At 68.8% G+C, this 55,012-nt stretch carries 51 protein-coding genes and 1 pseudogene (2 of these 52 running past the window's edge); 25 read left to right on the top strand and 27 right to left on the bottom strand.

Features of this window, described 5'->3' with window-relative positions; genetic code table 11:
• Window positions 1–425: the start of a PLP-dependent cysteine synthase family protein gene (locus QY917_RS08750; protein ID WP_123675980.1), read on the bottom strand. Its footprint begins 667 nt before the window's first position; 425 of the gene's 1,092 nt are visible here — the first part of the coding sequence; the start codon lies at window positions 423–425; its stop codon lies off the left edge, out of view.
• A gap of 9 nt (window positions 426–434) precedes the next feature.
• Window positions 435–3,068: an ABC transporter permease gene (locus QY917_RS08745; protein WP_123675981.1), complete on the bottom strand. Its 2,634-nt coding sequence runs from the start codon at window positions 3,066–3,068 to the stop codon at window positions 435–437.
• A 137-nt stretch (window positions 3,069–3,205) separates the two neighbouring features.
• Here QY917_RS08745 and QY917_RS08740 point away from each other — a divergent pair, with 137 nt between their 5' ends.
• The gene (locus tag QY917_RS08740) at window positions 3,206–3,634 is read left to right on the top strand and encodes an Hsp20/alpha crystallin family protein (protein WP_015913840.1); all 429 of its coding nucleotides are present in this window, start codon (window positions 3,206–3,208) and stop codon (window positions 3,632–3,634) included.
• On the opposite strand, the gene QY917_RS08735 is transcribed toward QY917_RS08740, so the two are convergent.
• The 3 genes from QY917_RS08735 to QY917_RS08725 are packed head-to-tail and all read right to left on the bottom strand — an operon-like array spanning window position 3,631 to window position 6,522.
• A complete protein-coding gene (locus tag QY917_RS08735; RefSeq protein ID WP_123675982.1) occupies window positions 3,631–4,308 on the bottom strand; it encodes an ABC transporter ATP-binding protein in 678 nt (225 codons plus the stop codon). The genes QY917_RS08740 and QY917_RS08735 overlap by 4 nt on opposite strands.
• Entirely contained in the window at window positions 4,305–5,276 is a 972-nt protein-coding gene (miaA, locus tag QY917_RS08730; protein ID WP_123675983.1) for a tRNA (adenosine(37)-N6)-dimethylallyltransferase MiaA, read from the bottom strand. The genes QY917_RS08735 and miaA overlap by 4 nt, the downstream gene beginning before the upstream one ends.
• A complete protein-coding gene (locus QY917_RS08725) occupies window positions 5,266–6,522 on the bottom strand; it encodes a multidrug effflux MFS transporter (RefSeq protein ID WP_123675984.1) in 1,257 nt (418 codons plus the stop codon). Before QY917_RS08725 ends, miaA begins: the two co-directional genes overlap by 11 nt.
• A gap of 144 nt (window positions 6,523–6,666) precedes the next feature.
• Here QY917_RS08725 and QY917_RS08720 point away from each other — a divergent pair, with 144 nt between their 5' ends.
• Entirely contained in the window at window positions 6,667–7,656 is a 990-nt protein-coding gene (locus tag QY917_RS08720; protein WP_123675985.1) for a 2-hydroxyacid dehydrogenase, read from the top strand.
• 7 nt (window positions 7,657–7,663) lie between these two features.
• Here QY917_RS08720 and QY917_RS08715 read toward each other — a convergent pair whose 3' ends face one another.
• The 3 genes from QY917_RS08715 to QY917_RS08705 all read right to left on the bottom strand — a co-directional run bounded on the left by QY917_RS08715 (window position 7,664) and on the right by QY917_RS08705 (window position 11,331).
• Window positions 7,664–8,101: an HIT family protein gene (locus tag QY917_RS08715; RefSeq protein ID WP_123675986.1), complete on the bottom strand. Its 438-nt coding sequence runs from the start codon at window positions 8,099–8,101 to the stop codon at window positions 7,664–7,666.
• A gap of 83 nt (window positions 8,102–8,184) precedes the next feature.
• A complete protein-coding gene (locus QY917_RS08710) occupies window positions 8,185–10,086 on the bottom strand; it encodes a phosphodiesterase (RefSeq protein WP_123675987.1) in 1,902 nt (633 codons plus the stop codon).
• 222 nt (window positions 10,087–10,308) lie between these two features.
• On the bottom strand, window positions 10,309–11,331 hold the full coding sequence (locus QY917_RS08705; protein WP_088886342.1) for a porin: 1,023 nt from the start codon (window positions 11,329–11,331) through the stop codon (window positions 10,309–10,311).
• 255 nt (window positions 11,332–11,586) lie between these two features.
• On the opposite strand from QY917_RS08705, the gene QY917_RS08700 reads away from it, so the two are divergent.
• Both QY917_RS08700 and QY917_RS08695 read left to right on the top strand, forming a co-directional pair.
• Window positions 11,587–12,210 (top strand): Crp/Fnr family transcriptional regulator, encoded by a 624-nt coding sequence (locus tag QY917_RS08700; RefSeq protein WP_047351073.1) that lies wholly within the window; start codon window positions 11,587–11,589, stop codon window positions 12,208–12,210.
• Between the two features lie 250 nt (window positions 12,211–12,460).
• The gene (locus tag QY917_RS08695) at window positions 12,461–14,563 is read left to right on the top strand and encodes a diguanylate cyclase (protein WP_123675988.1); all 2,103 of its coding nucleotides are present in this window, start codon (window positions 12,461–12,463) and stop codon (window positions 14,561–14,563) included.
• Between the two features lie 35 nt (window positions 14,564–14,598).
• Here the strand turns inward: QY917_RS08695 and xdhB are convergent, their stop codons facing one another.
• Window positions 14,599–16,914, bottom strand: a complete 2,316-nt coding sequence (xdhB, locus tag QY917_RS08690; protein WP_302079271.1) for a xanthine dehydrogenase molybdopterin binding subunit — start codon at window positions 16,912–16,914, stop codon at window positions 14,599–14,601.
• A 71-nt stretch (window positions 16,915–16,985) separates the two neighbouring features.
• A complete protein-coding gene (gene xdhA / locus QY917_RS08685; protein WP_123675990.1) occupies window positions 16,986–18,509 on the bottom strand; it encodes a xanthine dehydrogenase small subunit in 1,524 nt (507 codons plus the stop codon).
• Window positions 18,510–18,689: 180 nt separating this feature from the next.
• Here xdhA and QY917_RS08680 point away from each other — a divergent pair, with 180 nt between their 5' ends.
• The 7 genes from QY917_RS08680 (at window position 18,690) to QY917_RS08650 (ending at window position 28,514) form a co-directional block, all read left to right on the top strand.
• Window positions 18,690–20,291, top strand: a complete 1,602-nt coding sequence (locus QY917_RS08680; protein WP_123675991.1) for an ABC transporter ATP-binding protein — start codon at window positions 18,690–18,692, stop codon at window positions 20,289–20,291.
• The gene (locus QY917_RS08675; protein WP_123675992.1) at window positions 20,278–21,351 is read left to right on the top strand and encodes an ABC transporter permease; all 1,074 of its coding nucleotides are present in this window, start codon (window positions 20,278–20,280) and stop codon (window positions 21,349–21,351) included. Before QY917_RS08680 ends, QY917_RS08675 begins: the two co-directional genes overlap by 14 nt.
• Window positions 21,351–22,271, top strand: coding sequence for an ABC transporter permease (locus QY917_RS08670; RefSeq protein ID WP_015913827.1), 921 nt, complete (start codon window positions 21,351–21,353; stop codon window positions 22,269–22,271). The genes QY917_RS08675 and QY917_RS08670 overlap by 1 nt, the downstream gene beginning before the upstream one ends.
• Window positions 22,272–22,301: 30 nt before the next feature.
• Window positions 22,302–23,450 (top strand): BMP family ABC transporter substrate-binding protein, encoded by a 1,149-nt coding sequence (locus QY917_RS08665; protein ID WP_123675993.1) that lies wholly within the window; start codon window positions 22,302–22,304, stop codon window positions 23,448–23,450.
• A gap of 84 nt (window positions 23,451–23,534) precedes the next feature.
• The gene (locus QY917_RS08660; protein WP_123675994.1) at window positions 23,535–24,689 is read left to right on the top strand and encodes a BMP family ABC transporter substrate-binding protein; all 1,155 of its coding nucleotides are present in this window, start codon (window positions 23,535–23,537) and stop codon (window positions 24,687–24,689) included.
• Between the two features lie 204 nt (window positions 24,690–24,893).
• Window positions 24,894–25,946, top strand: a complete 1,053-nt coding sequence (locus tag QY917_RS08655) for an adenosine deaminase (RefSeq protein ID WP_015913824.1) — start codon at window positions 24,894–24,896, stop codon at window positions 25,944–25,946.
• 123 nt (window positions 25,947–26,069) lie between these two features.
• Window positions 26,070–28,514 (top strand): penicillin acylase family protein, encoded by a 2,445-nt coding sequence (locus QY917_RS08650; RefSeq protein WP_123675995.1) that lies wholly within the window; start codon window positions 26,070–26,072, stop codon window positions 28,512–28,514.
• Window positions 28,515–28,622: 108 nt separating this feature from the next.
• On the opposite strand, the gene kynA is transcribed toward QY917_RS08650, so the two are convergent.
• The 3 genes from kynA to kynB all read right to left on the bottom strand — a co-directional run bounded on the left by kynA (window position 28,623) and on the right by kynB (window position 31,544).
• Window positions 28,623–29,492 carry a tryptophan 2,3-dioxygenase gene (gene kynA / locus QY917_RS08645; protein WP_088886351.1) on the bottom strand — a complete coding sequence of 290 codons (870 nt, stop codon included), beginning with the start codon at window positions 29,490–29,492 and terminating at the stop codon, window positions 28,623–28,625.
• A 2-nt stretch (window positions 29,493–29,494) separates the two neighbouring features.
• A complete protein-coding gene (kynU, locus tag QY917_RS08640) occupies window positions 29,495–30,808 on the bottom strand; it encodes a kynureninase (protein WP_123675996.1) in 1,314 nt (437 codons plus the stop codon).
• Between the two features lie 73 nt (window positions 30,809–30,881).
• Window positions 30,882–31,544: an arylformamidase gene (gene kynB, locus QY917_RS08635; protein WP_123676079.1), complete on the bottom strand. Its 663-nt coding sequence runs from the start codon at window positions 31,542–31,544 to the stop codon at window positions 30,882–30,884.
• Window positions 31,545–31,647: 103 nt separating this feature from the next.
• Between kynB and QY917_RS08630 the strand changes: the two genes are divergently transcribed.
• Complete coding sequence (locus tag QY917_RS08630; protein WP_088886353.1) at window positions 31,648–32,115, top strand: Lrp/AsnC family transcriptional regulator; 468 nt, start codon at window positions 31,648–31,650, stop codon at window positions 32,113–32,115.
• An 18-nt stretch (window positions 32,116–32,133) separates the two neighbouring features.
• Here the strand turns inward: QY917_RS08630 and QY917_RS08625 are convergent, their stop codons facing one another.
• Window positions 32,134–32,460 (bottom strand): YkgJ family cysteine cluster protein, encoded by a 327-nt coding sequence (locus QY917_RS08625; RefSeq protein ID WP_123675997.1) that lies wholly within the window; start codon window positions 32,458–32,460, stop codon window positions 32,134–32,136.
• A 117-nt stretch (window positions 32,461–32,577) separates the two neighbouring features.
• Between QY917_RS08625 and QY917_RS08620 the strand changes: the two genes are divergently transcribed.
• The 3 genes from QY917_RS08620 to QY917_RS08610 are packed head-to-tail and all read left to right on the top strand — an operon-like array spanning window position 32,578 to window position 34,990.
• Window positions 32,578–32,871: a FeoA family protein gene (locus QY917_RS08620; protein WP_015913817.1), complete on the top strand. Its 294-nt coding sequence runs from the start codon at window positions 32,578–32,580 to the stop codon at window positions 32,869–32,871.
• A complete protein-coding gene (locus QY917_RS08615) occupies window positions 32,868–34,769 on the top strand; it encodes a ferrous iron transporter B (protein WP_123675998.1) in 1,902 nt (633 codons plus the stop codon). Before QY917_RS08620 ends, QY917_RS08615 begins: the two co-directional genes overlap by 4 nt.
• Before the next feature lie 23 nt (window positions 34,770–34,792).
• Window positions 34,793–34,990 carry a hypothetical protein gene (locus QY917_RS08610; protein ID WP_011806146.1) on the top strand — a complete coding sequence of 66 codons (198 nt, stop codon included), beginning with the start codon at window positions 34,793–34,795 and terminating at the stop codon, window positions 34,988–34,990.
• A gap of 130 nt (window positions 34,991–35,120) precedes the next feature.
• Here QY917_RS08610 and QY917_RS08605 read toward each other — a convergent pair whose 3' ends face one another.
• The 4 genes from QY917_RS08605 to QY917_RS08590 form a co-directional block, all read right to left on the bottom strand.
• A complete protein-coding gene (locus tag QY917_RS08605; RefSeq protein ID WP_015913815.1) occupies window positions 35,121–35,471 on the bottom strand; it encodes a YkgJ family cysteine cluster protein in 351 nt (116 codons plus the stop codon).
• A 143-nt stretch (window positions 35,472–35,614) separates the two neighbouring features.
• Window positions 35,615–35,788 (bottom strand): hypothetical protein, encoded by a 174-nt coding sequence (locus tag QY917_RS08600; protein ID WP_162844546.1) that lies wholly within the window; start codon window positions 35,786–35,788, stop codon window positions 35,615–35,617.
• A gap of 20 nt (window positions 35,789–35,808) precedes the next feature.
• Window positions 35,809–36,726, bottom strand: coding sequence for an ornithine carbamoyltransferase (argF, locus tag QY917_RS08595; RefSeq protein WP_011806144.1), 918 nt, complete (start codon window positions 36,724–36,726; stop codon window positions 35,809–35,811).
• A gap of 16 nt (window positions 36,727–36,742) precedes the next feature.
• Window positions 36,743–37,939, bottom strand: a complete 1,197-nt coding sequence (locus tag QY917_RS08590; RefSeq protein WP_123675999.1) for an aspartate aminotransferase family protein — start codon at window positions 37,937–37,939, stop codon at window positions 36,743–36,745.
• Between the two features lie 234 nt (window positions 37,940–38,173).
• Between QY917_RS08590 and QY917_RS08585 the strand changes: the two genes are divergently transcribed.
• Window positions 38,174–38,488: a DUF3579 domain-containing protein gene (locus QY917_RS08585; protein ID WP_011806142.1), complete on the top strand. Its 315-nt coding sequence runs from the start codon at window positions 38,174–38,176 to the stop codon at window positions 38,486–38,488.
• A gap of 178 nt (window positions 38,489–38,666) precedes the next feature.
• Here the strand turns inward: QY917_RS08585 and rpsT are convergent, their stop codons facing one another.
• Entirely contained in the window at window positions 38,667–38,969 is a 303-nt protein-coding gene (gene rpsT / locus QY917_RS08580; protein ID WP_011806141.1) for a 30S ribosomal protein S20, read from the bottom strand.
• A gap of 104 nt (window positions 38,970–39,073) precedes the next feature.
• Here rpsT and murJ point away from each other — a divergent pair, with 104 nt between their 5' ends.
• The 3 genes from murJ to ppk2 all read left to right on the top strand — a co-directional run bounded on the left by murJ (window position 39,074) and on the right by ppk2 (window position 42,523).
• Window positions 39,074–40,639, top strand: coding sequence for a murein biosynthesis integral membrane protein MurJ (gene murJ / locus QY917_RS08575; RefSeq protein ID WP_015913812.1), 1,566 nt, complete (start codon window positions 39,074–39,076; stop codon window positions 40,637–40,639).
• Window positions 40,640–40,652: 13 nt separating this feature from the next.
• Entirely contained in the window at window positions 40,653–41,501 is an 849-nt protein-coding gene (locus tag QY917_RS08570; RefSeq protein ID WP_047350733.1) for a SirB1 family protein, read from the top strand.
• Window positions 41,502–41,608: 107 nt separating this feature from the next.
• Entirely contained in the window at window positions 41,609–42,523 is a 915-nt protein-coding gene (gene ppk2, locus QY917_RS08565) for a polyphosphate kinase 2 (RefSeq protein ID WP_123676000.1), read from the top strand.
• 91 nt (window positions 42,524–42,614) lie between these two features.
• Here the strand turns inward: ppk2 and QY917_RS08560 are convergent, their stop codons facing one another.
• The 3 genes from QY917_RS08560 to purM all read right to left on the bottom strand — a co-directional run bounded on the left by QY917_RS08560 (window position 42,615) and on the right by purM (window position 45,378).
• The gene (locus QY917_RS08560; RefSeq protein ID WP_123676001.1) at window positions 42,615–43,007 is read right to left on the bottom strand and encodes a universal stress protein; all 393 of its coding nucleotides are present in this window, start codon (window positions 43,005–43,007) and stop codon (window positions 42,615–42,617) included.
• 223 nt (window positions 43,008–43,230) lie between these two features.
• Window positions 43,231–44,310, bottom strand: a complete 1,080-nt coding sequence (locus QY917_RS08555; protein WP_011806136.1) for an AI-2E family transporter — start codon at window positions 44,308–44,310, stop codon at window positions 43,231–43,233.
• Window positions 44,311–44,328: 18 nt separating this feature from the next.
• Window positions 44,329–45,378 carry a phosphoribosylformylglycinamidine cyclo-ligase gene (gene purM, locus QY917_RS08550; protein ID WP_103738814.1) on the bottom strand — a complete coding sequence of 350 codons (1,050 nt, stop codon included), beginning with the start codon at window positions 45,376–45,378 and terminating at the stop codon, window positions 44,329–44,331.
• A gap of 336 nt (window positions 45,379–45,714) precedes the next feature.
• On the opposite strand from purM, the gene hda reads away from it, so the two are divergent.
• Genes hda through folK form a run of 4 tightly spaced genes read left to right on the top strand, consistent with a single transcriptional unit; the run spans window position 45,715 to window position 49,266 of the window.
• Window positions 45,715–46,407 carry a DnaA regulatory inactivator Hda gene (gene hda / locus QY917_RS08545; protein WP_011806134.1) on the top strand — a complete coding sequence of 231 codons (693 nt, stop codon included), beginning with the start codon at window positions 45,715–45,717 and terminating at the stop codon, window positions 46,405–46,407.
• A gap of 50 nt (window positions 46,408–46,457) precedes the next feature.
• Entirely contained in the window at window positions 46,458–47,159 is a 702-nt protein-coding gene (locus QY917_RS08540) for an HAD family phosphatase (protein ID WP_011806133.1), read from the top strand.
• A complete protein-coding gene (pcnB, locus tag QY917_RS08535) occupies window positions 47,156–48,751 on the top strand; it encodes a polynucleotide adenylyltransferase PcnB (protein ID WP_088886360.1) in 1,596 nt (531 codons plus the stop codon). Before QY917_RS08540 ends, pcnB begins: the two co-directional genes overlap by 4 nt.
• A complete protein-coding gene (gene folK, locus QY917_RS08530) occupies window positions 48,748–49,266 on the top strand; it encodes a 2-amino-4-hydroxy-6-hydroxymethyldihydropteridine diphosphokinase (RefSeq protein ID WP_123676002.1) in 519 nt (172 codons plus the stop codon). The genes pcnB and folK overlap by 4 nt, the downstream gene beginning before the upstream one ends.
• A gap of 263 nt (window positions 49,267–49,529) precedes the next feature.
• Here the strand turns inward: folK and QY917_RS08525 are convergent, their stop codons facing one another.
• A complete protein-coding gene (locus QY917_RS08525; protein ID WP_103738817.1) occupies window positions 49,530–50,501 on the bottom strand; it encodes a tripartite tricarboxylate transporter substrate binding protein in 972 nt (323 codons plus the stop codon).
• A gap of 132 nt (window positions 50,502–50,633) precedes the next feature.
• On the opposite strand from QY917_RS08525, the gene QY917_RS08520 reads away from it, so the two are divergent.
• Window positions 50,634–50,984 (top strand): four-helix bundle copper-binding protein, encoded by a 351-nt coding sequence (locus QY917_RS08520; RefSeq protein WP_103738818.1) that lies wholly within the window; start codon window positions 50,634–50,636, stop codon window positions 50,982–50,984.
• Between the two features lie 186 nt (window positions 50,985–51,170).
• On the opposite strand, the gene QY917_RS08515 is transcribed toward QY917_RS08520, so the two are convergent.
• Window positions 51,171–52,223 (bottom strand): CDP-6-deoxy-delta-3,4-glucoseen reductase, encoded by a 1,053-nt coding sequence (locus tag QY917_RS08515; RefSeq protein WP_123676003.1) that lies wholly within the window; start codon window positions 52,221–52,223, stop codon window positions 51,171–51,173.
• A 45-nt stretch (window positions 52,224–52,268) separates the two neighbouring features.
• On the opposite strand from QY917_RS08515, the gene QY917_RS08510 reads away from it, so the two are divergent.
• Window positions 52,269–53,225, top strand: a complete 957-nt coding sequence (locus QY917_RS08510; RefSeq protein ID WP_088886362.1) for an SDR family oxidoreductase — start codon at window positions 52,269–52,271, stop codon at window positions 53,223–53,225.
• Here QY917_RS08510 and QY917_RS08505 read toward each other — a convergent pair.
• From QY917_RS08505 to QY917_RS08495, 3 genes and pseudogenes are all read right to left on the bottom strand, one after another.
• Window positions 53,222–53,869, bottom strand: a complete 648-nt coding sequence (locus tag QY917_RS08505) for a DUF4124 domain-containing protein (RefSeq protein WP_011806126.1) — start codon at window positions 53,867–53,869, stop codon at window positions 53,222–53,224. The two genes, QY917_RS08510 and QY917_RS08505, sit on opposite strands and share 4 nt — an antisense overlap.
• A 27-nt stretch (window positions 53,870–53,896) precedes the next feature.
• Entirely contained in the window at window positions 53,897–54,496 is a 600-nt protein-coding gene (locus QY917_RS08500; RefSeq protein WP_011806125.1) for a hypothetical protein, read from the bottom strand.
• A gap of 247 nt (window positions 54,497–54,743) precedes the next feature.
• Window positions 54,744–55,012 (bottom strand): annotated as a pseudogene (locus tag QY917_RS08495) (methyl-accepting chemotaxis protein) (its annotated part continues 513 nt past the right edge of the window); the annotation flags it as partial.

The following is a 55,012-nucleotide window of genomic DNA, read 5'->3' as shown; positions in this document are numbered from 1 at the left end:
CGCTCCACGAAGTGGCAGCGTCCGCCGTAGAACTCGATCAGCGCGATCTTCTCGGCGGAGGTGCTGCGCGGCATCACCGCCACGAAGGGCAGGCCCAGCAGCCGCGCGAAATACGCCTCGCTCACGGCGGTGGAGCCGCTCGATGCCTCCACGATGGTGGAACCCTCGCGCACCCAGCCATTGCACAGCGCATACAGGAACAATGAGCGCGCCAACCGGTGCTTGAGGCTGCCCGTGGGATGGGTGGATTCGTCCTTCAAATACAGGTCGATGCCGGCGCCGGCGAACGCCGGCAGCGGCAGCGGGATCAGGTGGGTGTCGGCGCTGCGCTGGTAGTCGGCCTCGATGCGGGCGATGGCCTCGTGCAGCCAGCCGCTGCCGGCCGCCGGGGCGGAAAGAGAGGAGGGGGACAGCATGGCCCGCATTGTCGGCGACTACCAGTCTTCCTTGACGGCCATCACCGCGTCGCGCCCCGCGGCCAGGCGGCCTGCCAGCCAGGCGGTCAGCGTGCCTACCGCCACCACGGCCAGGGCCAACGCGCCCAGTCGCGGCCACGGCACGGCCAGGTCCATGGTCCAGTGAAAGCTCTGCGGGTTCACCACATGCACCAGCACCGTCGCCACGGCCAGGCCCAGCAGCGTGCCGGCCACCGCGCCCACGGCCGTCCAGGCCGCGCCCTCGCCGGCGACCACGGCCAGGATCTGCCGCCGCGTGAGCCCCAGGTGGGCCAGCAGCCCGAACTCCTTGCGCCGCGCCAGTACCTGCGCGCTGAAGCTGGCCGCCACGCCGAACAGCCCGATGCCGATGGCCACCGCCTGCAGCCAGTAGGTGACGGCGAAGCTGCGGTCGAAGATCGCAAGCGACCGTGCGCGGATCGCATCGGCCGAGGTGAATTCCAGTGCATCCGCCGCCGAGGCGCCCAGACTCTCGCGAGCCTGCTCCAGCACCTCGCTGCGCAGCGCGCCGGCCTCGCGGCCCGGCGCGGGCCACAGCGCCAGGTCGCTGGCGCGCGCGTCACCCGTCAGGCGCGCGAAGTCCTGCAGGTCCAGCGCGATGGCGCCGTGCTGGCGCACATAGTCGCGCCACACACCAGCTACGAAAAATATAGCTGCTGGCGCTTTTCCAGACTGCGCTGCAGGCCTGAAAACCTCTGAAAGCCGCGGCCAGTCCGCGCCTGGGCGGGCGCCGTACAGGTCCACCACCGCCTCGCTCACGTACACGCCGACGCGCCCTGGCGGCACGGGGCGCGCAGGGTCCACCAGTGGCAGAGCGCGGGCCGGGTCGCCCTCCAGCGGCCGGGCCAGCAGCGCGACGGGGGCGCGGTCGGGTGCCAGTTGCAGGCTGCTGGTGCGCAGCGCCTGCACGCGCGCCACGGCGGGCAGGCGCGCCACGGCATTGACGAAATCCGGGGGGAATACCGCGGCCTCGTCGCCGCTGGCGCCGCCGGCCGCGCGCAGGTACAGCGGCGCGGGCAGCACGCTGTCCAGCCACTGGCTGACCGAGCCGCGAAAGCTGCCTACCATCACCGTCAGCGCCACGGCCAGGCTCAGCGCCGCCACCACGCCGCCCACGGCCACGGCGGCGCTGGCGCGCATGCGGCGGGCGCGTTCCAGCGCCAGCAGGGCCAGGGCATGGCCCGCCGCCAGCGGCTGCAGCCGCGCCAGCAGCGCCTGCACCAGCCAGGGCAGCAGGGCAATGCCGCCGATCAGCAGCAGGCCCACCGCCACGTAGGCCGCCAGCGGTATGCCAAAAATGGGCGGAAGCGTTGCCAATAAAGCGCTAGCAGCTATCAAAACAAGACCGATCCAGGCGCGCGCGCCGCGCCCGGCCTGCGCACCCAGGCCCTTGAGGGTCTGCGCCGGCGGCAAGTGCTGCGCATGGCGCGCGGGCCACCAGCCGCCGATCAGCGCGGCCGCTACGCCCAGCAGGCCGTAGAGGAGCGCTGCCGGCGTACTCCACTGCAGCGCAGGCTGTGCGCCGGTGAAGTAGCCGCCGCCCAGGTCGCCACCCAGCAGGGTGAGCGCCAGCGCCGCCAGCGCCGTGCCCAGGGCGATGCCGGCCACGCTGCCGATGAGGCCCAGCGCGCAGGATTCCAGCAGCACCAGCGCCTGGCGCTCGCGCGGCGTGGTGCCCAGCACGGCCAGCAGCGCGAACTGCGGCGCGCGCTGCGCCACGCTGAGCGCCAGCACCGAATACACCAGGAAGCCCCCGGTGAACAGCGCCACCAGCGCCAGCACCGTGAGGTTGACGCGGTACGCGCGCGAGAGGCTGTCCACCCGCTGTACATCGTCCTGCGGCGCGGCGAACTGCACGCCCGCCGGCCAGCCGGGCAGGGCGGCCAGCGCCTGCTGCACGCTGGCGGGCGTGCTGCCGGGCTGCAGTCGCAGGTCGATGCGGGTGAGCTGCCCCGCGCGGCCGAACAGATCCTGCGCCGCACCAATGTCCATCACCGCCAGGGGCGCGCCGCCCGCAGCCACCGTGCCCGCCACGCGCACGGGGTGCGCCGCCAGGCCTGCCTGCAGTGTGATGGCGGGGGTGTGCGCGTCGATGGCGCCCAGGCCCAGCGCCTGTTGCGCCGCCGGGTTGAGGAACACGCTGGCGGGCGCCAGCATGGCCAGGCGGTCGGCCCCTTCGTAGGCACGCGGCGCCAGGGCGGGCGCCATGGCGGGCAGCAGCAGCGCATCGGCGCCCAGCACACGCAGCGCCACGGGTGTCTGGCCGCGGGTCGCGGACGCCCGTACCGGCACTTCCAGCCACGGGCTGGCCAGGCGCACCTGCGGCTGGCGGGCAACCTCGCCATAGAGCGATTCGGGCAGCGCGCCGCGTGTGGCGCGCAGTTCCAGGTCGGGCTGGCCGTTCACCGCGCGCACGGCCTGGGCGAATTCGTCCAGCGCCGACGCATTGATCACATGCACTGCGAACCCCAGCGCCACGCCCAGCATGACGGCGGCCACGGCGGCTGCGCTGCGCCAGGGGTGGTGGCGCAGCGCACGCCAGGAGAAGGTGCGCAGCAGGGCGGTCAGCATGCCGCGATTGTGCGGCCCGCGGCGCGTGGAGTTGCGCTGCATCAAATTCAAACGTGCGGGGGTTCTTGAACCGCGGCGCGACAGCGCCTATATAGCCTGAAGACGGCGGGGGCTGACCTCGCCGGACAGATGGCCCGTGCGGGCCGCTTCACCTTGTTCTCGAAAGAAGGAGTTTCATCATGAATTCACTGGTCACCCGTGGCAGCTTGTTTGACGATTTCTTCAAGGACTTTGCGCCGGGCTTCTATGTCCGCCCGTTGCACGGCGATGGGCTGCCCACGCCGTCGCAGATCAAGATCGACGTGAAGGAGGACGACGCCGCCTACACCGTGCATGCCGAGGTGCCCGGCGTGCCCAAGGAGGACATCCATATCTCCATCGATGGCAACGTGGTCAGCCTGCGCGCCGAGGTGCGCCAGCACGACGAGAAGAAAGAAGGCGAGAAGGTGCTGCGCAGCGAGCGCTACTTTGGCTCGGTGGCGCGCAGCTTCCAACTGCCCGTGGATGTGGACGCCGCCCAGTGCAAGGCCAAGTACGACAACGGCGTGCTCACGCTCACGCTGGCCAAGAAGCAGGGCAACAAGACTCAGCGCCTGACGATCGACTAAATCGCTTGCGCCGGGCGGATACCCTGCGCCGTGAGGCGCAGCACCCGGTCCGCCCGCGCCGCGGCGGCCTGCGAATGGGTCACCAGCACCAGCGCGGCGCCGTGCTCGCGGGTCTGGGCGATGAGCAGATCCATGACCAGCGCCGCCGTGGTGGGGTCCAGATTGCCCGTGGGCTCGTCGGCCAGGAGCAGGGCGGGGCGGTGCACCAGCGCGCGGGCAATGGCCACGCGCTGCAACTGCCCCCCGCTGAGCTGCTGCGGTAGCCGCTCGCCCAGGCCTTCCAGGCCCACGGCGGCCAGCATATGCTGCACGCGCCGCGCATCGGAGCGGTTGAGCAGCATCAGCGGCAGGCCCACGTTCTGTGCCACGTCCAGATGCGGCAGCACATGGAAGGCCTGGAACACGAAGCCCACATGGGCGCGACGCCACAGGGCGCGCTGCGTGTCGTCCAACTGCCCCAGATCCACGCCCTCGTGCAGCACCTGACCGGCATCCCAATGGTCCAGCCCCGCCAGGCAGTTGAGCAGCGTGGACTTGCCCACGCCCGAGTCGCCAACGATGGCGACGAACTCCCCGCGCCGCACCTGCAGATCCACGCCCTCGAACACCGCCTGCCCGCCGTAGCGCTTGGCAAGGCCGCACACCTGCAGCAGGGTCGTGGGTTGGGCGCTCATGCGCCGCTACCCCACACGCGCGCGCGCACGGCCTGCACCAGTTGCGCAGTGGCGTCGGGCGCGTCGCAGGCGATCGAATGGCGCTCGGGCATGCTGCGCAGCCAGGTGATCTGGCGCTTGGCCAACTGGCGCGTGGCGGCAATGCCGCGCTCCGGCAGGCTGCTCATCGGGTAGAGGCCGTCCAGTGACTCCCACGCCTGGCGGTAGCCCACGCAGCGCATGCTGGGCAGGTCGGCGTGCAGGTCGCCGCGCGCACGCAGGCGCAGGACTTCGTCCAGAAAGCCGGCGGCCAGCATGGCGTGAAAGCGCTCGGCAATGCGCCCGTGCAGCCAGGCGCGGTCGTGTGGTTCCAAGGAAAAAAGGCTTGCAGCGCTCATCGGGCGGCCGCTGGCAGCTACGGTTTTGGTCGTGTGAAAGCTCGACAGCGGCCGGCCCGAGACATGCCACACCTCCAGCGCGCGCTGGATGCGCTGGCTGTCGCCGGGCGCCAGCCGCGCGGCAGTCTGCGGGTCCACCTGGGCCAGACGGGCGTGCATGGCGGGCCAGCCCTCGGCGGCAGCCTGGGCCTCCAGGCGCGCGCGCACGGCGGCGTCGGCGGGCGGCATGTCGTCGATGCCGTCAAACAGCGCCTTGAAGTACAGCATGGTGCCGCCCACCAGCAGCGGTAGCGCGCCGCGCGCGCGGATCTCGCCGATCAGGCGCGTGGCGTCCTGCACGAACTCGGCCGCGCTGTAGGCCTGCAGCGGGTCGCGGATGTCGATCAGGTGGTGCGGCACGCGGGCCTGCTCGGCGGGCGTGGGCTTGGCGGTGCCGATGTCCATGCCGCGGTACACCAGGGCCGAGTCCACGCTGATGATCTCCACCGGCAGGCGGGGCGCGAGCGCGTCGGCAATAGCAAACGCCGCTGCCGTCTTGCCCGAGGCCGTGGGCCCAGCCAGCGCGAGCGCGGGAATGTGGTCAGCGGGCATGGGCAACCTCCTGCGGGGCATGGCGCTGCACCAGCGTCCAGGCAATGGCGGCCAGCAGCAGCGACCACAGGGCCACGCCTTGCACCAGCGGCCACACGCTGCCGTCCAGCGCCCCGCCCAGCCACTGGCCGATGGCGAAGCCCGCCAGCATCATCATGAAACCATTGAGCGCCGAGGCCATGCCCGCCGCCTGCGGGAACGGTCCCACCGCGCCCGACTGCCCGCAGGGCTGGTGGATGCCGTGGCCCACCATGTAGAGGTAGAACGGCGGCAGCAGCGCGGCCACGCTGTGCCAGCCCAGCGCGGCGGCCAGCAGCATCAGCAGGCCACCGCTGGCCGACAGCGCGCCGGCGATGGCGACCGTGCGCTTGAGGCCCTGGCGCGCCAACAGCCGCCGGCACAGCAGCGTGCCCAGCAGGTAAGCCACGGCCGTGGACAGCAGCGCCAGCCCGTACTGCGTGCGCGAAATGCCCAGCACGTCGAGGTAGACGAAGGACGAAGCAGCCAGGAAGGTGAACAGCCCGCCATAGCTGGCCGTGGTGAGCAGCGAGAACGCCCAGAACGTGGGCGTGCGCAATATCTGCGCCGCGGTGCCTGCCAGCATGGCGGGGCGCAGGGCGTGCGGGTTGCGCTGGTGCAGCGTCTCGGGCATGCGCAGCGCCACCAGCGCCAACGTGCCCATGGCGTAGCCGGTGAGCGCCAGCAGTGCCGCGCGCCAGTTGAACCATTCGGTCAGCAGCCCGCCCAGCGGCGCGCACAGGCAGGCCACGAGCCCCAAGCCGGTCAGCGCCTTGGACATGGCGCGTGCGCCCGCCAGCGGCGTGTACAGGTCGCGCACGATGGCGCGCGCGCACATCACCACGGCGCCCATGGCGACGCCCTGGGCCGTGCGCCAGGCGATGAGCACCGCCATGGACGGCGCCAGCGCCGCGCCCACCGCCGCCAGCGTGTACAGCGCCAGCCCGGTGAGCAGCACCGGCCGGCGGCCGAATCGGTCGGACAGCGGCCCCCATGCCAGTTGCGAGCAGCCAAAGGCCAGCAGCAGCGCGGACAGCGTGAGTTGGCCTGCGGCCACGGGTGCGTTCAGGCTGCGCGTGAGCGCGGGCAGGGCGGGCAGGTACAGATCGGTGGTGACGGGCTGGATGCTCAGCAGCAGGGCCAGCACCAGGATGGCCAGGCCGGGAGGCACAGGCACGGGTACCGGAGGCGCCTGCTGCGGGCCGATGGCGGCGGACGGGACGGACATGATGCGCGCGAGGGTAGCAGAGTCGATGGCGCGGCAGACCCAAGGCCCCGCACCCCCGCCGGGGCTTGGAGCGGTGCACAGGGCAGGTCCAACGCATTTGGACGAAAATGGCCTGTACCGCCCTATAGACAAGCGCGAGCAGCTATGAAAAACATAGTCCACTGCGCGCATTCAGCTTCGAGCAACGCCGTGACCTCCACCACCCGCATTCCTTTGCTTATCCTCAACGGCATGACGCCGCAGCACCTGGACCAGATCGGCCAGCGTTTTGACGTCTGCTATGCCCCCACGCCCGACGCGCGCGCCCAGGCCATCACACAGCAGGGCGCGCGCTTCAGGGCGGTGCTGACCATCGGCGCCGTCGGTCTCACGGCGCAGGAGATCGCCGCCATGCCCGCGCTGGAGCTGGTGTGTGCCCTCGGCGCGGGCTACGAGAACGTGGCGCTGGACGCCGCCCGCGCGCGCGGCATTGCGCTGGCCAACGGCGCGGGCACCAACGACGACTGCGTGGCCGACCATGCGTTCGGGCTGCTGATTGCCATCGTGCGCGGCATGCGCACCCTGGACCAGCAGTGCCGCGCCGGCGTGTGGCGCGATGCGATCGGCCTGCCGCCCAATGTCTCGCGCAAGCGGCTGGGCATCTTCGGGCTGGGCACCATCGGCCACAAGATCGCGCGCCGCGCCGCAGGCTTTGACATGGAGATCGGCTACCACAACCGCAGCCCGCGCGCGGAGTTGCCGCACCGCTACTTCCCCAGCCTGCAGGAGCTGGCCGCCTGGTGCGACGTGCTGGTGTGCGCCACGCCGGGCGGGGCGTCCACGCGCCACCGCGTCAATGCCGAGGTGCTGCAGGCGTTGGGGCCCCAGGGCTACTTGGTGAACATCGCGCGCGGCAGCGTGGTGGACACGCAGGCCCTGGCGGCCGCGCTGCGCGAGCGCCGCATTGCCGGCGCGGGGCTGGATGTGTACGAGAGCGAGCCCGCGCCGCCGCAGGAGCTGGTGGGCCTGGACAACGTGCTGCTCACCCCGCACGTGGCCGGGTGGTCGCCCGAGGCCGTGCAGGCCAGCGTGGACCGCTTCCTGGCCAACGCCGAGGGCCACTTCGCGGGCCGCGGCGTGCTCTCGCCGATCTGACCCCGGACTACAGCGCCGCGCGCAGGCGCTCGGCATAACCGGCCAGCACGGCGGCTGGCGGCTCCTGGCGTGGCCAGGTGAAGGTGATGCCGTCGTCCTCATGGCGCGGCACCACGTGCAGGTGCACATGCGCCACCGTCTGCCCGCCCAGCGCGCCATTGGCCTGCAGCAGCGTGAGCCCCGGCGGGTCGAACGCGGTGCGCACCGCCAGCGCGACGCGGCGCGCGGTCTGCATCAGCGTCGCGGCCTCTTCGGGGGTCGTGTCGAGCAAGGTGGCCGCATGCCGTTTGGTCGCGACGAGGACATGGCCCGGCGTGACCTGGCCGATGTCCATGAAGGCGATCGTGAGCGCGTCCTCATAGACCTTGGCACTGGGGATCTCGCCGGCCACCAGCCGGCAGAAGATGCATTGGCCGGGCGGCGAGGTGTCAACGAACATGGGCACGGGTGGTCTCTCCTGTAGGTTGGAATGTCCGGGTTGGCCGCGGATGGGGATGCGGCGACCCTGTCGCGCTGGAGTGTAAGGACCTAGTGCGCGCCGGCCCGGGCCCGCGGCGCGGCGCGCGCCGCATCGATGGTCGTCAAGGGCGATTGCAGGCAGACCAGCCCGCCTGGGCCGGCGTCGCGCCAGGCGATGCCCGCGTGCGACTGCTTGGCATCGCGCTTGGCCAGCGCCGCGAGGTTGGCCACCTCTTCGGCATGCTCCATGCTGCCCGGCGGCACGCGTACCGCGCCGATCGACAGCGTGGTGCAGCGAAAGAACCGGTTCACGCCATGCCGGTCCTCGGCCCAGATGCCGCCTTCTTGGCGCGCAGATTCATCGAACAGGGCGATGGCCTCGCGCGCGAACGAGTCCACGATGCGCTGGCAGCGCGCCAGCCAGTCGCTGCTCTGGAACAGCAGCATGAAGTCGTCACCGCCCACATGGCCCACGAAGTCGGCCCGCGGGTCGCAGTGCGTCAGCGCCAGCCGCGCCACCAGGCGGATCATCTGGTCGCCGCGCCAATAGCCGTAGTGGTCGTTGAAGGGCTTGAAGTGGTTCAGGTCGGCGTAGCAGGCGACGAAGGCCGCGCGGTTGTCCAGCAGGCGCTGCATGTGCAGGCTGATGGGGATGTTGCCGGGCAGGAAGGTGAGGGGGTTGGCGTGGCGCGCGGCCTCGATGCGCGCTTCGGTCACGCCGCGCACCAGTTGCTCGCCGGTGCCCAGGCCCGCGTAGCGCCCGTTGTCGGTGACGATGAAACCGTCGTTGAGGTAGCGCTGGTCCTGCGAGGTGAGGATGCCCACCAGATGCTCCACGTCGCAGTCCATCTCCACCACGCGCGGCGACGTACTGGCGAACGCCATGCAGGGTTTGCGGCCGTGCACCTCGCGAAAGTACAGCGTGGCGTAGTGGTTCATGAACTCCTGGCGGTTGATGAGCGCCACGGGGCGTTCGCCCTCCAGCACCGCAATGGCGTGCAGATCGCCATGCGTGCGAAACAGCTCGGCCACCGCGTCGTTGCTGGTGCAGGGCGTGACGGTGGGCGCCTGCGCCATGAGCAGGTTGCGCAGGATGCCAGGGCGTATGGGCTGGCCGCCGTGCGGCAGCACGGCCACGCGGCGGTCCCGCAGCACGGACAGCGCGGGCGGCTCTATCGCCAGGCGAGCGGTACGCGCGGGCCGGCCCAGCAGGTAGCCCTGGCCGTAGGAAATATCGAGGTCGCGCAGCGCGCGCAGCTCGTCGCTGGTCTCGATGCCTTCGGCCACCAGCGTGGTGCCGAACACTTCGGCAATGCCGCGGATCGCCTGCAGCATCTGCAGCTTCTCGGGGTGCTGGCCGATATCGCGCGTGAAGTACTTGTCGATCTTCACGAAGTCGGGGCGCACCTCCGACCACAGGCGCAGGCTGGAATGGCCGTCGCCGAAGTCGTCCAGCGCCAGGCGCATGCCACTGGCGTGCACCTGGCGCAGTGCGTCGCGCAGCGGCACCAGGTCGTGCACGCGCTCGTGCTCGGTGATCTCCAGCACCACCATGTGCGGCGACACGCCCAGCCGACGCACCACGTGGGCCAGAGGCTCCGCGCCGCACAGCCCGACGCCCCAGACCAGCGCGTCGGCGCTGATGTTCACGAACAGCCGGCCCGGCGTGGCCTGCTGGCCCCATTGGGTGAGTGCCTGCGCGACGCACAGCAGTTCGAAGTCGTGCAGCAGGTCTTCGGCGCGTGCCTGGGCCAGCAAGGCGTCGGGCGACTGCAGAGGCGAGTTTTCCGGGCCGCGGATCAGGGCCTCGTGTGAATAGATGTTCCCCTCGCGCAGGTCGGCCAGGGGCTGGAATACGCAGTGCAGCCCACCCGCGCGCAGCAGCCGCGCCAGCGGCCCTTCGCCCCGCCGCACCCTGGGTGACAGCGAAGGCAGCAGTGCGCGCAGAGACAGCCGCGGAGCATCAGGCATCGGTAGCAATTGGTAACTGTTAAAAGGGGAGCGTAGGCCTTCCGGGTGACAAGCCCGTGACGCGCATGCGCCTGGCAAGGGCGATGGCTGGTATTGAATTGATAGCTGCCGGCGCTCTTTTCGTAAGCGCCAGGGCCACTTTTCATTGGTATTTGCAGGCGAAAAAAAAGCACGCGGCGCCATGCGCCGCGTGCCGTGCAGTGGCCGACAGGGCCTGCTTCGTCAGAACCGGTGGCGGATACCCACGCCGAAGCTGTTGCCCGTGGACTGGTTGGTGATCTTGTCGTTCATGTACATCGCGTACACGTCCGTGCGCTTGGACAGGTTGTAGTCATAGCCCAGCGTGAAGGTCTTGCGGTCCAGGTCCGAGTCCGTCAGCTCGGTCTTGACCCAGGAAGCCAACAGGCTGCCGCCGCCCAGCGGGGCCGATGCGCCGACCTGCATCGTCTTGGCCTTGCCGGGGCTGTTGTCGGCCTTGGTCTGGCCGTAGCTCAGGTACGGCTTCACGACGTTGAAATCGTAGGCTGCGGCCAGCATCCAGTCCTTCTTGGTCGTGCCCAGGTAGGTGCCCTGGCCGGGGTTGCTGATCTGGTCGCGCTCGTAGTAGCCAGTCAGCGTCAGCGGGCCGCCGAAGTAGAAGAAATTAGCGCCGACGTTCTTCTTGCCGTTATCGCCCGGCAGTTCGCCGAACTGGTACTGCAGGTTGGCCTTGAAGCCGCCGATGTCGGGCGTGCTGTAGGCGATCTGGTTGCTCCAGCCTGTGTCGGACGGGGTGGTGGCCTGCCAGCCGGAGGCGTTGAACAGCGGCACGTTCTTGTGCAGGATCAGCGGCGAGAACGTGAACGAGTCGCCCAGCGGGTTGCCCACCACGGACGGCAGGAAGTTGGGTGCCATCCAGCGGCCCAGCAGCACGGAGCCAAAACTGCCCGACAGGCTCACGTTGGCGTCGCGCGAGAAAAACGTATCGCCCGGAAAGCGGCCCTGGGTGCCGGCATCCACCTGGATGAACGAGGTGAGCTGGAAGTTGGCCTTCAAGCCGCCGCCCAGGTCTTCGGAGCCGGTGAAGCCGAACCACGAGGTGGTCATGCCACCGCTATTGACCACCGAGCGGCGGTCGGCGTCGCCGGCCATCTTCATGGAGCCGACGTAGACGTCGGTCAGACCCGAAAGCGTGACGGAGGTTTGGGCGTGCGCCGTGGCCGCGCACAGCGTGGCGGCGGCAATAGCGATCAAATGGCGGTACATGGGTTCTCCTCTGTAGGGCGGGGATGCGCGGCTGGCGCAGGGGTTGTTATGACGGTTTCGGGTCAGGCAGCGATTGTGGTCAAGCAAACATCATGCCGCCAGCCTTTTTCGTGTTTTTGCAACACTGCGAACGCAAGTTGTTGCGCCCGGACCCGCCGGAACGGCGCGTGAGGCGGCCCGGCACGCCGGCGGTTGCACGTCCACTTTTGATTTCGCTCAAAGCAGGACGGGCGGTGCGCCGGCACAGTGGCGGTCATGTTCCCCCTACCGTCCTCCGACCAGTCCGCACAGATCGAGGTGGCCACCGCGGGCGAGGTGCTGCGTGAGCGCCACCAACAACCTGCGTCCGTGCTCTACCTTGACAGTGGCCGCGTGCTGCTGGGCGTGCGCGAGGACGGCGTGATGCGCCACCAGCTTGGTGTGGTCGAAGGGCCGTTCTGGCTCGACGCCGCCACCGCGCTGCTGGAACAGCCCTGCGCCGTGGACATGGTGGCGGACACCCGCGTGCAGTTGCGCCGGCTACCGCTGGAGGACTTCAAGCGCACCTTTGATGAGTTGCCCGTGGGCGCACAGGCGCTGCTGCGCGACATGGCCACCGGTTACTGCCAACAGACGGAACTGGCCGTGAGCCGCCTGGCCCAGGACGCCGAAGCCCGCTGCGCCCAGTGGCTGCTGCGCCATGCGCAAAACAGTGAAGACGGCGGCTTGCGCGTCACGCTGCACCAGCGCAAGCGCCTGATTGCGGCGCAGTTGGGCATTGCGCCCGAGACGCTCTCGCGTGTGCTGCGCCATCTGCGCGAGCACGGCCTGATCGCTGGCACGGGCAACGTGCTGAGCCTGCCGCAGCCCCGCGCGCTGCAGATGGTGGCCGGCGCCTGAGCACACGCTGGGCACTCCGCCCGATGGGGCCGCTGCGGCGGCCCTTTTGCATCCAGTTGTTACCACTCTCTACCTGAAGGCCTGAGGCGTCAGGGTTTTTCCCGCGCCGTCCCAGGGTTCCACCCAGTCTGGAGCTGGGGGTGCCTGCGTATATTGGTTCGGGCCTCTGGTGAGGCTGCAGCCCCCCTATGACCATGGTTCGCGCCTTCCTCGATCCTCTCGTTTCGGGCGCTTCGAACGCGGAGCGCCCATGACACCGCCCGAGCATGTTGCCGCGTGGGAAGACGTGGCGCCCGAGCGGGAGCCTGAAGGCTTCGCATGGCTGCCCGGTCCGCTGGTGGGCAAGCTGCTCGCGGTGGCGGCGCTGGCCATCGTGCTCTCCGCAATGCTCACCGTGTGGGTGCTGTCGCGCGCCGCGGGCCAGGAGGTCATGCAGCGCCTGGTCAGCCAGCAGAACGACGAGGTGGAACTGGTGGCGCGGTTGCTGGCCAGCAAGATCGAGCAGAGCCAGAAGGTGCTTGCCACCGTGGCCGAGGGCATTACCCCCGAACTGTTGGAGTCCCCCGCATCGCTGGAGTGGCTGCTGCAGCAGGGCCTGCCGGCCGTGCGCTTCTTCGACGCCATCCAGGTTGCGCGCAAGGACGGCAACCTCGCCATCAACCTGCGCTATGGCAAGCTGGAAAAGGCCTCGGGTCTGGACCCGGGCGAGCGCGATTACCTCGTGCGCACACTGCTGGACGGCAAGCCGCTGGTGTCGGGCCTCATTGGCGCCACGCCGGCCGAGGCGCGCGTGATGTTCACCATGCCGCTGCTGCGGGGGGAGGGGCGCGTCATCGGGGCCGTGGCGGGCGTGCTGCGGCTGCAATCGCAGGGACTGCTGCCACATTCCCTGGCGCTGCCCGCACGCAGCGATTCGCAGCTGGTGGTGTTCACGCGCGATGGGGTGATCCTGGCGCACCCCAATATGGAGCGCGTGCTGGGCCAGGTGGCCGACGAGCCCGGCCTGGGCGAGGCCTATGCGCGCTGGCGCCGCGCGGACGATGCCCCGCTGGCCGGGCGCGCGCAAACCACCGTGCAGGCGGACCACGTGGTGAGCTTGGCCAGCGTGCCCATGCCGCAATGGGTGGTGGCCCGGGTGAGCGCTTCGCAGGCCGTGCTGGCGCCAATGCAGGGTGTCCAGCGCCGGGCCTGGGCGCTCGCGGCCGCGGCCACGGCGCTGGTGGCCCTGCTGGCGCTGGGCGCCATGCTGTGGATCGCGCGCCCGCTGATCCTGCTGCGCCAGCGTGCCCGAGCGCTGACGGACGCGGAGGCCGCTGGTGCGCCGGCGAGCGGGTCCGCCGGGTATGACGGCCCATGGCCGCACAGCCCTGGCGAGGTGGACGATGTGGTGCGCGTCTGCACCCGGCTGTTGGAACACCGGCGGCTGCAACAGCGTGGGTCGGAGGCGTCGGCGCGCCAGTTGCGTGCGGTGCTGGCGCACGTGCCGTTGGGCATCGTCGTCAGCCGCGACGAGCAGGTGGAGGTCGTCAGCCAGCAGGCCGGCCGCATGCTGGGCTATGCGCCGGCGCAGCTCCAGGGGCGCCGGCTGACGGATCTGCTGGCCTCACCGCCCGGCGCAGCGGATGTGGCACAGCAGGTGCGTGCGCGGTTTGCGGCCCACGGCAGCTTCGATGGCGAACTGCCGCTGCTGCGCAAGGACGGCAGCACGCTGTGGGTGCGGGCGCAGGGGCAACTGGTGGAGCCCGGCGTGCCGTCCAGCGGCCTGGTGTGGACGCTGGAAGACTTCACTGCGGAGCGTGCAGCGCGCCAGCAGCAGTCCTGGGAGCGCGCCCACGACCCCTTGACCCAACTGCTCAACCGCGCGGAGTTTGAGTTGCGCCTGCAGATGTTGCTGGACGCGCGTGCTGCGCGGGGCCCGCGGGGTGTGCCGGAGGAAGACGGCGGGGTGCTGCTGTTCATGGACCTGGACCATTTCACCGTGGTCAACGACGTTGCCGGCCATGATGCGGGCGATGACGTACTGCGCCATCTGGCACGTCTGCTCGAATCGGAAGTGCGGCACAACGGCTGGGCTGCGCGCGTGGGCGGCGACGAGTTCGCCATCGTGCTGCCGGGCAGCTCCTTGGCGCGCGGGCAGGCCGTGGCCGAGCAGTTGCGCGCCGCCGTGCAGGCGTGGGAGCCCGCATATGGCGGGCGCAGCTTCACCCTGGGCCTGAGCGTGGGGCTGGTCCCGCTGGCGCCCGGTGCGCACGGTGTGGCGGCGCTGCTCTATGCCGCCGACATGGCCTGTTACCAGGCCAAGCGCGCCGGGCGCAACCGCATCGCCGTAGGCAGCGTGCAGGTACCGGCCTGAACGGCTCGGCTGGCATGGCCGCACACGGCGGCGGGTTACTCCAGCCGCCCGATCGCGCGCAGCACGTTCTCTGCCGTGGCGGGCGCGGTCAGTTGCACGGGCGCGCGCGCATCGGCGCCGCCGTCCCCCCGGGCCGCAGCGATTGCATTGCGCAGTGCTTCGTACACGCTGATGGCCAGCATGAACGGGGGCTCGCCCACGGCCTTGCTGCCGCCCACGTTGTCCTCGCGGTTGGGCTGGTGCCAGAGCTGCACGCGCAGGTGCTCGGGCACGTCGCCCGTGGCGGGGATCTTGTAGGTGCTGGGGGCGTGCGTGGCCAGGCGTCCTTCGTCGTTCCACACCAGTTGCTCAGTGGTAAGCCACCCCATGCCCTGCACGAAACCGCCCTCGATCTGGCCGAGGTCGATGGCCGGGTTGATGCTGTGGCCCACGTCGTGCAGGATGTCCACGGCCAGCACGCGGCTCTCGCCGGTGTGGGTGTCGATGGCCACCTCGGTGCAGGCGGCGCCATAGGCGAAGTAGTAGAAGGGCCGGCCGGTGAGCGTGGTCTTGTCGTAGTGGATCTTGGGCGTGCGGTAAAAGCCGTCGCTCCACAGCTGGATGCGGTTGGCGTAGGCCTCCTTCACCACGTCCTCCCAGCGCCGCGTGCGCTTGGGAGATATGACCTGCCCACCCGCGAAGCGGATGGCGCCCGCGCCGCAGCCGTCCAGCCCGCAGACGAACGCCGCCAGGTTGTCGCGCACATGGCGCGCCGCGAACTGCGCGGCGCGGCCGTTCAGGTCGGTGCCGCTGCTGGCAGCGGTGGCGCTGGCGTTGGGCACCTTGGCAGTGTCGCTGGCGGTGACCAGCACGCGGGAGAGGGGCACGCCCAGCTCATCGGCCACGATCTGCGCCACCTTGGTGTGCAGGCCCTGGCCCATCTCGGTGCCACCGTGGTTCACCTGCACGCTGCCGTCGGTGTACACGTGCACCAGAGCTCCAGCTTGGTTGAACAGCGTGGCCGTGAAGCTGATGCCGAACTTCACCGGCGTCAGGCCCAAACCGCGCTTGAGCACGGGGTTCGCGGCGTTCCATGCCGAAACGGCCTCCTGCCGTTGCCTGTAGAGCGCGGACTGCTCCAATTGCGGTAGCAAATCGTGCAGGATGTTGTCCTCCACGGTCATCTGGTAGTGGGTCACGTTGCGCTCGTGCAGCCCGTAGAGGTTGGCCATGCGCACGTCCAGCGCGTCCCGGCCCAGGGCGCGGGCGATGTCGCCCAGAATGGTTTCGATGGCGATCACCCCCTGCGGTCCGCCAAAGCCGCGGAACGCGGTATGGCTCTGGGTGTGCGTCTTGCAGCGGTACGAGGCGATCTCCACATGTTCCAGGAAGTACGCGTTGTCGCAGTGGAACACCGCGCGGTCGGCTACGGGGCCCGAAAGATCGGCGCTGAAGCCGCAGTTGGCGGCCATCATCAGTTTGAGGCCGGTGATGCGCCCGGCGTCGTCAAAGCCCACGTCCCATTCGTAGGCGAAGGGATGGCGCTTGCCGGTGACCATGAAGTCGTCGTCGCGGTCCAGGCGCAGCTTGACTGGCCGGCCGAACTTGTGCGCCGCCAGCGCCGCCCACACGGCCAGGTGGCCGGCCTGCGTTTCCTTGCCGCCAAAGCCGCCGCCCATGCGCCGGCACTCCACGCGCACCGCGTGGCTGTCGATGCCCAGCGCATGCGCCACCCAGTGCTGCACCTCGCCGGGGTGCTGGGTGCTGGAGTGGATCAGCCACTGCCCCTGTTCCTGCGGCAGGGCATAGGCGATCTGGCCCTCCAGATAGAAATGCTCCTGCCCGCCGACTTCCAGACGCCCCTGCAGGCGGTGCGGCGCCTGCGCCAGCGCCTGGGCCGCGTCGCCCCGGCGTACGTGCACGGGCGGTAGAACATAGCTCTCGGCGGCCAAGGCGTCCCGTACGGTGAGGATGGCGGGCAGGGCGGTGATGCTCAGCTTCACCTGCCGCGCCGCGCGCCGCGCCTGCATGACCGACTCGGCCACCACCAGGCCGATCACCTGGCCGATGTGTTGCACCGTAGCCTGCGCGAACACCGGCTCATCATGGGCGAACGCCGCCAGTACCGGATCGCCCGGAATGTCCTGTGCCAGCACCACGCCGTGCACGCCCGCGAGCTGCAGCGCGGCTTGCGTGTCCACGCTTTCCAGCCGCCCGTGCGCCACGGTGCTGAGGATGGGGGCGGCGTAGAGCGTGCCCTTTACCTCGGGCAGGTCGTCGATGTAGTGGGCGCTGCCCGCCACCTGTGCGCGTGCGCTCTCGTGCGCGTGGGGCTGACCCATGGCGGGCTGGCCCATCGCGGGCTGGGTCATGGCCGGTGGGTTGCCAGCGGCCGCGCGGCCAACGGGCGTGCGCGCAGTGGGAGCGTGGTCGTCATCGCGCTTCATGGCGTGGCCTCCAGCGTCAGGGGTTGCAGGCGCTCCAGCGCTGGGGTCTCCGCACCGCCGCGGGTCTCGCGCCAAAAGCGGCGCACCAGCGCGCCTAGCACTTCACGGCGATAGGCGCCGCTCGCGCGCATGTCACTGATGGGGTTGAATTCGGCCTGCAGCACGGCGGCGGCGCGCTCCGCCGTTGCGGCGGTCCAGGGCTGGCCGGTCAGCGCAGCCTCGGTCTGGCGGGCGCGTGCTGGGGTGGCGGCCACGCCGCCCGCGCCGATGCGCGCCTGGGTGATGGTCTGCCCTTCGATGCGCAGCTGGATGGCCAGGCACACGGCAGAGATGTCGTCGTCGAAGCGCTTGGAGACCTTGTAGGCCGCCAGCCGCTGGTCCGCCAGCCCCTGGTCCGGCGTGGGCAGAGGTAGGTGGATGAAGGTGAGCAGCTCGTCTGCCGCCAACTGGTTCTGCCGGTAGCCGGTGTAGAAATCCTCCAGCGGCATGCGCCGGCTGCCGCGCGTGCTGGCCAGCTCCACCTGCGCCCCCAGCGCGATCAGCAGCGGCATCGAGTCCCCAATGGGCGAGCCGTTGGCCACGTTGCCCCCCAGCGTGCCGCTGTTGCGTACCGGCAGGCCCGCAAAGCGCGCGGCAAAGCGGTGCAGTTGCGGCCAGCGGGCCTGTAGCGCAGAGAAGGCATCGGTGAGCGATACGGCCGCGCCCAGCGTGAGCTGGCCGTCGTGCTCGGCCACGCCGGTCAGTTCCGCGGCGCGCGTCACGTCCAACAGGCGCGGGAAGCGGCGGTGCTGCTTGGTGATCCACAGGCCCAGGTCGGTGGCGCCGGCCACCAGTTGCGCGTCGGGGTGGGCGGCGCGCGCGGCCAGCAGATCAGGGAGTGTGGCGGGCGAGATATAAGAGAAATCGGCCTCTAGCGCTTGCGGGGTAAGCGCGAGTAGCTCCAATTGTTGTAGCAATGCGGTTTCATCCACCTGCACGCGCGGCAGTTGCTGCATCTGCTGCGCGGCATCCAGGATGGGGCGGTAGCCCGTGCAGCGGCACAGGTTGCCCGACAGCGCCTCGGCCGCCTGTGTGCGCGTGATGCCTCGGTTCTGGCAGACCTCGTTCTGGTACAGGCCGAACAGGCTCATGGCAAAACCCGGCGTGCAAAACCCGCACTGCGAGCCGTGGCATTGGACCAGCGCCTCCTGCACGGGATGCAGTGCGCTGCCCTTTGGGTCGGACGCGGGCCGGATCAGCGGGTCGTGCGCCAGGTCCTCCACCGTCCACAGCGCCATGCCGTCGATGGAATGGGCCAGGCGGATGCAGCTGTTGACGGCCTGGTAGTGCATGCGGCCCTGGCGCGCCTCGCCCAGCACCACGGTGCAGGCGCCGCAGTCGCCTTCGCCGCAGCCCTCCTTGGTGCCGGTGGCGCCCAGGTCCTCGCGCAGAATCTCCAGCAGGGTGCGGTCGGGCGCGATGCCGTGCAGCTGCACGGCTCGGCCGCGGCGGATGAAGCGTAAGGGGCGGGGCGTTGTCATGTACCCAAGGGTATGCCGCAGGCGCCGGCTTGACCATAGGGCGGTACACATAACCCCGCCGGCGTGGTTGGTGGCCGACGGTTTGCTATAAGAAAAGTAGCTGCTGGCGCCCGGTGGGTCGGCGCCGCATGCTGTTTTGATTCCAGGCAGCCGTCCAAAAAACTAGGAGACAATCGCAGGATGAATCCCTCACCCTCTTCTGCCCCCGCCACCGGCGCGCCGCGGCTGCAGCTGACGGGCATCACCAAGCGATACCCGGCCGTGGTGGCCAACGATGGCGTATCGCTCACGGTGCAGCCCGGCGAGGTGCATGCGGTGCTGGGCGAGAACGGCGCCGGCAAGTCCACGCTGATGAAGATCATCTACGGCGCCGTGAAGCCCGACGAGGGCCAGATGCTGTTCGACGGCCGCCCGGTGCAGGTGCGCAATCCGCAGGAGGCGCGCCAGCTGGGCATTGCCATGGTGTTCCAGCATTTCAGCCTGTTCGACACCCTGACCGTGGCCGAGAACGTCTGGCTGGGCCAGGACAAGAGCGTGCCGCTGGCCGAGGTGGAGCGCCGCATCCGTGCCACGGCCTCCGAGTACGGCCTGGGTATCGACCCACTGCGGCCCGTGCACACGCTCTCCGTGGGCGAGATGCAGCGCGTGGAGATCATCCGCGCGCTGCTTACGTCCCCGAAGCTGCTGATCCTGGACGAACCCACCTCGGTGCTCACGCCGCAGGCGGTGGACAAGCTCTTCGTGGTACTCAAGCAATTGGCCAGCGAGGGCTGCAGCATCCTGTACATCAGCCACAAGCTGCATGAAATCCGCGCGCTGTGCACGGCCTGCACGGTGATGCGCGGCGGGGTGGTCACCGGCATGTGCGACCCTTCGCAGGAGTCCAACGCGTCGCTGTCGCGCATGATGATCGGCGCCGAGCCGCCGGCCCTGGCGCACCGTGAGGTGACCACGGGCGGGGTGGTGCTGCGCGCCAGTTCCTTGAGCCTGCCGGCGGCCGACCCCTTCGGCGTGCCGCTCATCGACATCGACCTGGAGGTGCGTGCGGGCGAGGTGGTGGGCATTGCCGGCATCTCGGGCAATGGGCAGAAAGAGTTGCTCTACGCCCTGTCGGGCGAGGACCAGCGCGCCGCGCCCGCCATGGTGCAGGTGGCGGGGCCGCAGGGGCTGGTGCCCGTCGGCCGCATGAACCCGCGCCAGCGCCGCGCGCTGGGCCTGCACTTCGTGCCCGAAGAGCGCCTGGGCCGCGGCGCCGTGCCCAGCATGGGGCTGGCGCACAACCTGCTGCTGACCCGCACCGATGCGGTGGGCGCTTTCGGCTGGCTGCGCATGGGGCAACTGCAGGCGCAGGCGCGCGCCATCATCGCGCGCTTTCAGGTCAAGGCGGGCGGGCCGAATGCGGCGGCCAAGTCGCTGTCGGGCGGCAACCTGCAGAAATTCATCGTGGGGCGCGAGATCGACGCCGGCCCGCGTCTGCTCATCGTCTCGCAGCCCACCTGGGGCGTGGACGTGGGCGCGGCCGCGCAGATCCGCGGCGAGATATTGAAGCTGCGCGACCAGGGCTGTGCCGTGCTGGTGCTCAGCGAGGAGTTGGACGAATTGTTCGAAATCTGTGACCGGCTGCACGTGTTGGCCAAGGGGCATCTGTCGCCGTCCGTGCCACGCGCCGAGGCGACGGTGGAGCGCATCGGCGAATGGATGAGCGGCCTGTGGCACGCCGAGGTGCAGGCGCACCTGCGCGCGACCAGCGCACCCGAGGAGGCCGGCCATGCTCAAGCTTGAGGCGCGCCCCGAGGCGTCGCGCCTGTTCGTTTTTGGCTCGCCGCTGCTTGCGCTGGCGATCACGGTGCTGATCGGCGTACTGCTGTTTGCGGCCCTGGGCAAGGACCCGGTGCGCGGGCTGCAGGTGTTCTTCTGGGAGCCCATCAAGTCGCCCTATGCGTTGGGCGAATTGGCGGTGAAAGCCACCCCGTTGCTGCTCATCGCGCTGGGACTGGCAGTGTGTTTTCGCTCCAATGTCTGGAACATTGGCGCGGAGGGGCAGTTCGTGATCGGCGCCGTGGCTGCGGGCGGCGTGGCACTGCTGGCCGACAAGGCCACCGGTCCGTGGATCGTGCCTGCCATCCTGGTTGCCGGAGTGCTGGGAGGCATGGCGTGGGCGGGCATCACGGCGCTGCTGCGCGACCGCTTCAATGCCAACGAGATCCTGGTCAGCCTGATGCTGGTGTACGTGGCGACGCTGGCGCTGGGCTATCTGGTGTACGGCCCCTGGAAGGACCCGATGGGCTTCAACTTCCCGCAGACCAAGATGTTCGAGCCCGTCACGCAGATGCCCAAGCTGTTCACGGGGTCGCGCGTGACCATCGGGCTGCCGCTGGCGCTGCTGGGTGCGGCGCTGCTGTGGGTGTTTCTGTTCCGCATGCGCGCGGGCTTCGCGCTGCAGGTGGGCGGGCTGGCGCCGGCGGCGGCGCGCTACGCGGGCTTTTCGTCGCGGCGCGCGCTGTGGACGGCGCTGCTGATCTCCGGCGGCCTGGCGGGCCTGGCGGGGGCGCTGGAAGTGGCCGGACCCATCGGCCAGCTCACGCCGTATGTCCCGGCGGGCTATGGCTTTGCGGCCATCATCGTGGCCTTCGTAGGGCGGCTGCATCCGGTGGGCATGGTGCTGTCGGCGCTGCTGATGAGCATGTTCTACATCGGCGGCGAACTGGCGCAGTCGCGCATGGGGTTGCCAAAGTCGCTCACGGGCGTGTTCCAGGGCCTGCTGCTGTTCACGCTGCTGGCGTGTGACACCTTGATTGCCTACCGCGTGCGGTGGGTGGGTGCCAGGGGAGGGCGCGCGTGATGGAATCGTACGCATTGCTGCTGGGCAGCACGCTGAGCGCCGGCACGGTGCTGGCCATCGCCGCGCTGGGCCTGCTGATCAACGAGAAGGCCGGCATCGTCAACCTGGGGGCCGAGGGCATGATGCTGTGCGCGGCCATCGCCGCGTTTGCCACCGTGGTGCACACGGGCAGCTTCACGCTGGGGCTGCTCGCGGGCATGGCGGCCGGCGCGGTGCTGGCGGCGCTGTTCGGCGTGCTGGTGATCTGGTTCAACACCAACCAGTACGCCACCGGCCTGGCCCTGAGCCTGTTTGGCGTGGGCTTCTCGGCCTTCGTGGGCATCGGCTATGTGCAGGCCAAGCTGCCGGACACGCCCAAGTTCGCCTGGCCGGTGTTGGGCGATCTGCCGGTGGTGGGCCAGGCGCTGTTCAGGCTGCACCCGCTGGTCTATCTGACCGTGGTGCTGGTGGCGCTCATGGTGTGGTTCCTCTACCGCACGCGCGCCGGCCTGGTGCTGCGCTCGGTCGGCGAGTCGCCCGAATCCGCCCACGCGCTGGGCTACCCCGTGCGCGGCATTCGCCTGGGAGCCGTGGCGGCGGGCGGTGCGCTGTGCGGGCTGGCGGGCGCCTACATCTCCACCGTGTATACGCCGCTGTGGGTGGAGGGCATGGTGGCCGGGCGCGGCTGGATCGCGCTGGCGCTGACCACTTTCGCCACCTGGCGGCCCGCGCGCGTGCTGCTGGGCGCCTACCTGTTCGGCGGCGTGACCATGCTGCAGTTCCACCTGCAGGCCACGGGCGTGCAGGTGGCCAGCCAGTTGCTGTCCATGCTGCCCTACGTGGCGACCATCGTGGTGCTGGTCCTCATTTCGCGCAACCCGGCCTGGATTCGTGCGAACATGCCGGCCGCGCTCGGAAAGCCGTTCCATCCGGGCAGCTGACCCCGTTTTCCATCCATAAAACCCATCGCAATGAACGTACTGAACAAACGATCCCTTTTAAAGGCTGTGGCCCTGTCGGCTGTGGCCCTCGCCACGCTGGCGGCCTGCGGCAAGAAGGAAGAGGCGCCTGCCGCCGCACTGGCACCGGCCGCCGCCCCCGCGGCCGACAAGCTGAAGATCGGTTTCATGTACGTGAGCCCCATCGGCGATGGCGGCTGGACCTACCAGCATGAGCTGGGCCGCAAGGCGATCCAGGAGAAGTTCGGCGACCGCATCGAGACCTCGTTCGTCGAGAGCGTGCCCGAGAGCGCCGACGCCGAGCGCGTGATGCGCGACATGGCAGGCCAGGGCAACAAGCTGATCTTTGCCACGAGCTTCGGCTACCAGGAGTTCGTGCAGAAAGTTGCGGCCGACCTGAAGGACGTGAAGTTCGAGCACGCCACTGGCTACAAACAGGCCGACAACGTCGCCACCTACGACACCAAGACCTTCGAAGGCGCGTACCTCGCGGGCATCGTGGCGGGCGGCATGAGCAAGACCAAGACCGTGGGGGTGGTGGCCTCGGTGCCGATCCCCGAAGTGGTGCGCAACATCAACAGCTTCGTGCTGGGCGCGCAGAGCGTGGACCCGTCGATCAAGGCCAAGGTGGTGTGGGTCAATGAATGGTTCAGCCCGCCCAAGGAGGCAGAGGCCGCCGCATCGTTGCTCAACGGCGGCGTGGACGTGATGTACCAGAACACCAACTCGCCGGCCGTGCTCAAGGCGGCAGAGGAGCGCGGCGCGCGCGCCTTCGGCAAGGACGGCGACATGAGCGCCTATGCGCCCAAGGCGCACCTGGGCTCGGCTGTGATCGACTGGACGCCCTACTACACCAAGGTGGTCGAGGACACGCTGGCCGGCAAGTGGCAGGGCGGCGCGCACTGGTGGGGTGTGAAGGAGGGGGCGATCGACCTCTTGAAGATTGCTGACGACGTGCCGCAGGAGATCAAGGACCGCGTGGCCAAGGCCAAGGCAGGCATGCAGGACGGCAGCTTTGCCGTCTGGACCGGCCCCATCAAGGACAACGCTGGCAAGGAAGTGCTGGCCGCCGGCACGGTGGGCGACCTGAAGTTCCTCTCCGGCATCAATTTCTACGTGGCCGGCGTGGAGGGCAAGGTGCCCGGCACCGACGGCAAGTGACAAACACGGGCGCGCCCCTCAAGATGGGCGCGCCTTTTGCTTTGAAACCTGGGTCCGCTTTCACATTCCGACGAAAGAAAAACCATGACTGATCTGCGCAAACGTTCCCTGTTCCAGATGGCTGCACTGACGGCCGTCGCCGCCACCGCTTTGGTGGCCTGCGGCAAGAAGGAGGAGCCGGCTCCGGCGGCCCCCGCGCCGGCTGCGGCACCAGCGGCTGCGGCCGGCCCGCTGAAGATCGCCTTCGCTTACGTGGGACCTGTGGGCGATGGCGGCTGGTCCTACGCGCATGACCAGGCGCGCAAGAAGCTGGAGGCCGAGTTCGGCGACAAGATCCAGACGTCGTACGTGGAAAGCGTGCCCGAAGGCCCAGACGCCGAGCGCGTGCTGCGCGACATGGTCACGCAGGGCAACAAGCTGATCTTCGGCACCACGTTCGGCTACATGGACGTGATCCAGAAGCTGGGCGCCGAGTTCAAGGACGTGAAGTTCGAGCACGCCACCGGCTACAAGACCAGCGACAACACGCGCATCTACGACAGCCGCACCTACGAGGGCGCGTACCTCGCGGGCATCATCGCGGGCGCCATGACCAAGACCAATACGCTGGGCGTGGTGGGCTCGGTGCCGATTCCCGAGGTGATCCGCAACATCAACAGCTTCACGCTGGGCGCGCAGAGCGTGAACCCGCAGATCAAGACCAAGGTGGTTTGGGTCAACGAGTGGTTCAGCCCGCCGAAGGAGACCGAAGCCGCTACTTCGCTGATCAATGGCGGCGCCGACGTGCTGTTCCAGAACACCGACTCGCCCGCCGTTCTCAAGACCGCCCAGGAAAAGGGCAAGCGCGCCTTCGGCTGGGACAGCGACATGACAGCGTACGGCCCCAAGGCCCACCTGGCGTCGGCCGTCATCAACTGGGCTCCGTACTACACCAAGGCCACCAAGGACGTGCTGGAAGGCACCTGGACCACCGGCCAGCACTGGTGGGGTGTGAAGGAAGGCGCGATCGACCTCGTCTCCATCGCCGAGGACGTGCCCGCCGAGGCCAAGGCCAAGGTCGATGCGGCCAAGAACGGCCTGAAGGATGGCAGCTTCGTGATCTGGAAGGGCCCCATCGTGGACAACGCGGGCAAGACCGTCCTCGACCAGGGCGCAGTGGCTGATGACAAATTCCTCACCAGCATCAGCTTCTACGTCAAGGGCGTGGAGGGCCAGGTGCCCGGCGGCGACAAGAAATAAGCGGCCATTGCCGCACCAGGCGGCTTTCTTTGCGGAGATCGTCCGCCCGGTACAACGAGCCACCCTTCGGGGTGGCTTTTTTGTCGGTATGGCCATGCCCGCCGTTGCGGGCCGGGAGGTGTTGCACATGGGCGCCGACAAGGCATCATCGCCCTACCGCCGCGATGTCCCGTAGGTTGCGGCCTCATTTTTTGGAGCCTGCCGATGTTCAAGGTCCCGCCCATTCCCGCCGAACGCCTGCCCGGCCTGCTGAGGGCCATGCCCAAGGCCGAACTGCACATCCACATCGAGGGCTCGCTCGAGCCCGAGATGATCTTCGCGCTGGCACAACGCAACGGTGTGCCGCTGCCCTACGCCAGCGTGGAAGAACTGCGCCGTGCCTACGCCTTCACCGATCTGCAGAGCTTCCTGGACATCTATTACGCAGGCGCCAGCGTGCTGCTGCATGAGCAGGATTTTTACGATATGGCCCGCGCCTATCTTGCGCGAGCAGCTATGGATAACGTAGCGCATGCGGAAATCTTCTTCGACCCGCAGACGCACACCGCGCGGGGCGTGCACATCGAGACCGTGATCAACGGGCTGCACCGTGCCTGCGCGGACGCGCGCAGCAGCCACGGCCTGTCTGCGTCGCTCATCCTGTGCTTTCTGCGGCACCTGAGCGAGGAGGATGCCCTCGCCACGCTGGAGCAGGCCCTGCCGCTGCTGGACCGCATCGTCGGCGTGGGGCTGGACAGTAGCGAGCGAGGCCACCCGCCCGAGAAGTTCGCCCGTGTGTTCGAGCGCTGCCGCGCCCTGGGTCTGCATGTGGTGGCCCATGCGGGTGAAGAGGGTCCGCCGGCCTATATTTGGAGCGCGCTGGACGTGCTGCAGGCCGAGCGTATCGACCACGGCGTGCAGGCCGTTCACGACCCAGCGCTGATGCGCCGACTGGCCGATGAGCGCATACCGCTCACCGTGTGCCCCTTGTCCAACCTGAAGCTGTGCGTGTTCCCGCGCCTGGCCGATCACAACCTGCTGCAGCTGCTGGAGGCGGGGCTGGCGGTGACCGTGAACTCCGACGATCCCGCGTACTTCGGCGGTTACGTCAACGACAACTTCACGCAGCTCTTCGCGGCGGTGCCGGCGCTCACGGCGCGCCATGCCTACCAGTTGGCCTGGAACAGCTTCGAGGCCAGCTTTGCCGCCGAAGCCGACAAGCGCGCATGGCACCACCGGCTCAAGGAGTGCTTCGAGCAGTTCACGGAGAACGACTGAGGCACCGCGGGGCGTGTCGCTCGCGCGCAGCCGGGTGCTAGGCATTCCGCTGCGTTGCGTCTATCCTGCGTTGGCCCGGGCCGGGGGACCGGCAGGGGTGCACCACAACAAAGGAGACAACGCATGCAAGAGAGAGTGACTCGTGCTGCGGCGCCACGCGCGCTGTTGGCGACGGCGGTCCTGGCCCTGCTGGCCGGCTGCGGGGGCAACGACGATGCGGACGACGCGCCGCTGGCGTACCAGGCGGAGATCCGCCGCACCGCGATGGGCGTGCCGCACATCAAGGCCTCCAACTGGGCCGGCGGTGGCTTCGGTATGGGGTATGTCCAGGCGCAGGACAACCTGTGCACGCTGGCGGATGCCTTCCTCACCTACCGGGGCGAGCGCTCGCGCTACTTTGGCGGCAGCGCACAGCTGGTCTACAACAGCACCATCGGACGCCCGCGCAACATCGACTCGGACTTCTTCCACCGCCATGTGATCTCCGCCGACGTGGTGCAGAAGATGGCCGCGGCGCAGCCCGAGAATCTGCGGCAGATGGTCGAGGGCTTCGTGGCCGGTTACAACCAGTACGTGGACGTTGCCAAGAAAGGGACGGCCCACGCCGCCTGCCGCAGCGAGGCATGGGTGCAGCCCATCACGCAGGAGGACGTCTGGCGCCGCATGTACGCGGCCAACCTGGCGGGGGGGTACAGCAATTTCGTGGAGGCCATCGCCAATGCCGTCGCCCCTGCCGCAGCCAAGGCCGGCGCGGCGCAAGACGCGCAGACCGCCCCCTCCCTGGACCAGCGCCTGACCACACCTCCCGCCCTGCAGGTGGGCGGTGACGCGGGCATCGGCAGCAACATGTATGGCTTTGCGCCGGCGGCCACGGGCGAGTCCAGCGGCGTGATGTTCGGCAACCCCCACTGGTACTGGAAGGGGCCGGACCGGTTCTACCAGGCCCAGGTCACGATCGCCAATCAGGTGAACGTCAGCGGCGTCGGATTCCTGGGCGTGCCGCTGGTGCTGATCGGCTTCAACGACAACGTCGCCTGGAGCCACACGGTCTCCACGGCGCGGCGCTTCGGCTTCTTCCAGCTGCAGTTGCAGTCGGGTGACCCCACCACCTACCTGCGTGACGGCCAGCCGGTCAAGATGGCGCCGCGCAGCATCACCGTGTCCAGCCGCAATGCCGACGGCACGTTGAGCGATGTGACGCGCACGCTGTACACCTCCGAGTACGGGCCGTTGGTCAACCTGGCGGGGCTCAACCCCGCTCTGGCCTGGAGCCAGAGTACGGCCTTCGCCATCCGTGACATCAACGGCGAGAACTTCCGCACCTTCCGCAACTGGATGCGCTGGAACCAGGCGCGTTCGCTGGAAGAGTTCATGGCCATCCAGAAGGAAGAGTCCGCGATTCCATGGGTCAACACGGTGGCCATGGGGCGTGGCAGCGCGCGGGTCTGGTACGCGGACATCGGCGCGGTGCCCAACGTGTCGCCCGAGCAGGTGGCCGCGTGCACCACGCCGTTCGGCGCGGCCGTGGGCGCGGCGCTGCCCAACGTGCCGTTCTTCGACGGCTCGCGCAGCGCCTGCGACTGGCAGACCGATGCGGACTCCAAGCAAAAGGGCGCCATCGGCCCGTCGCGCATGCCCAGCCTGTTGCGCGAGGACTATGTGGGCAACATGAACGACAGCTACTGGCTGTCCAACGCGAATGCCCCGCTCACGGGATACCCGGCCATCTTCGGTCCCGCGGGCACGGCGGCGTTGACGCTGCGCACGCGCCTGGGCCACACCATGGCCCTGGAGCGGCTGGCCGGCACCGACGGCTACGCCGGCAACAAGGCCAGCGCCGCCATCGTGCGCGACATGGTGCTGAACAGCCGCGTGTTCTCGGCCGAGCGGTTCAAGGACGAGATCCTGACGCTGATCTGCACGCCCTCGCAATGGATGGTGAACGGTGCCACGGTGGACGCCACGCAGGCCTGCGCCACGCTGCGTGCGTGGGACAACCGCGGGAACAAGGAGTCCCGGGGCTCCCATCTGTGGGACGAGTTCTGGACCCGCGTGCCCACCACGGGGTTGTACTCGGTGCCCTTTGACGCGGCCGACCCGCTGAATACCCCGCGCGGGATCAACGTGGCCGCCGTGACCGCGCTGCGCCAGGCCATGGCCACGGCCATCAGCCGCGTGGGGCAGAGCGGGTTTGCGCTGGATGCACCGCGCGGCGAAGTGCTGTTTGCCACGAAGGGCGGTGCCAAATTGCCGCTGTACGGCGGCTGTGGCGGCGTGGGCTACTTCACCATCACCTGTTCCGAGAACGACATCACGGCGGGCGGCTACAGCATGGACGGGCAGCCGCATGGCAACTCATACATGCAGGTGGTGAGCTTCCCCTCCAGCGGCGTGCAGGCCCACACCTTCCTGACGTTCTCGCTGTCCGACGATCCGGCGTCGCCGCATTTTGGCGACTACACCAAGGCCTACAGCGCCAAGCAGTGGGTGCGCATGCCGTTCTCGGAGTCTGAGATCACGGGCCACCCGGACTACCGGACGACCACCGTCTCCGCCAGCGCCAAGTAACGGCGCGCAACGGCGCGCCGGTGCCATGCGCACCGGCCGGGACGACCCTCCGTGCAAAGGCCCCGCCATGCGGGGCCTTTGTTCATGGAGCGGCGGGGAGGCGGCAGTTCACAGCGCGGTGCGCAGCCGCCAGATCTCGGGGAACAGCACCACGTCCAGCATCTTGCGCAGGTAGCTCACGCCGCCGGTGCCGCCGGTGCCGCGCTTGAAGCCAATTACGCGTTCCACCGTGGTCACGTGGCGAAAGCGCCAGAGGCGGAAGGCGTCCTCCAGGTCGGTGAGCTCCTCGCCCAGCTGGTACAGGTCCCAATACCTTTGTGGATCGCGGTACACGGTCAGCCAGGCCTGTTCCACGGCTTCGCTGGCCTCGTAGGGCTGGCGCCAGTCGCGCTCGGTATGGCTGGCCGGCACGGGCAGGCCGCGGCGCGCCAGCAGGCGCAGTGCTTCGTCGTAGAGCGAGGGCGCCTCGTAGGCCGCCTGTACCTGGGCCAGGCGCTCGGGGTGGTGGGCATGGGGCTGCAGCATGGCGCGGTTCTTGTTGCCCATGGCGAACTCGATGCACCGGTATTGGTAGCTTTGGAAACCGCTGGACTGGCCCAGGTACGGGCGCATGGCGGTGTACTCGGGCGGCGTCATGGTGGCCAGCACATCCCAGGCGTGCACCAGCTGCTCGAGGATCTTGGACACGCGCGCCAGCATCTTGAAAGCGGGCGGCAACTCGTCACGCGCGATATGGGCGATGGCCGCGTGCAGCTCATGCAGCATGAGCTTCATCCACAGCTCGCTGGTCTGGTGCTGCACGATGAACAGCATCTCGTCGTGCGCGGGCGACAGGGGCTTTTGCGCGCCCAGCACGCTGTCCAGCTGCAGGTAGTCGCCATAGCTCATGCTGTGGCTGAAGTCGAGCTGTGCGCCCTCCTGGCGCACGATGGCTTCGGTGGCGCCGGAGGATGCGCTGGGGTGGTGGGGGCAGGTCATGGTCAGGTCACGGCGTTGAGGTGGTTGAACTCGGGCTTGCGCCATTCGCCGGATTCCAGCACCTGGCGCAGGTGCTGCACGGCATTCCACACGTCTTCAAATCCGACATACAGCGGCGTGAAGCCAAAGCGCAGGATGTCCAGGTGCTTGCCGCCGTCGCCCTTGCGGAAGTCGCCGACCACGCCGCGCGCGATCAGGGCCTGCACGATGGCGTAGGCCCCGCTGCCGACGCCCTGAACGCCCAGGCCCTCGCCGCGTGTCAGACACACCTGCGAGCCGCGCGCCGCATGATCGCGCGGCGTCGCCAGTTCCAGGCCGTGGCCGGCGCAGTGCTCCTCGACCAGCGCGATGAACAGATCGGTCAGTGCGAGCGACTTGGCGCGCAGCGCCGCCATGCCGCCCAGAGGCTCGGCGGCGGTAAAGATGTCCAGCCCGCACTGCAGGGCCGACAGGCTCACGATGGGCTGCGTGCCGCAGAGGTAGCGTGCGATACCCGGTGCGGGCTGGTAGTCGGGCGTGAAGGCGAAGGGTGCGGCATGGCCGAACCAGCCCGACAGCGGCTGCGCAAATGTCGCACCCGGGCGGTCCGCCAGGCGCGGGTGCACCCACACGAAGGCGGGCGCGCCAGGGCCGCCATTCAGGTACTTGTAGCTGCAGCCCACCGCATAGTCGGCATTCGCGTCCAGCAGGTGCACGGGCACGGCGCCCGCGCTGTGGCACAGGTCCCAGACGCACAGAATGCCGTGGGCGTGCGCCTGCGCGGTCACGGCGGCCATGTCGTGCATGGCGCCGGTGCGGTAGTTCACGTGGGTGAGCAGCAGGACGGCGACCTGGGGCGTCAGCTGCGTGGCGATTTCCTCGGGCTCCACCAGCACCAACTCCAGTCCGTACTCCTGGCACACGGACTGGGCGATGTACAGGTCGGTGGGGAAGTTGCTGCGCTCGCTGACGAGCTGGGTGCGACCGGGATGGTCCGCGCGGGCCACGCGCGCGGCAGCCGACAGCACCTTGTACAGGTTGACCGAGGTGGTGTCGGTGAACACCACCTGGTCCGGCCCTGCACCGATCCAGGGGGCGAACTGGTTGCCCAGGCGCTGCGGCAGGCTGACCCAGCCAGCCTTGTTCCACGAGGTGATGAGATCCTGTCCCCATTCCTGCTGCACTACTTGGGCCACGCGCGCCAGCGTGGCGCGGGGCAGAGCGCCCAGGGAATTGCCGTCCAGGTAGATCACGCCCTCGGGCAGGCTGAAATGGTCGCGCAGGCTGCGCAGCGGGTCCTGCGCATCGCGTGTGCGGCACTCTTGCAAGGTAGTCATGTGGTTTTTGCTATTAATAAAGTAGCTGTTAGCGCTTATTGCACGAGCGTTAGAGGCCAAAACGGCCTAATGGTCATGCGCGCGGCGGCAGCGCACGCAGCACGGCGCGCACGGGCGATGCGTCGGCCGTGGTGAGCTTGAGCGGCAGCGCGATGAGTTCGTAGTCGCCCTCGGGCACATCATCCAGCACCAGGTTCTCCAGCACGCGCAGGCCACGCCGGCGGATCACCTGGTGGCTGGGCAGCGGCTTGCTGTCGGCGGGGTCGATGCTGGCGGTGTCGATGCCCACGAGCACTACGCCGGCGTCGGCCAGGCGCTCGATGGTGTCGGGCGCGTAGGCCGTGAGGCCCGCGTCCCAGCGGTCCACGGGCATGCGGGCGTAGGTGCGCACCAGCACCCGCGGCGGCAAAGTGCCCGTCATCGCATGGGCAATGTGGGTCCATTCGATGAGCGGCCCGCAGTCCAGCGCATGCACCACGCGGCAGGGGCCGATGAAGGCTTCCAGCGGCAGGGCGCCGATGGCTGCGCCGTCCGCTGCGTAGTGCAGGGGCGCGTCCGCGTGCGTGCCCACATGGGGCGAGAGCGTGAGTGCGCTCACGTTCACCGGGCAGCCGGGGCCCAGTGTGGCGCTCCACTGCTGCTGGTAGGGTGTATCGCCCGGGAACACCGGGCTACCCGCATGCACGGGGGCAGAGATGTCCCACAGCGCGGGCGATGGCGTGGAGGTGGCGGTCATGCCGCGCATGCTATGCGCGGCGGAGGGGTGGGTAAACGGTTTATCCCTGATGGGTGACTCATTTGGATAATCCATTCTCGCAGAGACATTTTTGGGTTAAATCATGCAAGCCGAGATCGACCGTACCGACCGCCAGCTGCTGCGCGCGCTGCAGGACAACGCCCGCCTGACCTCCGGCGAACTGGCCGAAATGGCGCACCTGTCGCAGTCGCCCTGCTGGCGGCGCGTGAAGCGGCTGGAGGACGCCGGGGTAGTGCGCGGCTACCACGCGCAGCTGGACCGGCGTGCGGTGGGGCTGGGTGTGATGGCTTTCGTGATGGTGGGCATCGACCACCAGACGGAGGCGCTGTCCGTGGCGTTCGAGGAGGCGGTGTGCGCCATTCCCGAGGTGGTGCTGTTCCACGGCATCTCGGGCCCCGCGGACTTCCTGCTGGTGATCGTGACGACCGACCTGGACGCGTATTCCGAGCTGCTGCAGCGGCGCCTGCACCGCCTGCCCGGCGTGCGCCAGGTACAGACCTATTTTTCGCTGCAGGAATTCAAGGGGCGCATCGGCGGGTTGCCCGTGTGAAAGCGGGTCCTGCGGCGTTCAGAGCACCAGCCCGTCCAGTGCCGGCAGATGGTGGCGCTGGCGGGCGCGGTTGCAGGCAGCGCTGCCGGCTTCGAATTCGCGGCAGGGCGAGGGCCGCCACTCGTAGATGCCGCAGGCCGCGCGCAGGCCCACCTGGCCCGTGAGGGCCGAGCAGCGCGGCTGCGCATGGTCCGTGCCCCGCATGCGTGCAGTGTGGTCCGTGACCGGCACCACCAGCCCATCGGGAACGCAGCCGCCCAGCTCCTCCGTCTCGTGCACCGAGAAGTCCACGCGAAAGCTGGCGCAGCAGGCGCCACAGGTCAGGCAGGGGTGAAGAGTGGTCATGGCGTGCGTCGCAGGGGTTGTCATTGTGACGCGCCACAGGTCCTGATGTGCATCAATCCAGCAGCGTGCAGTTCCATTAGAATGAGAATTACTTTTATTCATTGACTGCAATACAACATGCTTCACACGGGGAATGACGCCGCGCAGCCGCGGGGGCTGGATACCTTGCCGCATGGCGTGCCGGCCACGGTTGCCGGGCTGCTGCCGGCGCAGGATGGCCGGTCGCAGGCCATGGTGCTGCGCCTGATGGAGATTGGTTTCCTGCCCGGCGAGCCGGTGCGCGTGATTGCCCGGGGCTTTCCCGCGGCCGACCCCCTGGCCGTTCGCGTGGGCCAGGCCACTTTTGCCCTGCGCCGCCATGAGGCGGCCCTGGTGCAGGTGCGCGTGGATGCGCTGGAGGCCGCGGCATGAGCACGGCGGCATCTCCCCTGCACATCGCGCTGCTGGGCAACCCCAACTGCGGCAAGACGGCGCTGTTCAATGTGCTGACCGGCGCACGCCAGAAGGTGGCGAACTACGCGGGCGTCACGGTGGAGCGCAAGGAAGGCCTGTTCACCACCGCCAGCGGCCGGCGCGTGCGCGTGCTGGACCTGCCCGGCGCCTATAGCCTGCACGCGCAGAGCCTGGACGAGGCCGTCACCCGCGATGTGGTCACCGGCCGCCGCCCAGGAGAGGCCATGCCCGAGCTGCTGGTCTGCGTGACCGATGCCACGCACCTGCGCCTGAACCTGCGCCTGGTGTTGGAGGCGCGCGACCTGGGCCTGCCCATGGTGCTGGTGCTGAACATGAGTGATATGGCGCAGCAGCAGGGCATCCAGATCGACCGCGAAGTCCTGGCGCGCGAACTGGGCCTGCCCGTGGTGACCACCGTGGGCGTGCGCGCCGACGGGGCGCGCGAGCTGCTGCAGTGGCTGGACACGGCCACCCCGCAGGCCGCCCGCGGCGCCGCCGTGGGCACGCAGGCGCCACCGCCCGTCAATGCGCTGGAGGAAGACCGCCCGCAGCGCGTGCAGCAATTGCACCAGGAAGTGCGCCGCATCATGGGGCTGGCCGTGCGCGAGCCCGCGCTGCGCCTGCAGCGCGACGACCGCATCGACGCCGTGGTGCTGCACCCGCTGTGGGGCATGCTGCTGCTGGCGGTGACGCTGTTCCTGATGTTCCAGGCCGTGTTCAGTTGGGCAGAGGTGCCCATGGGCTGGATCGAAGGCGCCACGGCCGCCGTGGCCGAATGGCTGAACGCCCACATGGCCGAGGGGCCGCTGCGCAGCCTGCTGGCCGACGGCGTGATCGCCGGCGCAGGCGGGGTGCTGGTGTTCCTGCCGCAGATCCTGATCCTGTTCTTCTTCATCCTGGCGCTGGAGGAATCCGGCTACCTGCCGCGCGCGGCCTTCCTGCTGGACCGCGTGATGGGCACCGTCGGCCTGTCGGGACGCTCGTTCATCCCGCTGCTGTCCAGCTTCGCCTGCGCGGTGCCGGGCATCATGGCCACGCGCTCCATTCCGGACTGGCGCGACCGGCTCGTCACCATCCTCATCGCGCCGCTGATGACCTGTTCGGCCCGCCTGCCGGTGTACGCGCTGCTCATCGCGGCCTTCATCCCCGATCGCACGGTGGCGGGGCTGTTCAACCTGCAGGGGCTGGTGCTGTTCGCGCTGTACCTGGGCGGAATCGTGAGCGCCATGGCCGTGGCGGCCGTTGCGCGGCTGGCGCGGCGCGGCGACGGCGCCACGCCGCTGCTGATGGAGCTGCCCGCCTACCGCTGGCCCAGCGTGCGCAACCTGGCGCTGGGGCTGTGGGAGCGCGCGGGCATCTTCCTGCGCCGCGTGGGCGGCATCATCCTGCTGGTCACCATCCTGCTGTGGTTCCTGTCGTCGTACCCCGCGCCGCCGGCGGACGCCACGGGGCCGGCCATCGAATACAGCTTCGCCGGGCGCATCGGCGCCGCGCTGGAGGTGATCTTTGCGCCCATCGGCTTCAATTGGCAGATCAGCATCGCCCTGGTGCCCGGCATGGCCGCGCGCGAGGTGGCGGTGAGCGCCCTGGGCACGGTGTACGCGATTGCCGCTTCGGCCGACGACACGGCCGCGCAGCTCGCGCCCATGCTGGCGGCGCAATGGTCGCTGGCCACGGCGCTGTCGCTGCTGGTGTGGTTCATCTTCGCGCCGCAGTGCGTCTCCACCATCGCCGCCGTGCGCCGCGAGACCAACGGCTGGCGCTGGCCGCTTGTCATGACGGGCTATCTCTTCGCACTGGCCTATGCGGCCAGCTTCATCACCTACCGCGTGGCCCTGGCGCTGGGCGGTGGTTGAAACCGTCACCAAGGAGCAGAACCATGTGGCAAGACATTCTCACCGCCGTGATCGTGGCCGTGGCCGCCCTGGCGCTGCTGTGGCGCTGGCTGCCGCAGCGCTGGCGCGCCCGCGCCGCGCGCGTGCACCCGGCACTGGCGCCCATGGCCAAGACCGGCAGCAGTTGCGGGGGCTGCAATGCCTGCGCAGGAGACCGCTGCGCGCCGGCACGCAAGCCCTGAAGCCGGGATAGCCCGGTCGCGGGCCTAAAAGCATAGCTGCCGGCGCCTGCCAGGCAAAGGTTTCAGTATCAAAACTATCTGAAATCATTGCCTGGCAAGCGCCAGCAGCTCTTCTTTTTGAAGAACCACTTCAAGCGGCCTGCGGCCACTCCTGCGTGTCGCCCTCCGTCAACGGCGGCAGGCCCAGCTTGGCGCGCGTGTCGTGGCAACCGTAGGAGGCGAACGGAAAGTCGCGGCACGGCTGGGGACGCTGGTCGTAGATGCCGCAGCCGATGCAGCCGTTGCCCAGGTCGGCCAGTGCCACGCAGCGCACGGGGTGGCGCTCGGTGCCGTTCATGCGGTAGCGGTTGCCTCCGGCCTCATGGGCCAGGGCGTCGGGCACGCGCCCGCCCATGGACTGCAGTTCATAGACGGAGAACTCCACGCGGTAGTTCTGGCAGCATGCACCGCAGTGCAGGCAGGGGTGGACGGGGACGGACATGCAGGTTCCTCGGGTTCTGGTGCATCGGCAACGGGCCCCATCCCAGGTGCGACGCGCAGCCGGCACCGGGGATCGCGGGCGATCAGGGGGAGCGATGGGAGGGCGGGCATGCGCTGGGGCGCCTGCCGCGCAGAACCGGGCCGCTAGGTGTGGCCCTGGAGGAACTTCAGGTAGAAGGTATGAATGCGCACCTGCAGCGCATGCACGCGTGCCGCCATGCGCCGGGCGGCCGCGTACAGTTCAGGCGCCAGCGGGCGCTGGCTGGCGGGGCAGGGTGGATGGCCCGGGCGCGTGGGGTGGAGTTGCGCGGGGGCCATGGGTGGGATGCGGGATGGGTTTAGACGCGACCGAGCAGCAGGTACTCCATGAGTGCCTTCTGCACGTGCATCCTGTTTTCCGCCTCGTCCCAGACGACGGACTGGGGGCCGTCGATCACGTCGGCCATCACTTCCTCGCCGCGGTGCGCGGGCAGGCAGTGCATGAACAGCGCGTCGGGCTTGGCCACGGCCATCATCTCGGCGTCCACGCACCAGTCGGCGAAGGCCTTGCGGCGCGCTTCGTTCTCGGCCTCGTAGCCCATGCTGGTCCACACGTCGGTGGTCACCAGATCGGCGCCGCGGCAGGCATCCATGGGATCGGCAAAGACCTTGTAGCAGCCCGCGCGGTGGGGCTTGCCGCCGAAGGCGAGCTTCTCGTCCACCTCGTAGCCGCCGGGGGTGCTCACGTGCACGGTGAAGCCCAGCAGATCGGCCGCCTGCAGCCAGGTGTTGGCCATGTTGTTGCCGTCGCCCACCCAGGCGACGACCTTGCCCGCGATCGAGCCGCGGTGCTCGATGTAGGTGAACAGGTCCGCCATGATCTGGCAAGGATGGAACTCGTTGGTCAGGCCGTTGATGACGGGCACGCGCGAGTATTCGGCGAAGCGCTCGATCTTGTCGTGGCCGAAGGTGCGGATCATCACCAGGTCGGTCATGCGGCTGATCACGCGCGCGCTGTCCTCGATGGGCTCGGCGCGACCCAACTGACTGTCGCCCGTGGTCAGGTGCACCACGCTGCCGCCCAGCTGGTACATGCCGGCCTCGAAGCTCACACGCGTGCGGGTGCTGGCCTTCTCGAAAATCATGGCCAGGGTGCGGTCGGCTAGCGGGTGGTACTTCTCGTAGCTCTTGAACTTGCCCTTGATGATGGCGGCGCGCGAGAACAGGTAGTTGTATTCGTCGGCGGTGAAGTCGGTGAATTGCAGGTAGTGCTTCATACGCGGTCGATCTTCTTCATTCAGACAGGAAGGTCTGCACCAGGGGTGTGAGCAGGGCGACGATCTCGTCGGCTTCTGCGCGCGTGAGGGTGAGCGCGGGCACCAGGCGGATCACGCGCTCGGCGGTCACCGACAGCAGCAGGCCGGCCTCGGCCGCGCGATCGATCAGCACGCCGCAGGGGCGGTCCAACTCCATCCCGATGATCAGGCCCTGGCCGCGGACTTCGTTCACGCCAGCGGTCTCACCCAGTGCGCGCTGCAACTCGGCCTTCAGGTGGGCGCCCACGTCCGCGGCGTTCTGCAGCAGGCCGTCTTCTTCCATGATGCGGATGGTTTCCACGCCTGCGCGCATGGCGAGCGGGTTGCCGCCGAAGGTGGAGCCGTGGTTGCCCGGCTTGAGCACCTGCGCGGCGGCGCCGTGCGCCAGCACTGCGCCCACGGGAACGCCCGAGCCTAGGCCCTTGGCCAGCGTCATCACGTCCGGGACAATGCCGGCCCACTGGTGGGCAAACCACTTGCCGGTGCGGCCCATGCCGGCCTGCACCTCGTCAAGCATCAGCAGCCAGCCGTTGGCGTCGCACAGCGCGCGCACCTGCTGCAGGTAGTCGACGCGCATGGGATGCAGGCCGCCTTCGCCCTGGATGGGCTCCATCATCACGGCGACGATGTTGGGGTTGCCTTCGGTGGCCTCCTGCAGCGCCTCGATGTCATTGGGCGCTACGCGCAAAAAGCCCTCCAGCAGCGGGCCGAAGCCGTTGCGCACCTTGGGGTTGCCAGTGGCGGTCATGGTGGCGATGGAGCGCCCGTGGAAGGCATGGTCGTAGACCACGATCACGGGTTTTTCGATGCCCTTGTCCACGCCGTACTTGCGCGCGATCTTGATGGCAGCCTCGTTGGCCTCCAGGCCAGTACTGCAGAAGAACACATTGGTCATGTGCGCGCGCTCGGTCAGCAGCTGGGCCAGCTTTTCCTGTCCTGGCACATGGTAGTAGTTGGAGGTGTGGATCAGCTTGGCGATCTGGTCCTGCAGCGCCGGCACCAGCTTGGGATGGTTGTGGCCCAGCGTATTCACGGCGATGCCGCCCAGTCCGTCGAGGTACTGCTTGCCGTTCACGTCCCACACACGCACGCCCTGGCCTCGCTCCAGCGCGATGGGTACGCGGCCATAGGTGTTCATCACGTGGGGCGAGGCAGCCTCGACAAATGCGGTCATGCGGACATCTCCTGACAAGAGAGGGAAACGGGGAACAGCCCCAAAAAGGGAAATGCGATTCTAGGGGCTGCCCCCGCGCGCACCATTGAAGATTGCGCATCACAGTCATGCGCTGCGCTTGCGTTCAATGCTGGCAGGCGGTGCTGGGGCATTGGAGGGTAGCTCTTATATAAGAGTTAGAATCCGTGCCACGCCGACGCACAAGGTCGGCGCCCCTTACACGACCCGAACCCGATGGTTGCTCCCTCCTCCAAAGAAGTCTTCATCCAAGGCATTACCCTCGAAGGGAGGACCTTTCGGCCCAGCGACTGGGCCGAGCGCCTGGCGGGGGTCATGAGCCAGTTCCGCCCCGGCGGTGCCGTGCCTGGCAGCCACCTGAACTACTCCCCCTGGTGCATTCCTACCAGCATGAACGGAGTGAAGTGCGTGGTGGTCCACCGCGACCTGCAGGCGCACGAGCCCATGGCGTGGGACTTCGTGCTCAACTTTGCCAGAGACAACAACTTGCAGGTCGTCGAAGCCTGCCTGCTCCCCGATCCCAAGGCCTGACAACACAGGCCTTTTCTTTTGGGTGGGCGTGTGTGCCCCCGAGGTGCTGTGCCGAGCAGCGCCGGGCACAAAAAAACCGCCCGGAGGCGGTTTCTCTGCTTTGCTGACAGCGCACCCGTTACAAACGGCGGGTGGCGAGCCACCCGGGCTGTTGGCCTGCGCGGGGCAGGCGGTGAATTTAGGCGGCTGCCAGAGCCAAGGCTTTCACCTTGGCGGACAGGCGGCTCTTGTCGCGAGCTGCCTTGTTCTTGTGGAAGATGCCCTTGTCGGCGATGGTGTCCAGCACGGACTGGGCCTTGGCGAACAACTCGGTTGCCTTGGTCTTGTCACCGGCCAGAACAGCCTTCTCGACGTTCTTGACGGCGGTGCGGTACTTGGAGCGCAGCGAGGTGTTGGCTGCGTTCAGCTTGAGGCCTTGGCGGGCGCGCTTGCGGCCCGATGCCAGGCGGGGGTTCTTTTTCTTTGGCTTTCCAGATGCCATGGTATGTGTTCCTTGTGTCTGAGGATGTTGTCAGCAAAGCCGGCCATTATAGCGCAGCCGCCATTTCGGGCGTGGCGCGACGCCAAACGCATACACTTGCGCCGGTGTCCCTGTTCAAAGCCGCTTCCACCGTATCGCTGTTGACCCTGGCCTCCCGCGTGACGGGCCTGGTGCGTGATCTGCTCATGGCCTCGATGTTCGGCGCCAACGTTCTGACAGACGCTTTCAACGTCGCTTTTCGCATTCCCAACCTGTTTCGCCGCTTGTTCGCCGAAGGGGCGTTCAGCCAGGCCTTCGTGCCCGTCCTGGCCGCGCACAAGGCGCAGCATGGCGATGAGGACACCCATGCACTTGTGAACGCCGTGGCCACGGCGCTGTTCTGGGCGCTGCTGCTGACCTGCGTGTTGGGGGTGGTAGGAGCGCCGCTGCTCGTGTGGGCGCTGGCCAGCGGGTTGCGCCAGAGTCCGGAGGGGTTCGACGCCGCCGTGTTCATGACGCGCTGGATGTTCCCCTACATTGGATTCATGTCGCTGGTGGCCCTTTCTGCGGGCGTGCTCAACACCTGGAAGCGCTTTGGCGTGCCGGCCGCCACACCCGTGCTGCTGAATCTGTGCATGATCGCGGCCGCTTGGCTGGGCGCGCCACAACTGGCGGCGCGGGGCATAGAGCCCATCTACGCCATGGTGGGCGGGGTGATGGGTGGCGGGGTGCTGCAACTGGCGGTGCAATTGCCCGCATTGCGCCGCCTGGGGCTGCTGCCCCGCATCGGCATGACCTGGGGCAGGGTACGCAGTGCCTGGCAGGACCCAGGCGTGCGCCGCATTCTTACCCTGATGGCGCCGGCGTTGCTGGGCGTGGGGGTGGCACAGATCTCGCTGATGATCAACACGCAGATCGCGTCCTATCTCACGCCGGGCAGCGTGACATGGCTGTTTTATGCCGACCGCCTCATGGAATTTCCCACGGCCCTGCTGGGCGTGGCGCTGGGCGTGGTGCTCACGCCGCAGTTGTCGGCCGCCAAGGCTGCGGGGGATGGTGAACGCTACTCGGCCATGTTGGACTGGGGGCTGCGCATCGTGGTGCTGCTGGCCGTACCCTGCGCCGTGGGACTGCTGACCTTCGCAACGCCGCTGGTGGCCACGCTGTTCCACCATGGTGCGCTGAACGACGGCGACGTACGGCAGATCTCCGTGGCGCTGGCAGGCTATGGAGCGGGGTTGCTGGGCCTGGTGGCCATCAAGGTGCTGGCGCCGGGTTACTACGCCAGCCAGGATATCCGCACGCCCGTGCGCATCGCCATCGTGGTGCTGGTGGCCACGCAGATCATGAATGCCGCGCTGGTGCCTCTGCTGGCGCATGCTGGGCTGGCGCTGTCGATTGGCCTGGGTGCGCTCATCAACGCCCTGTGGCTGCTCACGGGGCTGCTGCGGCGGGGAAGCTTTCGCCCGCGCGAAGGCTGGGGCCGGTTTGCGCTGCAGGTGATTGCCGCCAGTGCGCTGCTGGCCGTGTTCCTGCTCTGGGCCTCCCACCACTTCGACTGGCTGGCGCTGCGGGCGCACAGCTTGCAGCGTGCGGGACTGCTGGCGCTGCTGCTCGCCGTATCGGCCGCGCTGTACTTTGGCGCGCTGTGGGCCTGCGGGCTCAAGCTGCGCCAGCTGTTGCGCCGCTGAAGGGAGAGGGCGCATGGCGTTGAGCTATTCCGTTCCCACGCCGCTGGAGTATTTCGCGTCGCTGGTCCAGGTGCCGCAGGGCGGCGCCATCGCGTTGCTGGAGTCGGCGGCCTGCATCGCGCAGGACGAATATCCGCGCCTGGATGTGCAGCAGTTCCTGGACGAGATGGACCGCCTGCAGGCGCGGCTGCAGCGGCGCATTGCGCAGGATGCCGAACCGCTGCTGCGGCTCAATCTGCTCAACCAGTTCTTCTTTGGCGAACTGGGCTTTGCGGGCAATCTCAACGACTACTACGCGCCGGGCAACAGCTATTTGCACGTCGTGCTGGAGAAGCGGCGCGGCATTCCCATCTCGCTGGCGGTGCTGTGGCTGGAGCTGGCGCAGGGGGTGGGCCTGCGTGCGCACGGGGTGGCCTTTCCCGGGCATTTCCTGGTCAAGGTGCTCATGCCCACGGGCCAGGTCGTGATGGACCCGATGACGGGGCTTTCCCTCTCGCGCGAAGCGCTGGGCGAGCGGCTGGAACCTTTTCGCCGCGGACACGGACCGCTGGAGGACGAAGCTCCGCTGGGCCTGTATCTGCAGGCCGCCACGGAGCGGGACATTCTTGCGCGCATGCTGCGCAATCTGAAGGAAATCCACCGCGCGCGCCAGGACTGGAGTCGCCTGGTGGCGGTGCAGGACCGGCTCATCGTGTTGCTGCCCGATGCCTGGAGCGAGTGGCGCGACCGCGGGCTGGCGTATGCGGAGAGCGGCGCATCCCTGCAAGCGCTGGAGAACCTGGAGACCTATCTGGCCCACGCTGCGGGTGCCGAAGATGCCCCTGCGATCGCACAGCGCGTGAAAGAACTGCGCCGTTTCTGATCCAGGCCAAGCGTGCCATGTGACAAAAACATGGCAAAAGCGCACCATGTCATGTGCTGGACACGAAGAGTTGTCACCATCTTCTGCCTGCCGAGAAGGTACCAGTCATGCCGCACATATCCGAGATCAATTCCCACGAACTCATGGAACGCATCGCCGACGATCTGGCCGACGGCTATGACGAGGAGTTGGAGCTGGAGATCGAGGACCGCGCCTTCGATGAGCACGGACTGCAGGCGCCCGTGGACCGGCTGGCACGCCAGCAATATTTCCGGGAGCTGTTCCGCCTGCAGGGCGAGCTGGTCAAGCTGCAGGACTGGGTGCAGCACTCAAGGCAGAAGGTGGTGGTGATCTTCGAGGGGCGCGACGCCGCCGGCAAGGGCGGGGTGATCAAGCGCATTACCCAACGGTTGAACCCGCGCGTGGTGCGCGTGGCGGCGCTACCTGCGCCCAATGACCGCGAGCGCACGCAGTGGTACTTCCAGCGCTATGTGGCGCACCTGCCCGCGGCAGGCGAGGTCGTGCTCTTTGACCGCAGCTGGTACAACCGCGCGGGCGTCGAGAAAGTGATGGGCTTTTGCACGGAGGAGGAGTACGAGGAGTTCTTCCGCAGCGTGCCGGAGTTCGAGAAGATGCTCGTGCGCTCAAGCATCCGGCTCATCAAGTACTGGTTCTCGATCTCCGACGAGGAGCAGCACTTGCGGTTCCTGGGGCGCATCCACGACCCGCTCAAGCAGTGGAAACTGAGCCCCATGGACCTGGAGAGCCGCGTGCGCTGGGAGGAATACACCAAGGCCAAGGAGGCGATGCTGGAGCGCACCCACATCCCCGAGGCCCCATGGTGGGTGGTGCAGGCCGTGGACAAGAAGAAAGCGCGCCTCAACTGCATCGCCCACTTGCTGGAGCAGCTGCCGTATGCCGATGTGCCGCATACCGAGGTGGTGCTGCCCGACCGCGTGCGCCACCCGGACTACCTGCGCCAGCCCACACCCGGCAGCATGCTCGTGCCCGAGCGGTACTGACGATTGGCGATTGGGCGGGTGGTCCAGTCCACGCCAAGGCAAGCGGAGGCCGGGGGAGCCGAGCGCCTTGGGGCGCTCGGACGTGCCGCCTTTAAGCGGCCTTGACGGCCAATACCGGGCAATCGACGTTGAGCAGGATCTCCTGCGCCATGCTGCCCAGCAGCAGCTTGCCGACGGGCGAGCGTTTGCGCAGGCCGATCACCAGCACGGATACCTGCAGCGTCGCGACCATTTCCTCGATCTCCTCGATGGTGCTCTTGCCGCGCACGAACTGCTTGAACTCGGCCTCGATCGGCAGCGTGGCCAGGCGCTCCTCCACACGTTCGGCCTCGTAGCCGTTGACGATGCTGGGGTCTTCCTGGCGCCCGCCGGGGCCGGCGTTGACGACGACCAGGCGTTCATTGCGACGGGTGGCGATTTCGATGCCCTTGTCCAGCGCGGCCCGGCCTTCGGGGCGTGGAACGTAGGCGACGAGAATGGTCATGCAAAGTCTCCCTTATAGCTGTGATGACGATGTGTCTGGCGCACTGCGCGCCAGCCGCCAGAATAGCCCAACATCGCAGGCGTTGGCGAGTGTCATCCCGGGTGCGGGGCGCGCGATGGGGGCCAGGCGCCGCACCAGGCGCGGGAAGAGGGTTTGGGGGTGAAAAAGCCTTGCAGCGCATGCTGGACAAGCGCTAGCAGCTATGGTTTTTGCGGAGCGGCGGTTATACCAGCCGCGCGGCTTCCAGCTCTTTTTTCAGGTAGGCGTAGAACAGCGGTGCCGCCACCAGCCCCGCAGGGCCGAAGACGGCTTCGGCCACGAACATCACCGACAGCAGCTCCCACACGCCCATGTGGGTGCGCCGCCCGACGACCTTGGCGTTGATCACGTACTCGGCCTTGTGGATCAGGATCAGGAAGGCCAGGCAGGCCACGGCCGCAACGGGCGATACCGACAGTCCCACCAGCGTGATGACCGCGTTGCACAGCAGGTTGCCCACGATGGGCACCAGGCCGGCCACGAAGGTCAGGGTGATCAAAGCGGGGGTGTAGGGCAGGTCCAAGTCCCACAGGGGCAGCACCAGCAACAGGAACAGTGCGGTGAGCAGCGTGTTGAAGGCGGCAATCCAGAACTGCGCCGCGACGATCTGACGGAAGGCCTCTCCCATACGCGCGATGCGCAGCACCAGCTCTTGTGCCAAGGGGCCGCGTGAAGCGCCCACGCTGCGTACGGCGGCCAGTGCCCCGATCAGCAGGCCCACATAGGCATACAGCAGGCCCGTGAGCCAGGCGCGCCCCGCCATGGCCAGGGCGCCGGCCTTTGCGGCCAGATAGGCGGCGATGGTGCGCTGGATTTCGGCGGCGCCTTCGGGCAACTGGGCCGCGATGTCGGTGGGCAGCTTCAGCCGCAGTTCCAGCACGGTGCGGGCCAGGAAGTCCAGCAGTTCGCGGTATTGCTGGGGGGCGTCGACGATATAGGTGCGCGAATGCGACAGCGCCAGCGCCAGCAGCAGCAAGGGAGACAGCATGACCAGCGTGGCGGCTGCCGTCTGGCCGCGGGTTGCCATGCTGTTCGCCGTGCGCGACGGGAACCACGCCAAGCGTGGCGCCAGCCAACGCGTGAGCAGAAAACCCAGGCACACGCACAGCAGCCCGGGCAGCAGCCCGCGCAGCATCACCAGCAGCAGCGCGGCGCCCATCAGCACGTAGCTGGCGATCACCACGCCCCGCGTGGCGGGCGCGAATGGCGGCCTCAGGGCGGCAGGCGTGGCGGCGGAGCCTTGCGGCGGCTGACCCGAAGGCATCGTGCCAATCGCGCTGGATCAGCCCACGACGACGGCGGCGCCGTCGCCACGCTCGGCAATGGCGCCGATGGCGTACACCGCCTCGCCCAGTGCGCGCAGCGTGGCGGCCGTGGCGTCGGCGGCCTCCGCCGGCACGACCACCACCATGCCGATGCCGTTGTTGAACGTGCGGTTCATCTCGATGTCGTCGATGCCGGCGGTCTTTTGCAGCCAGGCGAACAGCTCCGTCTGCGGCCAGCTGCCGGCCTTCAGGTGGGCGGCCGTGCCTTCGGGCAGTACCCGCGGAATGTTCTCCAGCAGACCACCACCGGTGATGTGGGCCAGGGCCTTGATCGGATGCTGTGCCAGCGCGGCCAGCACGTTCTTCACGTACAGGCGCGTGGGCTCCATGACGGCGGCCTTGAAGGGCTTGCCGTCCAGCGTGTCGGGCAGCGTGCCGGCGGCCGCGGCGCGCTCGATGCACTTGCGCACCAGCGAAAAACCGTTGGAATGCACCCCGCTGGAGGCCAGGCCCAGCACCACGTCGCCGGGTTTCACCGTCTGGCCGGTGAGGATCTTCGACTTCTCGACCGCGCCCACGGCAAAGCCGGCCAGGTCGTATTCACCGTCGGGGTACATGCCGGGCATCTCGGCCGTCTCGCCGCCGATCAGTGCGCAGCCGCTCAGCTCACAGCCACGGGCGATGCCCCCCACCACTGCGGCGGCGGTGTCCACGTCCAGCTTGCCGCAGGCGAAGTAGTCCAGGAAGAACAGGGGCTCGGCGCCCTGTACCAGCACGTCGTTGACGCTCATGGCCACCAGGTCGATGCCCACGGTGTCGTGCATGTTCCACTCGAACGCCAGCTTGAGCTTGGTGCCCACGCCGTCGGTGCCGGAGACCAGCACCGGCTCCTGGTAGCGCTTGGGCACCTCGAACAGCGCACCAAAGCCGCCGATGCCCGCCATCACCCCCTCGCGCAGGGTCTTCTTGGCCAGCGGCTTGATGCGCTCGACCAGCGCGTCGCCTGCGTCGATGTCAACGCCGGCGTCTTTGTAGGAGATGGGAGTGGAGGGGGCAGAGGAACTCATGGGATGTGCGTCAGTGCTGAGGGCCGCGGTCGGCGGGCCGGAAAGCGGGGATTTTAAGGGTCCGCCCGGGCGTGCCGCGAATGCCCCCGCGCGGCGGGCTGAGCCGCACGCGGCCCGGGCTCGGGTCGTCTGGGCCATCGACGCACTAAAATCGCGGGTTGCACGCCCTGCGTGCCGCCCGCTTCCCGGGCGCCTCCATGGTTTCGCGGCGGTGAACCGCGGCGCGTCCCCTACCTTGCCTCCCATGCCATCCACTCCATCCCGTTACGGCCCGGCCACGCTCCGCATTGCGCGCGGAGGCCGGGGCGCGCCGCACTTGCGCGGGTGGCGCTCGCCATGAAGCAGCTGGCCCTGGACATTGGCCTGGTGACCGGCCCCACGCTCGACAACTTCCATGCCGGCCCCAACGCGCAGGCACTGCAGCACCTGCGACTGGCGGTGGCCGGTGGCGCCGCGCCGCGCTCGCCCGTGCCCACCTACCTGTGGGGCGAAACGGGCACCGGCAAGTCGCACCTGCTGCGGGCCACGTACGAGGCGCTGCGCGGGCAGGGCGCCAGCGTGGGCTGGCTCGACGCCTCCGTGGCGCTGCCCTCGGCCTTCGACGAGCGCTGGAGCGCGGTGCTGCTCGACGAGGTGCACCTGTACACCACGGCGCAGCAGGCGGCGGCTTTCAACTGGTTCGTCAACGCCATCAACCCCACCGAAGGAGCGCCCCGCTGGGTACTGGCCGCGGGCGACCTGCCACCGGCCGACCTGCCGCTGCGCGACGACCTGCGCACACGGCTGGGCTGGGGCCACGTGTTCCAGCTCCAGCTGCTGGACGAGCAGGAGCGCCGCGCCGTGCTGCGCCAGCAGGCCGACGCGCGCGGCATCTTCCTGGCCGATGAGGTCATGAACTACATGCTGGGCCGCTTTTCGCGCGACCTGGGCAGCCTTATGCAGCTGCTGGACCGGCTCGACAGCTTTGCGCTGCGCACGCAGCGCGCCGTCACCGTCCCGCTGCTCAAGACCATGCTGGAGACCGAGTAGCGCGCGGCCATCGGTGCAGGGCGCTTTCATCCACCCATTGCAATCAACGCATGACCTTTGACACGCAGGTACAACGCCGCCGACTGGCCCTGTTCGACCTGGACCACACCTTGCTGCCCCTGGATTCCGACTACGAGTGGGGCGAATTCACCATCCGCATCGGCTGGGCCGACCGCGAAGAGTTCGGCCGGCGCAACAAGGCGTTCTACGACGACTACGTCGCCGGGCGGCTGGACGTGCACGACTACGTGCGCTTCGCCACCGACGCCATTCGCCAGCGCGGCGCCGAGGCGGCGGCCCTGGCGCACGCGCAGTTCATGCGCGAGGTGATCCAGCCCGCGCTGCGCGAGGAAGCGCGCGCACTGGTACAGCGCCACCGCGACGCGGGCGACGAGGTGCTCATCATCACCGCCACCAACGAGTTCGTCACCCGCCCCATCGCTCTGGCGTTGGGCGTGGATCAGCTGGTCGCCGTGGAGCTGGAGCGCGGCGACGACGGCTGGATCACCGGTGGCATTCGCGGCGTGCCCTCCATGCGCGAGGGCAAGGTGCAGCGCATGGAGCAATGGCTGGCCGAGCGCGGCCTGCGCTGGACGGACGTGGACAGCACGTTCTACAGTGACTCCATGAACGACGTGCCGCTGCTGGAAAAGGTGGATCATCCCGTCGCCACCAACCCCGATCCACGCCTGCGCGCACTGGCTTCCCAGCGCGGCTGGCGCATTCTGGACCTGTTTCCCCCACACCCATGATCAAGACCTTCATCGACAAACTGCTGGGCAAGGGCGCCGCCGGCGCGGGCCGTGGCACGCGCGGCCGCTTTGGCAAGCGTGCGGAAGTGCCCGCCGCGGTGCACGGCATCAACCCCGAACTGGTGGACCGCCGCGCCAGCGACGTGGTGCGCACACTCAAGCAGGCGGGCTATGAGGCCTACATCGTCGGCGGCGCGGTGCGCGACCTGCTGCTGGGCCTCAAGCCCAAGGACTTCGACGTGGCCACCAACGCCACGCCCGAGCAGGTCAAGGGCCTGTTCCGGCGCGCCTTCATCATCGGTAAGCGCTTTCGCATCGTGCACGTGGTGCACGGCCGCGGGCGCGAGCATGAGGTGATCGAGGTCTCCACTTTCCGCGCCTACATGGACAACGCGGCAGCCGAGCAGGTGGGGGGCAACGAAAAGACCAGCAAGGCCCAGCTGGCCGGCATGCACCATGCCGTGGACGCCAGCGGCCGCGTGCTGCGCGACAACGTCTGGGGCCCGCAGGACGAGGACGCCACGCGGCGCGACTTCACCGTCAATGCCATGTACTACGACCCAGAGACCGAGGTCGTGGTGGACTTCCACAAGGGCATCGAGGACGCCAAGAAACGCGTGCTGCGCATGATCGGCGACCCGGCCACGCGCTACCGCGAGGACCCCGTGCGCATCATCCGCGCCGTGCGCTTTGCGGCCAAGCTCAGCCCGCTGGGCTTTGCCCTGGAGCCCAAGACCGCCAAGCCCCTGGTGGAGTGCGAGCCGCTGCTGCGGGAGGTCCCGCAAAGCCGCCTGTTCGACGAGATGCTGAAGCTGCTGCAGACCGGCCACGCGCTGGCCTCGATCGCGCAGCTCAAATCCCTGGGCCTGGCCACGGGCATCTACCCGCTGCTGGACGTGGTGGTGGACCGTTCCAGTCACCCGTTCGTGCAGGCCGCGCTGGCCGACACCGACCGCCGCGTGGGCGAGGGCAAGCCCGTTGCGCCCAGCTTTCTGCTGGCCTGTGTGCTGTGGCAGGACGTGAAGGCCGGCTGGGAGCAGCGCCTGGGGCGCCAGCAGCCCTTCCCGGCGCTGCAGGATGCGATCGACGATGTGTTCGACAAGCGCATCGGCGATGTCTCCGGCCGCGGCAAGCTGGCGGCGGACATGCGCGAGATCTGGGTCATGCAGCCGCGCTTCGAGAAACGCTCGGGCAGCACGCCCTTCGGCATGGTGGCGCACCTGCGTTTTCGCGCGGGCTTCGACTTCCTGCGCCTGCGCGCGGACGTGGGCGAGGTGGAGGAGGCGCTGGCCGAGTGGTGGCAGGAGTTCTCGCTGGCCGACGATGCGCGCCGTGAGGACATGATCGAGCAGGCGCGCGAGGAGCAGCGCGCGCGCCAGCGCAAGGCCCAGCCCACGGTACGGCGCGTGCCCAAGGCCGTGCCAGTCGCCACGGACGACGCCGAGCCCCCGCGCAGGGCCAGCGATGCCGGTGATTCCCTGGCCGAGCCAGCGGCAGAGGACGCTGCTGCGCCCAAGAAGCGCCGCCGCCGTCGCCGCAAGCCCACGGGCAGCGGTGCATCCGAGGGTGGCGCGCCCGCGGGCGAGGTGTGACCTCGCCTTCCGTGGCGGCCAGCGCCTGGGTGGGCCTGGGCGCGAATCTGGGGGATGCGCGCGGCGCGCTGCGCGACGCGGTGCGGGCGATGGGCGCGTTGCCCGGCACCCAGGTGCGGCAGGTTTCGTCGCTGTACCGCAGCGCGCCGGTGGATGCCGGCGGGCCCGACTATCTCAATGCCGTGGCGCAGTTGCAGACCACCTTGGCGCCACTGGCGCTGCTGCATGCCCTGCAGGCCATCGAGCAGGCCGCGGGGCGCGAGCGCCCCTACCGCAACGCGCCACGCACGCTGGACCTGGATCTGCTGTTGTACGGGGAGGAGCGCCTGGACGGCGCCGAACTCACGCTGCCCCACCCGCGCATGGGCGAGCGGGCCTTCGTGCTCCTTCCTCTGGCGGAACTGGCGCCCGGCCTGGCCCAGACGTGTGGCACAGCCGCCCAGCGCGCCCTGGCCAGCGGCCAGCGCATCGAGCGCCTGGCCGAAGCCACCGAATGGCTGGGCGCAAACTCCTGAATTAATAGCTGCTTGCGCTGGTCGTGCGGACGTTTGAAGGTGAAAACACCTGCAAACCGCCGTATGGCAAGCGTGAGGCGCTCTTATTTTTGATGTAAGCACGCCGCCGGTTGCGAGGCGTCACCGCCGTGGCGGCGGGTGCGGCAGCGCAACAGGGGGCGCCGTTGGGGCGGCTTGGCCTCAGGCTGACGACGACACGCCCGGACAGTCGCGCCGTGCGCCGCCCGCGGCACTCCGGTGGCACCCGGAATGCCGCGTTCCGGTCAGTCCACCTTGGCGCCGGAGGCCTTCACCACCTGCTGGTACTTGGCGCGCTCGGCGGCCATGAAGGCGTCGAACTGCTCGGGCGTGGTGGCCACGGGCTCGGCCATCAGCGCGGAAAAGCGCGTCTTGGTTTCCGGTGCCTTGAGTGCCTCTGTGAAGGCCTTGTTGAGCTTGGCGATCACGGGCTTGGGCGTGCCGGCCGGTGCCACCAGACCCCACCAGGTGTCGATGGCGAAGCCCTTGAAGGTCTGCGACAGCGGGGGCACGCCGGGCAGCATGGGGCTGGCTTCCAGCGAGGTGACGGCCAGGGCCTTGAGCTTGCCCGACTTGATGTTGGGCGCGGCGGCGGCCAGGTTGTCGATGTTGAAGTCCACCTCGCCGGCCAGCAGGGCCAGCTGCGCGGGGCTGGCGCCGCGGTAGGGGATGTGCAGCGCGAAGATGCCGGCCTTCTGCTTGAACATCTCGCCCGCCAGGTGGCCGGCGCTGCCGTTGCCGCCGCTGCCGTAGTTGAGCTTGGCGGGGTTGGCCTTGGCGTAGGCGATCAGGTCCTGCAGGGTGTTGATCTTGAGCTGCTCGGCCCGCGCGGCGTTGACCACCAGCACGTTGGGCACGCGCACCATCTGCGTGATACCGGCGAAGTCCTTGGCTGCGTCGTAGGGCATGCGGTTGTACAGCCAGGGGTTCACGGCGTGCGTGGCCGTGGCGGCGATGCCGATGGTGTGCCCGTCGGGCGCGGACTTGGCGATCAGATCGGCGCCGATGTTGCCGCCCGCACCCGCCTTGTTGTCGACGACCACCACGCCGAGCGTGTCGCGCACGCGCTCGGCCAGCGCACGCGCCGTCACGTCCAGCGGGCCGCCAGGCGCGTAGGGCACGACCAGGCGGATCGGCGCATCCTGCGCGTGGCTCAGGGGGGCTGCGAGTGCCGCGCCAATGGCAGCGGCCGAAAGAAGAAGGTGTCTGCGGTTCATAGGCCTCCATTGTGCAAAAAATGGAAGACGCTTCCGTGGCGCCGCAATGCTGCCCTGTCCTACGACAAGGCGCAGCGCATCTTTCTACGATGGGCCCGGGCCTTGCCTGCTCCCGCCCATGAAAGGACTGACATGCTGGACGCCCCCACCATCCTGGACGAATCACGCTACTCCCACTGCATCGCGGCCTGCAACGCATGCGCTGCCACCTGCGATTTCTGCGCCGCGGCGTGCCTGCGCGAGCCCGACCCGCGCCACATGGCCAAGTGCATCGCGCTGGACATGGACTGCGCCGACATCTGCCGCCTGGCCGCTGCCACCATGGCCCGCGAGAGTCCGCACGTGAACTATGTCTGCGAGCTGTGCGCGCGCATCTGCGAAAGCTGCGCACAGGAATGCATGAGCCACGCGGCGGACCATTGCCAGGACTGCGCGGAAGCCTGCAAGCGCTGCGCCAGCCTGTGCCGCGACATGATCGCTTGAGTGAAGTACGGTCCCTGAGCGGCGGCGCTTACCGCGGCCCTGTCGCCGCCTTCGGAGTGCCGTGCGGCGCGGATGGAACACGGCGCCCGTGGTCTAGCAGATCCCGTTCGACGACACCTGCCGGCCAGGCACAACGCCCGTTGCGTGGCGCAGGGTCGTGCGCGGTGCGCCGCGGGGAAGCGCCCGTCAGCCGCCGTGCTTGTCGGCCTCGGACGTGAACGCGTCGGCGTAGAACTCGTCGGGCGGCAGGCCACGCTCCGCGCTGTAGGCGGCGCGGGCCGAGTCCACCACGATGGGCGCGCCGCAGGCATAGACCTGATAGCCCGAGAGGTCGGCAATGTCCTCCATGACCGCCTGGTGCACGAAGCCCGTGCGGCCGGCCCAGCCGTCCTCGGGCAGGGCGTCGGAGACCACGGGCACGTAGCGCAGGTTTGGCAGCGCGGCCAGGCGCTCGCGGATCCAGCCGTCCATGTACAGATCCGCCGGGCGGCGCCCGCCCCAGTAGAGCGTGGCCGAGCGCGTGATGCCCTTGTGCTGCATGTGTTCGATCAGCGCCTTGATGGGCGCAAAGCCCGTGCCCGAAGCCAGAAACACCATGGGCTTGTCGGAATCCTCGCGCAGGAAGAAGCTGCCGAAAGGGCCCTCCACGCGCAGGATTTCCTTCTCCTTCATGGCGTTGAACACATGGTCGGTGAAGCGCCCGCCGGGCATGTGGCGGATGTGCAGCTCCACGCCTGGCGCGCCTTCCTGCGTGTGGGGTGCGTTGGCCATGGAGTACGCGCGGCGCGCGCCGTCACGCAGGATGAATTCGATGTACTGGCCTGCGTGGTAGCGGAAAGTGTCGGCCGCGGGCAGTTGCAGGCGCACCTGCATCACATCGTGCGATGCGCGCGTGAGCGCCGCCACGCGCACCGGCAGCTTCTTGATGGGATAGGCGCTCTCGTCGGTCACCTGGCGCGATTCCAGCACCACGTCGGTCAGCGGCTGGGCACAGCAGGTGAGCACGAAGCCGGCTTCTTCCTCCTCGGTGCTCAGCGCCTTCTGTTGGTGATCGCCGTGCACCACCGAGCCGCTGAGCTTCTTGCACTTGCACGAGCCGCAGGCACCGTCCTTGCAACCGTAGGGCATGCCCACGCCGCCGCGGATTGCCGCGGACAGGATGGTTTCGCCAGCCTGCGCCTCGAAGGCACGGCCACTGGGCTGCACGGTGATCTGGAATGCGGTCTCTGCGCTGGTCATGACAGTGGGTATCCTTGGAGTTGTCTTCAAGCAAACCGACCGATTTTGCCCTCAATCCAAAACCCTCTCGGCGCCCTGCCGGCGCGCTTTCGCCGCCAGCGCGTGCTCATCATTGGCTGCGGCGACGTGGGGCTGCGCGTGGTGCGCAGCCTGAACGGACCCCAGGGCGGGAGTGGCCGCCCGCGCGTGCTTGCGCTCACGTCCTCGCCCACGCGCGTGCCGCAGTTGCGTGGGGCGGGCGTTACGCCGCTGCTGGGCAATCTGGACGATGCGGCCACGCTGGCGCGCCTGGCGGGCGTGGCCACGCGGGTGCTGCATCTGGCGCCGCCACCTGGCGAGCGCGAGGTTGGTCCGCGCTGGTGGCTGGACCCCCGTAGCACGGCGCTGGCGCGTGCGCTGCGCCGGCGCACGCTGCCGCAATCCCTGGTGTATGCCTCCACCAGTGGCGTGTATGGCGACTGCGCGGGGGCCTGGGTGCCCGAGTCGCGGCCCGTGGCGCCCGCCACGCCGCGCGCGCAGCGCCGCGTGAATGCCGAGCGCGCCATGCGTCACCTGGGCCGTGCGGGCGTGCCTGTGAGCATTCTGCGCGTGCCCGGCATCTACGCCCCTGACCGTGAGGGCGGCACGCCCGAAGCGCGCCTGCGCCGCGGCACGCCCGTGCTGGCCGAGCCTGACGACGTCTATACCAACCACATCCATGCGGATGACCTGGCGCGGGCCTGCATGCTGGCGCTGTGGCGCGCTCGTGCGCAACGCATCTACAACGTGGCAGACGACAGCCAGCTCAAGATGGGAGACTACTTCGACTTCGCGGCCGACCTCTATGGCTTGCCGCGTCCGCCGCGCGTGCAGCGCAGTACCGCGCAGGAGCAGCTACCGCTGTCGCTGCTGAGTTTCATGGGCGAATCACGGCGGTTGACCACTAAGCGCATGGCGCGCGAACTGCGCCTGCGCTTGCGCTATCCCACCGTGCGCGAAGGGCTGCAGGCACCGCACCCTTAGCGGGGGTAGGTGTTGCCCTGCTTGTCGTAGCAGCGAAACACGTTGCAGTGCGTGATTTCGCGCCGCGGCGGCGGCGCGGGCCGTGGTGGCACCACTACCACCGGCGGGGCGTAGTAGGGCGAGGGATAGACGGTGCGGCTGGAGCGCGCGCTCTCCGCGCGTGCATAGTCCGCCGGACTCAGGCAGGCGAGGTCAGCCTGGCGCTGCGCCGCATCCAGCCGCGCCTGCTCGTCGTACATGCCGCGGCCCATGGTGGAGAGCACCTCCTGCAGGTTGCGCCGTGCGCGCTGGCAGTCTACGGATTGCGATGGATCGGCCGGGGTGGCGCGAGGGCGCGCTGCGCGCGTCGCGGGCTCGGCGTCGCGCTGTTGCTGGCGCTCCCATTGCTGTCGCTCCTGCTTGCGCTCCAGGGCTTCGGCGGCTTGCTCGCGCTCCTGCTGGATTTCCTGGGGGGTCTTGCGGGCTTCGACTTCGCGTGCGGACTGGCCGCGGCCGCAGTCGCCATCGGTGTAAGTCACCTTGCCCGTGGCCGGGTCGGTGCAGCGCACCACCTGGGCCATTGACGGCAGGGGCAGACAGGTAACCAGCGTCAGCGCCAGCGCGGCACTGACGGTGCCAAGGGAGCCAGGCAGGGCGCGGGTCATGGGTGGCCTTCGGTGCGCGGCGCTGCTTCAGCGCCAGTCGGGGCGCGGGTTGGGGCGATCGCCGGGCTGGGGCTGGAATGCCTGGTTGCGTCGCTCCCGCTCGGCTTCGCGCTCCGCGCGGCGGTCACGTTCGAACTGCAGCTGCCGTTCGCGTGCCACGTCGGGGTTGGGGTGGCGCAGCAGTTGGTCTTCCTTACGGCGCTGGTCCCAGTCGCGGCGGCGTTCGGCCTCCCAGCGTTCGGCGTCGCGGCGGCGTTCCGCTTCGCGCCGGTCGGCTTCACGGCGGTCCGCATCGCGGCGGCGGTCGGCTTCGCGACGACGGTCCGCCTCACGGCGTTCGCGCTCCTGGGCCTCGCGCCATTGGCGCTCACGCGCTTCCCGCCACTGGCGCTCGCGCCAGGCGTCTTCACGCCAGCCGGAAGGCGGCGGAGGGTAGTCGCGCCAGCCTAACGGCGGGGCGGTATAGATCACGCCGGGCTGCTCATACACCGTCATGGACGATGGCGCGGGATAGTAGCCGCCCCCATCGTAGTAGGGGTCACCCGGCACAGCGGCGCAGCCGACAGCCAGCGAGGCGAGCACGCCGGCGGTGAGGATGCGCACAGAAGTCCAACGCGAAAGAGGCATGGAGAGGTCTCCCGGGTAAGCACGCCGGGCGGTCCGGGCCGGCGCTGTGGTGGTAAAGGCGGTGGTCTCGCTGCCACCTCTTGTGTGTCAGACGCGCGTCGGGCCATTTTGGTTGACCCTACCGGGCCGGCTTTGTCAGGCTTTGCCGCCTCTTCACCATTGTGACGGGGTGTTTCTCCGCCAGCGCAGGGCCTGGCGGCCGCGCGGCGCGCGATGATTCCGCCTGGCGCAAGGGCGCCGACGCTGCCTACCCGTGCTGTTGCGCTGCGGGCACGGAGCCGTCGGCGCGCAGGCGGAACAGGGCCACGGACTGCACCAGTTGCTCGGCCTGCAGCTTCAGGCTGTCGGCGGCGGCTGCGCTTTCCTCCACCAGTGCGGCGTTCTGCTGCGTGGCCTGGTCCATCTGTGCCACGGCATCGCTCACCTGGTGCACTCCGGCGCTTTGCTCCTGGCTGGCGGTGCTGATCTCGGCCACGATGCCGCTCACCCGCTGGATGGCGGTCACTACCTCCGTCA

Source organism: Diaphorobacter sp. C33, assembly GCF_030503915.1.
GTDB classification, from domain to species: domain Bacteria; phylum Pseudomonadota; class Gammaproteobacteria; order Burkholderiales; family Burkholderiaceae_C; genus Diaphorobacter; species Diaphorobacter nitroreducens.
This window is presented reverse-complemented; position numbering and strand designations above follow the sequence as displayed.

What these genes read in the sequence shown, in the direction of transcription:
- QY917_RS08740 (WP_015913840.1), top strand. Translation starts at nt 3,206, where the DNA reads ATGAATTCACTGGTCACCCGTGGCAGCTTGTTTGACGATTTCTTCAAG.
- purM (WP_103738814.1), bottom strand. Translation starts at nt 45,378, where the DNA reads ATGAGTTCCTCTGCCCCCTCCACTCCCATCTCCTACAAAGACGCCGGC.
- QY917_RS08560 (WP_123676001.1), bottom strand. Translation starts at nt 43,007, where the DNA reads ATGACCATTCTCGTCGCCTACGTTCCACGCCCCGAAGGCCGGGCCGCG.
- QY917_RS08525 (WP_103738817.1), bottom strand. Translation starts at nt 50,501, where the DNA reads ATGAACCGCAGACACCTTCTTCTTTCGGCCGCTGCCATTGGCGCGGCA.
- QY917_RS08660 (WP_123675994.1), top strand. Translation starts at nt 23,535, where the DNA reads ATGACTGATCTGCGCAAACGTTCCCTGTTCCAGATGGCTGCACTGACG.
- QY917_RS08650 (WP_123675995.1), top strand. Translation starts at nt 26,070, where the DNA reads ATGCAAGAGAGAGTGACTCGTGCTGCGGCGCCACGCGCGCTGTTGGCG.
- QY917_RS08585 (WP_011806142.1), top strand. Translation starts at nt 38,174, where the DNA reads ATGGTTGCTCCCTCCTCCAAAGAAGTCTTCATCCAAGGCATTACCCTC.
- QY917_RS08705 (WP_088886342.1), bottom strand. Translation starts at nt 11,331, where the DNA reads ATGTACCGCCATTTGATCGCTATTGCCGCCGCCACGCTGTGCGCGGCC.
- QY917_RS08700 (WP_047351073.1), top strand. Translation starts at nt 11,587, where the DNA reads ATGTTCCCCCTACCGTCCTCCGACCAGTCCGCACAGATCGAGGTGGCC.
- QY917_RS08675 (WP_123675992.1), top strand. Translation starts at nt 20,278, where the DNA reads ATGCTCAAGCTTGAGGCGCGCCCCGAGGCGTCGCGCCTGTTCGTTTTT.
- QY917_RS08515 (WP_123676003.1), bottom strand. Translation starts at nt 52,223, where the DNA reads ATGACCAGCGCAGAGACCGCATTCCAGATCACCGTGCAGCCCAGTGGC.
- QY917_RS08540 (WP_011806133.1), top strand. Translation starts at nt 46,458, where the DNA reads ATGACCTTTGACACGCAGGTACAACGCCGCCGACTGGCCCTGTTCGAC.
- QY917_RS08555 (WP_011806136.1), bottom strand. Translation starts at nt 44,310, where the DNA reads ATGCCTTCGGGTCAGCCGCCGCAAGGCTCCGCCGCCACGCCTGCCGCC.
- argF (WP_011806144.1), bottom strand. Translation starts at nt 36,726, where the DNA reads ATGAAGCACTACCTGCAATTCACCGACTTCACCGCCGACGAATACAAC.
- QY917_RS08725 (WP_123675984.1), bottom strand. Translation starts at nt 6,522, where the DNA reads ATGTCCGTCCCGTCCGCCGCCATCGGCCCGCAGCAGGCGCCTCCGGTA.
- kynU (WP_123675996.1), bottom strand. Translation starts at nt 30,808, where the DNA reads ATGACTACCTTGCAAGAGTGCCGCACACGCGATGCGCAGGACCCGCTG.
- xdhA (WP_123675990.1), bottom strand. Translation starts at nt 18,509, where the DNA reads ATGACAACGCCCCGCCCCTTACGCTTCATCCGCCGCGGCCGAGCCGTG.
- kynA (WP_088886351.1), bottom strand. Translation starts at nt 29,492, where the DNA reads ATGACCTGCCCCCACCACCCCAGCGCATCCTCCGGCGCCACCGAAGCC.
- QY917_RS08720 (WP_123675985.1), top strand. Translation starts at nt 6,667, where the DNA reads ATGAAAAACATAGTCCACTGCGCGCATTCAGCTTCGAGCAACGCCGTG.
- hda (WP_011806134.1), top strand. Translation starts at nt 45,715, where the DNA reads ATGAAGCAGCTGGCCCTGGACATTGGCCTGGTGACCGGCCCCACGCTC.
- QY917_RS08630 (WP_088886353.1), top strand. Translation starts at nt 31,648, where the DNA reads ATGCAAGCCGAGATCGACCGTACCGACCGCCAGCTGCTGCGCGCGCTG.
- QY917_RS08655 (WP_015913824.1), top strand. Translation starts at nt 24,894, where the DNA reads ATGTTCAAGGTCCCGCCCATTCCCGCCGAACGCCTGCCCGGCCTGCTG.
- ppk2 (WP_123676000.1), top strand. Translation starts at nt 41,609, where the DNA reads ATGCCGCACATATCCGAGATCAATTCCCACGAACTCATGGAACGCATC.
- QY917_RS08600 (WP_162844546.1), bottom strand. Translation starts at nt 35,788, where the DNA reads ATGGCCCCCGCGCAACTCCACCCCACGCGCCCGGGCCATCCACCCTGC.
- QY917_RS08745 (WP_123675981.1), bottom strand. Translation starts at nt 3,068, where the DNA reads ATGCAGCGCAACTCCACGCGCCGCGGGCCGCACAATCGCGGCATGCTG.
- QY917_RS08505 (WP_011806126.1), bottom strand. Translation starts at nt 53,869, where the DNA reads ATGACCCGCGCCCTGCCTGGCTCCCTTGGCACCGTCAGTGCCGCGCTG.
- pcnB (WP_088886360.1), top strand. Translation starts at nt 47,156, where the DNA reads ATGATCAAGACCTTCATCGACAAACTGCTGGGCAAGGGCGCCGCCGGC.
- xdhB (WP_302079271.1), bottom strand. Translation starts at nt 16,914, where the DNA reads ATGACCCAGCCCGCGATGGGCCAGCCCGCCATGGGTCAGCCCCACGCG.
- QY917_RS08620 (WP_015913817.1), top strand. Translation starts at nt 32,578, where the DNA reads ATGCTTCACACGGGGAATGACGCCGCGCAGCCGCGGGGGCTGGATACC.
- kynB (WP_123676079.1), bottom strand. Translation starts at nt 31,544, where the DNA reads ATGACCGCCACCTCCACGCCATCGCCCGCGCTGTGGGACATCTCTGCC.
- QY917_RS08665 (WP_123675993.1), top strand. Translation starts at nt 22,302, where the DNA reads ATGAACGTACTGAACAAACGATCCCTTTTAAAGGCTGTGGCCCTGTCG.
- QY917_RS08695 (WP_123675988.1), top strand. Translation starts at nt 12,461, where the DNA reads ATGACACCGCCCGAGCATGTTGCCGCGTGGGAAGACGTGGCGCCCGAG.
- QY917_RS08500 (WP_011806125.1), bottom strand. Translation starts at nt 54,496, where the DNA reads ATGCCTCTTTCGCGTTGGACTTCTGTGCGCATCCTCACCGCCGGCGTG.
- miaA (WP_123675983.1), bottom strand. Translation starts at nt 5,276, where the DNA reads ATGCCCGCTGACCACATTCCCGCGCTCGCGCTGGCTGGGCCCACGGCC.
- QY917_RS08625 (WP_123675997.1), bottom strand. Translation starts at nt 32,460, where the DNA reads ATGACCACTCTTCACCCCTGCCTGACCTGTGGCGCCTGCTGCGCCAGC.
- rpsT (WP_011806141.1), bottom strand. Translation starts at nt 38,969, where the DNA reads ATGGCATCTGGAAAGCCAAAGAAAAAGAACCCCCGCCTGGCATCGGGC.
- QY917_RS08670 (WP_015913827.1), top strand. Translation starts at nt 21,351, where the DNA reads ATGGAATCGTACGCATTGCTGCTGGGCAGCACGCTGAGCGCCGGCACG.
- QY917_RS08710 (WP_123675987.1), bottom strand. Translation starts at nt 10,086, where the DNA reads ATGCCTGATGCTCCGCGGCTGTCTCTGCGCGCACTGCTGCCTTCGCTG.
- QY917_RS08610 (WP_011806146.1), top strand. Translation starts at nt 34,793, where the DNA reads ATGTGGCAAGACATTCTCACCGCCGTGATCGTGGCCGTGGCCGCCCTG.
- QY917_RS08570 (WP_047350733.1), top strand. Translation starts at nt 40,653, where the DNA reads ATGGCGTTGAGCTATTCCGTTCCCACGCCGCTGGAGTATTTCGCGTCG.
- QY917_RS08590 (WP_123675999.1), bottom strand. Translation starts at nt 37,939, where the DNA reads ATGACCGCATTTGTCGAGGCTGCCTCGCCCCACGTGATGAACACCTAT.
- QY917_RS08605 (WP_015913815.1), bottom strand. Translation starts at nt 35,471, where the DNA reads ATGTCCGTCCCCGTCCACCCCTGCCTGCACTGCGGTGCATGCTGCCAG.
- QY917_RS08615 (WP_123675998.1), top strand. Translation starts at nt 32,868, where the DNA reads ATGAGCACGGCGGCATCTCCCCTGCACATCGCGCTGCTGGGCAACCCC.
- QY917_RS08680 (WP_123675991.1), top strand. Translation starts at nt 18,690, where the DNA reads ATGAATCCCTCACCCTCTTCTGCCCCCGCCACCGGCGCGCCGCGGCTG.
- QY917_RS08735 (WP_123675982.1), bottom strand. Translation starts at nt 4,308, where the DNA reads ATGAGCGCCCAACCCACGACCCTGCTGCAGGTGTGCGGCCTTGCCAAG.
- QY917_RS08520 (WP_103738818.1), top strand. Translation starts at nt 50,634, where the DNA reads ATGCTGGACGCCCCCACCATCCTGGACGAATCACGCTACTCCCACTGC.